60 protein-coding genes (1 of these 60 running past the window's edge) are annotated in these 57,530 nt (G+C 42.6%); 19 read left to right on the top strand and 41 right to left on the bottom strand.

The window, feature by feature from the left end:
• The 30 genes from IDJ76_RS16550 to IDJ76_RS16405 all read right to left on the bottom strand — a co-directional run.
• Positions 1-431, bottom strand: partial view of a hypothetical protein gene (locus tag IDJ76_RS16550; RefSeq protein WP_191164596.1) — the 5' end (the start) only. Its footprint begins 526 nt before the window's first position; 431 of the gene's 957 nt are visible here — the first part of the coding sequence; it begins with the start codon at positions 429-431; its stop codon lies off the left edge, out of view.
• A complete protein-coding gene (locus tag IDJ76_RS16545) occupies positions 421-1,635 on the bottom strand; it encodes a glycosyltransferase family protein (RefSeq protein ID WP_191164594.1) in 1,215 nt (404 codons plus the stop codon). Before IDJ76_RS16545 ends, IDJ76_RS16550 begins: the two co-directional genes overlap by 11 nt.
• Positions 1,635-2,609: an acyltransferase family protein gene (locus IDJ76_RS16540; RefSeq protein ID WP_191164592.1), complete on the bottom strand. Its 975-nt coding sequence runs from the start codon at positions 2,607-2,609 to the stop codon at positions 1,635-1,637. Before IDJ76_RS16540 ends, IDJ76_RS16545 begins: the two co-directional genes overlap by 1 nt.
• Entirely contained in the window at positions 2,609-3,604 is a 996-nt protein-coding gene (locus IDJ76_RS16535; protein ID WP_224746373.1) for a hypothetical protein, read from the bottom strand. The genes IDJ76_RS16540 and IDJ76_RS16535 overlap by 1 nt, the downstream gene beginning before the upstream one ends.
• Positions 3,604-4,272: a class I SAM-dependent methyltransferase gene (locus IDJ76_RS16530; protein WP_191164590.1), complete on the bottom strand. Its 669-nt coding sequence runs from the start codon at positions 4,270-4,272 to the stop codon at positions 3,604-3,606. Before IDJ76_RS16530 ends, IDJ76_RS16535 begins: the two co-directional genes overlap by 1 nt.
• A 38-nt stretch (positions 4,273-4,310) precedes the next feature.
• Entirely contained in the window at positions 4,311-5,312 is a 1,002-nt protein-coding gene (locus IDJ76_RS16525; protein WP_191164588.1) for a glycosyltransferase family 2 protein, read from the bottom strand.
• On the bottom strand, positions 5,294-6,211 hold the full coding sequence (locus IDJ76_RS16520) for a glycosyl transferase (RefSeq protein ID WP_191164586.1): 918 nt from the start codon (positions 6,209-6,211) through the stop codon (positions 5,294-5,296). Before IDJ76_RS16520 ends, IDJ76_RS16525 begins: the two co-directional genes overlap by 19 nt.
• A 3-nt stretch (positions 6,212-6,214) precedes the next feature.
• On the bottom strand, positions 6,215-7,135 hold the full coding sequence (locus tag IDJ76_RS16515; protein ID WP_191164584.1) for a glycosyltransferase: 921 nt from the start codon (positions 7,133-7,135) through the stop codon (positions 6,215-6,217).
• Positions 7,135-8,073 (bottom strand): glycosyltransferase family 9 protein, encoded by a 939-nt coding sequence (locus IDJ76_RS16510; protein WP_191164582.1) that lies wholly within the window; start codon positions 8,071-8,073, stop codon positions 7,135-7,137. The genes IDJ76_RS16515 and IDJ76_RS16510 overlap by 1 nt, the downstream gene beginning before the upstream one ends.
• A complete protein-coding gene (locus IDJ76_RS16505; RefSeq protein WP_191164580.1) occupies positions 8,074-8,916 on the bottom strand; it encodes a glycosyltransferase family 2 protein in 843 nt (280 codons plus the stop codon).
• Positions 8,917-8,936: 20 nt separating this feature from the next.
• Positions 8,937-10,007 carry a hypothetical protein gene (locus IDJ76_RS16500; protein WP_191164578.1) on the bottom strand — a complete coding sequence of 357 codons (1,071 nt, stop codon included), beginning with the start codon at positions 10,005-10,007 and terminating at the stop codon, positions 8,937-8,939.
• Positions 10,007-11,419, bottom strand: a complete 1,413-nt coding sequence (locus IDJ76_RS16495; protein WP_191164575.1) for an MBOAT family O-acyltransferase — start codon at positions 11,417-11,419, stop codon at positions 10,007-10,009. Before IDJ76_RS16495 ends, IDJ76_RS16500 begins: the two co-directional genes overlap by 1 nt.
• Positions 11,420-11,443: 24 nt before the next feature.
• Entirely contained in the window at positions 11,444-11,689 is a 246-nt protein-coding gene (locus tag IDJ76_RS16490; protein WP_191164573.1) for an acyl carrier protein, read from the bottom strand.
• On the bottom strand, positions 11,689-13,407 hold the full coding sequence (locus IDJ76_RS16485) for an HAD-IIIC family phosphatase (RefSeq protein WP_191164571.1): 1,719 nt from the start codon (positions 13,405-13,407) through the stop codon (positions 11,689-11,691). The genes IDJ76_RS16490 and IDJ76_RS16485 overlap by 1 nt, the downstream gene beginning before the upstream one ends.
• Positions 13,408-13,417: 10 nt before the next feature.
• On the bottom strand, positions 13,418-14,347 hold the full coding sequence (locus IDJ76_RS16480; RefSeq protein WP_191164569.1) for a glycosyltransferase family 2 protein: 930 nt from the start codon (positions 14,345-14,347) through the stop codon (positions 13,418-13,420).
• Entirely contained in the window at positions 14,325-15,482 is a 1,158-nt protein-coding gene (locus IDJ76_RS16475; protein ID WP_191164567.1) for a glycosyltransferase family 9 protein, read from the bottom strand. The genes IDJ76_RS16480 and IDJ76_RS16475 overlap by 23 nt, the downstream gene beginning before the upstream one ends.
• Entirely contained in the window at positions 15,482-16,240 is a 759-nt protein-coding gene (locus tag IDJ76_RS16470; protein ID WP_191164565.1) for a class I SAM-dependent methyltransferase, read from the bottom strand. Before IDJ76_RS16470 ends, IDJ76_RS16475 begins: the two co-directional genes overlap by 1 nt.
• A gap of 65 nt (positions 16,241-16,305) precedes the next feature.
• On the bottom strand, positions 16,306-17,274 hold the full coding sequence (locus IDJ76_RS16465; RefSeq protein WP_191164563.1) for a nucleotide-diphospho-sugar transferase: 969 nt from the start codon (positions 17,272-17,274) through the stop codon (positions 16,306-16,308).
• A gap of 14 nt (positions 17,275-17,288) precedes the next feature.
• Positions 17,289-18,317 carry a glycosyltransferase family 2 protein gene (locus tag IDJ76_RS16460; RefSeq protein ID WP_191164561.1) on the bottom strand — a complete coding sequence of 343 codons (1,029 nt, stop codon included), beginning with the start codon at positions 18,315-18,317 and terminating at the stop codon, positions 17,289-17,291.
• Positions 18,310-18,858, bottom strand: a complete 549-nt coding sequence (locus tag IDJ76_RS16455) for a hypothetical protein (RefSeq protein WP_191164559.1) — start codon at positions 18,856-18,858, stop codon at positions 18,310-18,312. Before IDJ76_RS16455 ends, IDJ76_RS16460 begins: the two co-directional genes overlap by 8 nt.
• Positions 18,845-19,387 carry a glycosyltransferase family protein gene (locus IDJ76_RS16450; RefSeq protein WP_191164557.1) on the bottom strand — a complete coding sequence of 181 codons (543 nt, stop codon included), beginning with the start codon at positions 19,385-19,387 and terminating at the stop codon, positions 18,845-18,847. Before IDJ76_RS16450 ends, IDJ76_RS16455 begins: the two co-directional genes overlap by 14 nt.
• The gene (locus tag IDJ76_RS16445; RefSeq protein WP_191164555.1) at positions 19,365-20,483 is read right to left on the bottom strand and encodes a DegT/DnrJ/EryC1/StrS family aminotransferase; all 1,119 of its coding nucleotides are present in this window, start codon (positions 20,481-20,483) and stop codon (positions 19,365-19,367) included. The genes IDJ76_RS16450 and IDJ76_RS16445 overlap by 23 nt, the downstream gene beginning before the upstream one ends.
• On the bottom strand, positions 20,483-21,493 hold the full coding sequence (locus IDJ76_RS16440) for a ketoacyl-ACP synthase III (protein ID WP_191164553.1): 1,011 nt from the start codon (positions 21,491-21,493) through the stop codon (positions 20,483-20,485). Before IDJ76_RS16440 ends, IDJ76_RS16445 begins: the two co-directional genes overlap by 1 nt.
• A complete protein-coding gene (locus IDJ76_RS16435) occupies positions 21,494-22,234 on the bottom strand; it encodes an SDR family NAD(P)-dependent oxidoreductase (protein ID WP_191164551.1) in 741 nt (246 codons plus the stop codon).
• Positions 22,227-23,285, bottom strand: coding sequence for a 3-oxoacyl-ACP synthase III family protein (locus tag IDJ76_RS16430; protein WP_191164549.1), 1,059 nt, complete (start codon positions 23,283-23,285; stop codon positions 22,227-22,229). The genes IDJ76_RS16435 and IDJ76_RS16430 overlap by 8 nt, the downstream gene beginning before the upstream one ends.
• Entirely contained in the window at positions 23,286-23,522 is a 237-nt protein-coding gene (locus IDJ76_RS16425; RefSeq protein ID WP_191164547.1) for an acyl carrier protein, read from the bottom strand.
• 15 nt (positions 23,523-23,537) lie between these two features.
• On the bottom strand, positions 23,538-24,059 hold the full coding sequence (locus IDJ76_RS16420; RefSeq protein WP_191164545.1) for a GNAT family N-acetyltransferase: 522 nt from the start codon (positions 24,057-24,059) through the stop codon (positions 23,538-23,540).
• Entirely contained in the window at positions 24,059-24,481 is a 423-nt protein-coding gene (locus IDJ76_RS16415; protein ID WP_191164543.1) for a sugar 3,4-ketoisomerase, read from the bottom strand. Before IDJ76_RS16415 ends, IDJ76_RS16420 begins: the two co-directional genes overlap by 1 nt.
• The gene (locus IDJ76_RS16410; protein WP_191164541.1) at positions 24,471-24,875 is read right to left on the bottom strand and encodes a sugar 3,4-ketoisomerase; all 405 of its coding nucleotides are present in this window, start codon (positions 24,873-24,875) and stop codon (positions 24,471-24,473) included. The genes IDJ76_RS16415 and IDJ76_RS16410 overlap by 11 nt, the downstream gene beginning before the upstream one ends.
• A gap of 3 nt (positions 24,876-24,878) precedes the next feature.
• Complete coding sequence (locus IDJ76_RS16405; RefSeq protein ID WP_191164539.1) at positions 24,879-26,147, bottom strand: ABC transporter ATP-binding protein; 1,269 nt, start codon at positions 26,145-26,147, stop codon at positions 24,879-24,881.
• A gap of 578 nt (positions 26,148-26,725) precedes the next feature.
• Here IDJ76_RS16405 and IDJ76_RS16400 point away from each other — a divergent pair.
• Both IDJ76_RS16400 and IDJ76_RS16395 read left to right on the top strand, forming a co-directional pair.
• Positions 26,726-26,983: a hypothetical protein gene (locus IDJ76_RS16400; protein ID WP_191164537.1), complete on the top strand. Its 258-nt coding sequence runs from the start codon at positions 26,726-26,728 to the stop codon at positions 26,981-26,983.
• Between the two features lie 432 nt (positions 26,984-27,415).
• Positions 27,416-28,327: a hypothetical protein gene (locus tag IDJ76_RS16395; RefSeq protein ID WP_191164535.1), complete on the top strand. Its 912-nt coding sequence runs from the start codon at positions 27,416-27,418 to the stop codon at positions 28,325-28,327.
• A gap of 58 nt (positions 28,328-28,385) precedes the next feature.
• On the opposite strand, the gene IDJ76_RS16390 is transcribed toward IDJ76_RS16395, so the two are convergent.
• Positions 28,386-29,336, bottom strand: a complete 951-nt coding sequence (locus IDJ76_RS16390) for an aldo/keto reductase (RefSeq protein ID WP_191164533.1) — start codon at positions 29,334-29,336, stop codon at positions 28,386-28,388.
• A gap of 6 nt (positions 29,337-29,342) precedes the next feature.
• Positions 29,343-29,567, bottom strand: a complete 225-nt coding sequence (locus tag IDJ76_RS16385; protein ID WP_191164531.1) for a hypothetical protein — start codon at positions 29,565-29,567, stop codon at positions 29,343-29,345.
• Between the two features lie 166 nt (positions 29,568-29,733).
• Here IDJ76_RS16385 and IDJ76_RS16380 point away from each other — a divergent pair, with 166 nt between their 5' ends.
• From IDJ76_RS16380 to IDJ76_RS16360, 5 genes are all read left to right on the top strand, one after another.
• On the top strand, positions 29,734-30,672 hold the full coding sequence (locus IDJ76_RS16380) for an MBL fold metallo-hydrolase (protein ID WP_191164529.1): 939 nt from the start codon (positions 29,734-29,736) through the stop codon (positions 30,670-30,672).
• Between the two features lie 24 nt (positions 30,673-30,696).
• On the top strand, positions 30,697-30,936 hold the full coding sequence (locus IDJ76_RS16375; protein ID WP_191164527.1) for a DUF3820 family protein: 240 nt from the start codon (positions 30,697-30,699) through the stop codon (positions 30,934-30,936).
• A 144-nt stretch (positions 30,937-31,080) separates the two neighbouring features.
• Entirely contained in the window at positions 31,081-31,737 is a 657-nt protein-coding gene (msrA, locus tag IDJ76_RS16370; protein ID WP_191164525.1) for a peptide-methionine (S)-S-oxide reductase MsrA, read from the top strand.
• Positions 31,738-31,909: 172 nt separating this feature from the next.
• The gene (locus IDJ76_RS16365) at positions 31,910-33,028 is read left to right on the top strand and encodes an AI-2E family transporter (protein ID WP_191164523.1); all 1,119 of its coding nucleotides are present in this window, start codon (positions 31,910-31,912) and stop codon (positions 33,026-33,028) included.
• 129 nt (positions 33,029-33,157) lie between these two features.
• On the top strand, positions 33,158-34,279 hold the full coding sequence (locus tag IDJ76_RS16360) for an acyltransferase family protein (RefSeq protein ID WP_191164521.1): 1,122 nt from the start codon (positions 33,158-33,160) through the stop codon (positions 34,277-34,279).
• A 27-nt stretch (positions 34,280-34,306) separates the two neighbouring features.
• Here IDJ76_RS16360 and corA read toward each other — a convergent pair whose 3' ends face one another.
• The gene (corA, locus tag IDJ76_RS16355) at positions 34,307-35,431 is read right to left on the bottom strand and encodes a magnesium/cobalt transporter CorA (RefSeq protein ID WP_191164519.1); all 1,125 of its coding nucleotides are present in this window, start codon (positions 35,429-35,431) and stop codon (positions 34,307-34,309) included.
• Positions 35,432-36,043, bottom strand: coding sequence for a WbqC family protein (locus tag IDJ76_RS16350; RefSeq protein WP_191164517.1), 612 nt, complete (start codon positions 36,041-36,043; stop codon positions 35,432-35,434).
• 11 nt (positions 36,044-36,054) lie between these two features.
• Here IDJ76_RS16350 and IDJ76_RS16345 point away from each other — a divergent pair, with 11 nt between their 5' ends.
• On the top strand, positions 36,055-36,966 hold the full coding sequence (locus IDJ76_RS16345; protein WP_224746371.1) for a lysophospholipid acyltransferase family protein: 912 nt from the start codon (positions 36,055-36,057) through the stop codon (positions 36,964-36,966).
• Positions 36,966-38,027 (top strand): glycosyltransferase family 2 protein, encoded by a 1,062-nt coding sequence (locus IDJ76_RS16340; RefSeq protein ID WP_191164854.1) that lies wholly within the window; start codon positions 36,966-36,968, stop codon positions 38,025-38,027. The genes IDJ76_RS16345 and IDJ76_RS16340 overlap by 1 nt, the downstream gene beginning before the upstream one ends.
• On the opposite strand, the gene IDJ76_RS16335 is transcribed toward IDJ76_RS16340, so the two are convergent.
• Positions 37,993-40,563, bottom strand: a complete 2,571-nt coding sequence (locus IDJ76_RS16335; protein ID WP_191164515.1) for a mechanosensitive ion channel family protein — start codon at positions 40,561-40,563, stop codon at positions 37,993-37,995. The genes IDJ76_RS16340 and IDJ76_RS16335 overlap by 35 nt on opposite strands.
• A 55-nt stretch (positions 40,564-40,618) precedes the next feature.
• Positions 40,619-41,041 (bottom strand): type II 3-dehydroquinate dehydratase, encoded by a 423-nt coding sequence (gene aroQ, locus IDJ76_RS16330; protein ID WP_191164513.1) that lies wholly within the window; start codon positions 41,039-41,041, stop codon positions 40,619-40,621.
• A 40-nt stretch (positions 41,042-41,081) separates the two neighbouring features.
• Between aroQ and xerD the strand changes: the two genes are divergently transcribed.
• Positions 41,082-41,987, top strand: a complete 906-nt coding sequence (gene xerD, locus IDJ76_RS16325; protein WP_191164510.1) for a site-specific tyrosine recombinase XerD — start codon at positions 41,082-41,084, stop codon at positions 41,985-41,987.
• A 67-nt stretch (positions 41,988-42,054) separates the two neighbouring features.
• Here xerD and prmC read toward each other — a convergent pair whose 3' ends face one another.
• Positions 42,055-42,921 carry a peptide chain release factor N(5)-glutamine methyltransferase gene (prmC, locus tag IDJ76_RS16320; RefSeq protein WP_224746370.1) on the bottom strand — a complete coding sequence of 289 codons (867 nt, stop codon included), beginning with the start codon at positions 42,919-42,921 and terminating at the stop codon, positions 42,055-42,057.
• Positions 42,922-42,954: 33 nt separating this feature from the next.
• On the opposite strand from prmC, the gene ribD reads away from it, so the two are divergent.
• From ribD to IDJ76_RS16275, 9 genes are all read left to right on the top strand, one after another.
• On the top strand, positions 42,955-44,001 hold the full coding sequence (ribD, locus tag IDJ76_RS16315; RefSeq protein WP_191164506.1) for a bifunctional diaminohydroxyphosphoribosylaminopyrimidine deaminase/5-amino-6-(5-phosphoribosylamino)uracil reductase RibD: 1,047 nt from the start codon (positions 42,955-42,957) through the stop codon (positions 43,999-44,001).
• 13 nt (positions 44,002-44,014) lie between these two features.
• Positions 44,015-44,878 carry an EamA family transporter gene (locus IDJ76_RS16310; RefSeq protein ID WP_191164504.1) on the top strand — a complete coding sequence of 288 codons (864 nt, stop codon included), beginning with the start codon at positions 44,015-44,017 and terminating at the stop codon, positions 44,876-44,878.
• Positions 44,878-45,492 carry an IMPACT family protein gene (locus IDJ76_RS16305; RefSeq protein WP_191164502.1) on the top strand — a complete coding sequence of 205 codons (615 nt, stop codon included), beginning with the start codon at positions 44,878-44,880 and terminating at the stop codon, positions 45,490-45,492. Before IDJ76_RS16310 ends, IDJ76_RS16305 begins: the two co-directional genes overlap by 1 nt.
• 32 nt (positions 45,493-45,524) lie before the next feature.
• Entirely contained in the window at positions 45,525-46,874 is a 1,350-nt protein-coding gene (gene mgtE, locus IDJ76_RS16300; protein WP_191164499.1) for a magnesium transporter, read from the top strand.
• Positions 46,875-46,986: 112 nt separating this feature from the next.
• Complete coding sequence (locus IDJ76_RS16295) at positions 46,987-47,364, top strand: GxxExxY protein (RefSeq protein WP_191164497.1); 378 nt, start codon at positions 46,987-46,989, stop codon at positions 47,362-47,364.
• Positions 47,365-47,490: 126 nt separating this feature from the next.
• A complete protein-coding gene (gene bioB, locus IDJ76_RS16290) occupies positions 47,491-48,507 on the top strand; it encodes a biotin synthase BioB (RefSeq protein ID WP_191164495.1) in 1,017 nt (338 codons plus the stop codon).
• 3 nt (positions 48,508-48,510) lie between these two features.
• Complete coding sequence (locus IDJ76_RS16285; RefSeq protein WP_191164493.1) at positions 48,511-49,404, top strand: restriction endonuclease; 894 nt, start codon at positions 48,511-48,513, stop codon at positions 49,402-49,404.
• A gap of 11 nt (positions 49,405-49,415) precedes the next feature.
• Positions 49,416-49,604 carry a hypothetical protein gene (locus tag IDJ76_RS16280; RefSeq protein WP_191164491.1) on the top strand — a complete coding sequence of 63 codons (189 nt, stop codon included), beginning with the start codon at positions 49,416-49,418 and terminating at the stop codon, positions 49,602-49,604.
• A 69-nt stretch (positions 49,605-49,673) separates the two neighbouring features.
• Positions 49,674-49,988: a ferritin family protein gene (locus IDJ76_RS16275; RefSeq protein ID WP_191164489.1), complete on the top strand. Its 315-nt coding sequence runs from the start codon at positions 49,674-49,676 to the stop codon at positions 49,986-49,988.
• On the opposite strand, the gene IDJ76_RS16270 is transcribed toward IDJ76_RS16275, so the two are convergent.
• From IDJ76_RS16270 to IDJ76_RS16255, 4 genes are all read right to left on the bottom strand, one after another.
• Positions 49,989-51,179, bottom strand: coding sequence for an MFS transporter (locus IDJ76_RS16270; protein ID WP_191164487.1), 1,191 nt, complete (start codon positions 51,177-51,179; stop codon positions 49,989-49,991).
• Positions 51,180-51,277: 98 nt separating this feature from the next.
• On the bottom strand, positions 51,278-53,476 hold the full coding sequence (locus IDJ76_RS16265) for a hypothetical protein (RefSeq protein ID WP_191164484.1): 2,199 nt from the start codon (positions 53,474-53,476) through the stop codon (positions 51,278-51,280).
• 90 nt (positions 53,477-53,566) lie between these two features.
• Positions 53,567-54,622: a glycoside hydrolase family 130 protein gene (locus IDJ76_RS16260; protein WP_191164482.1), complete on the bottom strand. Its 1,056-nt coding sequence runs from the start codon at positions 54,620-54,622 to the stop codon at positions 53,567-53,569.
• A 56-nt stretch (positions 54,623-54,678) separates the two neighbouring features.
• Positions 54,679-57,051 (bottom strand): ATP-binding protein, encoded by a 2,373-nt coding sequence (locus IDJ76_RS16255; RefSeq protein WP_191164480.1) that lies wholly within the window; start codon positions 57,049-57,051, stop codon positions 54,679-54,681.
• Positions 57,052-57,530: the final 479 nt, after the last annotated feature.

Below are 57,530 nucleotides of genomic sequence, written 5' to 3'. Positions count from 1 at the left end.
TCGTTAATCCAGTTTTGACTACCGCCGCCCAGCAACATATCCGAATCCAAATGAAAAACCAGCTTGTTGGTAGCTGTATACAAGCCAAAAAAGTAAGCGTAAAAAGGACCACCCCTGAAATCTTTAAACGGCATCTGCGTTTTGCCAAAAAAGTATCTGGCAATTTTTTGTTCAACCGACGAGCTGTAATCAACAGTTATAACTTTAACAGGGTAAAAAGGCTCGATTTTTTCCTTCAAAAATCTATCTAAAAAATCTTTATATGTATTCCAGCCTTCGGCAAAGCGGCCTTTGCCCTGTTTAGTATCCACAGTTAAAATAATTTCATCGACCTGTTGCTGCAACTGGTTTAACTGATGCGGAAGCAGGTACTGCATATGCTGGTAATCGCCGGGAGCGAGGTTGATCTGTAAGCTAACCTTATGTTTCAAAAATGTTTTTTATAAGTATAATCAATTTATCTGCCTCATTAGCCCAGGAAAAGTTTACCCTGTAAAAATCAAGCACCTTTTTTTTTAACCCGTTCAGTTCACTGTTCTGTAATTTTGCACCAAGCTCATTCAGTATTCCTATTAATTCACCGGCATGGCCTTGTTTATACTGGAAAATAAGTTCGGGGCATTGGCTCGCTATTTCCGCCTGCCCCTGGTTGTATGAACTTATTATCGGAAGCCCCGCAGCCATGTAATGAAATAGCTTGTTGGATATGGTGAGGTTTTTATTGGGCGGATTGTCGGGCTCAAGCGCAAGCCCGAAATCGTAATTGGTCATATCATCAAGTAAAGATTCGTTGGGGATCAGCGGTAAAAAAATAATGCGGTCTTTTGCTGCCATCAAATTGTTAAGCAAATCTTTATAGCCGTTAACAATCTTTCCCCGTAGGCTGATTTCCCATTTGAACTCACTTTGCGCTAAACAACTAATGAAAAATTCAAGGCCCCTGCCCGGCCCAATGGTTTGCGAAAACCAATATAGCTTTATAAAGCCGACGGGCTGCCCATGATCAATAATTCCGGTGGATGGGATAAAGGAATTGTAGATTACCTCGGGCTGCTTTAAGGTATTAAACTGGATCTTTAGGGCGCTAGCCATGGCTTTTGATGTGGTATAGCAGCATGCGCCCTGTTCAATAGCTTTTTTCTCGGCTTTTTTGAGCAAATTTATCGGTCTTCCTTTTTGGGCATTGGGCAAAAGATCTTCCGAGTACCAATCTTCTATATCAAAGGCTATTTTACGTTTAGTAACCATTTTGCTGCCAACTACGGTAGCAAGTTCCTGGTGCATGATCAATAAATCGGCTTTTGACACCGATAAATATTTTTTTAATGCTGATACATGATAACCCAAGCTATTCGGGCTTTCGATATTTAAATAGGTTTGAGCGGCCACCCAAAGCTTTTTAAATATACGCGCTTTTATTGATGAGCGGTTTTTATACCGCAGGTCGCTGTATATTTTGTAATGCACATCGCTGTTGTGGAGCAAAGCCATATCCTCGTTATATAAATCCCCACTGTAAACAGCGGTCAGGATGGTTACATCAAACCCTGCACTGGCCAGTGCTAGCGCTTCTTTTAAAACACGCGGATTACGGCAAACATGCGATTGGGAAACGATAAGGATTTTTTTAGTCATCAGGTTTTTACCGGAGATCTTTTACGACCATATTTTAATTTATTGCTCAGGTTGATGGAGGGTTTTTCGATGAACGTATAAAATAGCCAGGCTAAAAATAACGACATGCCAAGGCCAAAAGTAAGCCTTAACCATTCGTAATTACCAGCCAAGGGGAGATGTCTTGAAACTGCTATCATAACCCGGCCCCAATCCCAGTGAATTAAATATAATGAATAACTGACAGAGCCGAGCCAAACGCCCGCACTGGTTAACCTATTGTTTTTTTCGGCCGGAATAAACAATATAAAAAGCACAGTGCAGAGGGCTGTTATAGATTGATAACGGCCGTTTACATACATGATGAATGCTGCAACTGCTATTGTTAAACTCCAAAATAAAGCTGGTTGCAGTTTTAATTCGGTTTTTCTGAATAGGACGATGCCCAAGGCGAACATACCAAACCAATTTGGCAAAAACGAGCTTGGTATTACAAAAGCTAAAGCAAACATAGGTAAAAGCGACAACACAAATACCGTATTTGACCTGGATGTAATGAGCGGGTAAAAAAGGCTGATGAAAATATAAAATTGTACTTCAATGGCCAGTGTCCAAAACACAGGAACTGTCCAAAAGTAACCTAAAATGCTGTTCAGATAAGCAAATTCACTAAGCAGAATCCTGCTATCCGGAACCGGAACTTTGGTAACCATCATTAACGCGATACCCAATATTATGGTTATTACATAAGGCGGGTAAATCCTGAGCAGTCGTTTTGCGTTAAATCTGCCATAATCGGCCAGACGATAGCTTCTCATAGCCATACTGTAGGGCAAAATATAACCGCTTATCACAAAAAAAATCTCAACGCCTAAATAACCGTATTGCCCAGTGGCTGCCACGCTTTTGCCTAATGAAGAGTTGTTGGTGAGGTGAAACCAAGTTACCGCTAACGCTGCTATGCCACGTAATATGTTTATGTTTTTTAACGGCATTATGGTAGCCCGGCTATAACGTTCAGCGCAATATCCACGTATTTTTGCGCGCATACTTCAAGCGATAGGTTTTTAAGAATGTAGTCGCGCGGCGCAAATTCAAGGTTTTGCTGCTTATTAATAAATGTACGTAATCCTGATATGAAATTTGTTGCATCCGTAAACTTTACCCCGCAGCGCTTATCCCAGTAGGGAACGGAGCTTACCGGTTCAAATTTTACTTTATCAGGATAATAGGAAGGGTCCTGCCACATACCGCCGCGATCCCAGGCTAAAATTGGTGTGTTGGTTGATAAGATCTGCTGATAGGCCAGCCCCTGCGTTTCATGTTCGCACAAAAATATAACCGCTTCCGAAACCGATATTTTCTGCATTAGTTCGGCATGGGTGTAAGCGCCATATTTTATGGTTGAAAATGTTTTACCCGACAATGACAGGTGGTCTTTTATCGGCTTGACCAGCGTATCGTTGTAATGATTGTGCTTCCACCTTATTTTGTCGTAAATTAAAAAATCAAATCGCTTATCAGCCGCTTTAATACCCTGATGCCATTTCTGCGTATCGATACCAACAGGCCAGGTAACAACTTTTGAGCCGTAGTACTTCTCAAACATTTGCTGCATCCAGTCGCCGGGAACGAGAATCTTTTTTACGTTAGGATATTTGTCAAAAAGATCGGGACAGTCCTTAGGGTGCGAAAAAACCCCGGCGCCAAAAAGTATCGGATTTTTCCATTTTTTATCAAACAATAACTGTGGTTTGCCAATAATACAAGCCAGTTCGTTAGGATGTTTACAGATGTATTTAAAATCGTTGAAACGATATGGAATCTTCAAGATATCAAGGCCCTTCAGTAATTCAAGGGCCACCATCATTACGCCTCCCGGCCGCGGCCTGCCACGAATAATACGCCTGATCAGTTGCCGAGGGTACCTATCAAATTTTAGCCACCTGTCAGGATTGGGTTCCCGGTAAAAAATGTTTAAAGGCAGCATTACACTTTTTGCGCTAATATCGCATAACTCATTCCACTTGAGTTATGATCAAAAACTTCGATAAGTTTTTTAATGAGCCGATAAACTATTTGAAGAGGAAATCTTAAAAGGGATAATTGCTGGTCGAAAATTTTTGTGTTGCCGTCAATGGTTACGGCCTTCACAATTTTAAATCCGTTATCATGGAGTAATTTTTCAACTATATGCGGCCATGGCGTAAAAACATGATGGTTGTTATCAAGATCGTTTTGCGTAAAGCAGCTTAAGTTGCCTTTCATGAGCAGGTTCAGTCTCGAATTGCTCCAGGCCGGGCTTGGTGTGGTCAATAGTAAATAACCATCCTTTTTTAAAACACCGGCGATGTTTTTAATACTGATCCAGGGATTATTTAAATGTTCTATTACTTCTAAGAAGGTTATAAGATCAGCCTGTGGGTCGTCATAAGGAAAAGGGTTTTCAATATCCCATTGCCTGCTGTTATCTGCAAGCGGCGCGAGATCAAAACTCTGATAGTTGATTGATAACTCCTCACAGTACTGATATAAAATTTCATCTCTTGAGCCGACATCGAATACCGTTTTTATCGCCGGGTTCTGATCAAGAATGGACTTTAAAGTTTGCTGTGCCCATATATAGCGGTTTACCGTTAAATTTTTTTCAAACTTCATTGGGCGTAAAAAAAAGGTGTATGTTCTTGATGATCATTTTATTTGTTGCGATGCTGAAATAGGTATTGTATTCTTTTGGCAAACTTCCATCCTTTAAAACGGGCTATTGTATTTAATAACGGCCCTCCGAGGATCATGTTGTACCGGTAAGGGGGAAGCTTTTCCAGCTCGGTTTTTACCTGCTTGTAAACATCAGGATGAATGATATAAGATTGCACTGCCAACTCGGTTAACTGCCTGAAGGCCGCTTTTAAAGCCGGTTCATCGGTGCGTTTGTTTAATAAGTAAGTATTCCTTAATAAAGTTGATTTGAGCAGGCTGAACATACCGAGAGTATTACTTTGGGAGGCTAGGTTTTGAGTCGTTTGTTTATACTTTCGGTAATAATTATATCCTTTGGTCTTTATAACTCCTTTAGAGTTCAGTACCATCCTTGCAAAAAATTCGCCATCGTCGTCAAGTGATAATTGTTCATTCCAGCCGCCAGCTTTATCTATCAATGCTTTGGGTGTAAGCCAGGCGTTGGGCTGTACCATGGAAGCGCTAAAATTATACCCACCCCAAAGGTGGATCATAAAATCAACTGGGTTTTGAGTAGTATACAGAAACTGCTCTTCATAAGCCGAAGGGATTTTTTTAAAGGGCTGTTCACCCTCAAAAAAATGAACAGTACTGCATACGGCCATCCTGTCATCGTCACCAGAAAGAGCCTGTATCTGGGCCTCAATTTTATCGGCGCTTAATATATCATCAGCATCCATAAACTGAATATATTTCCCCCGGGCTACCGACAAGGCTTTATTTCTTGCTACGCTTGCCCCCCGGTTATCCTGTTGCAGCAGGATAACATTACAGTTGCTGAATTTCTGAAGTTCCTGCCACGTTTGATCTGTTGAACCATCATCAACAATAATAACTTCAATATGAGGATAGCTTTGATCTAATACCGACCGAATAGCCTGCGATATATATTTTTCGCAATTATAAGCGGGAACACATACCGAAACCAACGAAAGCTTTTTCAGATCAGCTTTTTCCATGCGGTTTTATAATACACTTCTTTTGAAAGATCGACATAGTGATGCAAAATACCCTGGCTCTCATTCACGGTTATCTTATCAGGATTAACAATATAGCTGTCGGCCGGCAGCACATTGGCAACATCATTGCCTATCAGCATAGCTGATAACGCCTGCTCCAGGTAATAGGAGGTTCCTTCCTGTTGTTCTAGTTCGCGGGCCCAAAGTTCTAGCTTATCCCAATCTACGGTATCGCTGTTTAAACCGATTGCGCCAACATTTACTAGCAGTTTAATGGGTTTGCCGGTTAGCTCTTCCATCAGCTTTTTTGAATAATAATAAGCTTCCCCGCAATCAACCATATGGATGGGCTTGATGGGTTGGCTAAGCCATGCCATGATCTGATCGGGTTTATGCCAGAAAAGCATATCCGAATCAAGTACCAGTTTCCAGGCATTGCCAGGTATGGTATGTATATCCGTTAGTTTTTTAATATGCGTGTAAACCGCTCTTTTTTGATGCAAGTAAGGGTAACGCTCAATGGGGATTATCTTGTCCAGATTTTGCGCGATGATATTTTTGGTGATGAGATCCGCCCCGGGCAGTTGTTTTTTGATCCGGTTGATCAACGCGTCGTCAAAACTTCCGTCATCAACCAGTATAAACCTGAAATTTGTTCCGGCAACAAGTGTTAATGAACGGATGCAATACAGTGTTTGGTACAAGTAATTTTGCCCGGTTAGAAAATAAACAGGCAAGCCATCAGGTGCCGAAATTACAGGTGGCAAGCCAACTGATCTTTTTTCCATCTGCTTGCGGGCCGCCATCATTTTGCGGTAATTTATATACCCTCCAAACCGCCTGAAGTGCTTGAGCCGGGATTTAGGATTACGATAGAAAAAGTTAATTAGCGTTTGCATCTGTTAGTTTTCGGGCAGTGCGGCCATCCCTTCAAAAGTTCCGCAGACCCCTTGCCATTTAATATAGCTGGATTTGTTTTGCCAAGCTTTATACGTAACCCAGGCTTTTATTTTACGTGGTAACACGCCCCATTTCGGTATTTTTTTCCAAGGGTTAATGCCATGGCTTTGCAGTAATTGCACCCATGATTTATTGGTATTATGGATCAGGCGAGCCAGATAAGCTACTTCCATGCGTTTGGCGGGGATAATGTGCTGCAAAGTTAATTGCGGGAAATAACCTACCTGCCATCCTGATCTCAGCATTTCAAGCACTAAGTCATTATCACCTCCCGAGGTTAGGGATGTGCCGGTTCTATCGCTGATGTTACTTTGGCCGGTCGTTATTTTTTTGATATAAGTATCCAGCGCCTCACGCCTCATCGCCATGCCTGCACCAATCGGCGCAGCTTGAGGGTACCGATTAGCCCATTCTGAGATCATGACATTGTCGCCCAGATTGCGAAGGGCTAGGTTGCCGTAAAATTCTTTAAGCCAATCCGGGGGCCTGGATTCGAACAATGGTGACGATTTACCACCTATTGATGCTACCTTCGGATATTGATTGAATATGGATAGAACCTGCTCCAGGTAATCGCTATTAAGAACATTGTCATCATCAACCATCACAACAATATCGCCTGTCAATTCATTGAATCCCCTCAGCCGGGCATAAGTTAAGCCTTGTTTAGTTTCTGTAATAATTTTGGCAGAAGGGTGCCAGTCCAGATCAAATTCGTTATGAAAATAGTTGGATGAGTTGTTATCGACGATGATCAGTTCCCACTCATGCTTTGCTAAGGATTGGCTTTTCAGCCCGTCAATCGTTTGTGACAATCGTTTTTGATCAGGATTGTAAGTGGAAATAATAACCGAAAGCCTCATTAATTAACCAATAGATCTGCGCTTAACGGTTCGTTTTTTAAGCTAAGCTGTTTTAAAACGGCATCCACTACCAAATCTGCCGAGATCATGTTCATGCACTTTTTATCGTAATGGCAGGTATTATGTAACCAGCAGGGTGAGCACTCAACTGCCGAATAAATATTGTCAAAACAGGGATAGCCGGATTGATCGGGCCGTTCCCTGCCGCCGTAAATGATCACGGCACGGCAATTAACCGCCCGTGCCAGGTGCATCATAAAGCTCACATGTGATAATAGCAAGACCGCGTTGCTTAAAATGGCGGCGGTTTGGCGTACATCGGTTTTTCCGCGCATGTCGATAACATCAGTTAACGGCGCGTCAGCGAATGAGCCTAACTGAATAAACTGATAATCGTTCTTAAAACGGTCGACGACCTGTTGATATCTTTCAACTATCCACTCTTTGTTGCGCATAGGGAAAAGGGCTGCTGCAGCCGAGCTTGTTATTACGATAGCGTTTTTTGCCCACTCACCGCTATGGCGTTCGGTGGGAGTAAGGGTCAATACCGGTTTGGCTTTGATATTACCCTTCAAGTCCAGGTCATCCGCCATTTTTAAAATGATGTGCTTTTCCGGCACTTGGTCGCTATCGGTTTCTTTATTGTAAACGGTATATTTTGGATAAACCGTTTTTACGTTGAATAGCTTCAATACCGAGCCGGATAGTAAAGTCCTAAAAGGTTGCACTAATTTGATATGCGGGTTGTGCTCAAATAACTGACCTCTATCGCTTTTAACCCAAACGTTTTTAAAACCGCGCTCGTAAAGCGCGGCGGTTAGCACGGTGAGCAACAAGTTATCACCTAATGATTCGCCAAAGGCGATGATATGCGATGGGATCCCGTATTTTAAAATTTTGCCAAGCGTAGCGGTTATGGTTTTTATTGATCCGGCCAATTATCTCGCGGGCTTTGCTGTCCAGATCAGCATATTAAAAAATGTTTTGAACCTTTGGGAAATGCTAAGCGGGTTGGGCCGGATTATATAATATAAAATGTTGCTCCAGGCAAAGCTCATGCTTTGTTTTGTTTTGGCAAGATAAAGGCAGCAATAAACAGATTGGTTGAGACATGCGGCCTTGTCATCAAGTTTATCAGCAGCATTGTGTTGTGCTAATAAATGGTAGTGATAGCTAAAAAAGCGATAATCGTACATGGTTGAGCTTAGTCCCGCTTCACCAAAACGCGCTATATCCACATCTATATATCGAGTTTTAAATGCCGGGTTGCAAAACACTTTTAAGGTTAAATGATAATCGGCCGCCACTTTAAAGGTAAGCGCGTATTTACCGGTATATTCAAATACATTACGTTTATAAAATATACCCTGGTGATGGATGCCTCGCGATAATACTTTATTCAGGGTATTGTCGGTGTATTTTGTGCCGGATACCGCGCCGGTAACATTGCCGTAAACCAGATCGGCGTTTTGACTTTGTATAGCATTATACATTGTTTGCAGCGTATCCGAACCGGCAAGCGTATCATCCCCTCCTATAAAATAAAACCACTGGCCTGTCGCCATCTCCAGGCCTTTATTCATGGCATCATAAATACCTTTATCGGGTTCGGATATAAATTGGACGGCCGTTTGCCCGTATTTCCTAAAATTATTTACAATAAGTTGGGTATCATCTGCCGAACCTCCATCTACAAAAACTAATTCAATATCCTTAAAACTTTGGCTGCTGATGCTATTCAGCGTTTGCTGAAAAGTTTTACTGCTGTTAAACAGCGGCATGATGATGGAAAAAAAGGGTGTCAATTGGTGCTTGCTTTCAAAACATTATTAACCTGTGTTACCCAAATGCTGAAACCTATATCGTTCCAATGCGCATCGCTGCGGGAGTATAGATTTCTTTTATCCCTTTTAAAAATATTATAGAGAGGGATGAGGGGAACGCTTGCTTTATTTTCAATTTGTGGGGCTAACTGATTATAATTAAGCCTATGCTCATCGTAAACTGATGCGGCATTAGGTATAAGCGACAGGTAAACCTTTTTAAATCCTAACGATAGATAACGTTGTTGATCGATTTTCAAGCCCGCGCTTATCGAATCGATCTCTAACGGTAGCAAAGACCTGAATACAGATTTTTCGGAGGTTGTATCTATTGTGCTATTTAGCAACAAACGTTGCTTATCTGTACTTACAGCCACCTCTTTAGGTAATCGCCCTAAAATATAGTAATTGACCGATGCTTTAAGTGCTTTAAAAGGCGTGTACACTTTATCATCAAAAAGTAACAACTCAATATTTTTATTCAGATCCTTATTAAAAAGGATGTTGCCAATTCGTTCAAATAGTGAAACTGGTTTGAAAGGCGGAGGGATTGCCGCGTAATTTAAGATCTCAAACGAATTTTTTGAGCGATAGTTGGCGATGTTCAATTCCGAAAACTCCATGATCAGGTAGTTTTGTTTGGTGGTATCAGGTTTGATGGGTCCGAAGGGAAATCGCCTGTCCAGAAAAATAACGTGGTCAAAACCATCAAAGGCGTTATTGAAATTTTTATCTGCCGTAAAGCTATCGCCTATAATGTAGAGTACTTTATTGGTTGGGTTTTTATCAACCCGGTTATCGTAAGTTTTAAAGGGCGTAAGTTTGATCCTGTATTCGGGAATGAAACTCATGCCGTACAGATCGCCGTATTTCCATCTGTCGCTGCGTATAAAAATTTTGCGATAAAGCGATTGTGTTTTTTTGCTTTCGGGTGTAAGATGGTCGAAATACCTGTCTTGCTTAACCCGGTTCACAAAGCCCTGGTTCATGGCTGTTAGTAAAACCGCCAGGCTTGCAATAGTGATTAATATGCCGGTTATATTACGCATCAAAACTGGAAATAAATAAACTGAGCCTCATTAAAAACACCCAGAAAGTAGCAGAATATAAACAGCACAATGGAAGCCATTATTTTTTTGGAGATGCTCAGTTCCGCTATTTTGTACAGGTTCTTTTCGCCCGCCATCAACAAAATGATGATTAGCAGGCAATAAAAGACCTCTTTTATATTCATTAACCCGGCAGCCGTATAACTCATGTTATGGAACGTTACAATATGCCCAAGCATAAAAAAGGCATCCTGAATGGTATGCGCCCTGAAAAAGATCCAGGCAAAAAGCAAGTACATGAAAGTGAAAACCACGCTTAAGCTTTGGTACAATTTAGCAGGAATCTTTTTTGCCAGTTTGGTCCGGCGCTTTTTGGTATAAACCTCGTAACACATGGCTACAGAATGCAATAAGCCCCAAATAATAAAGGGCCAGCCCGCGCCATGCCATAAACCGCTGACGAAAAAAGTAACCGTTAGGCCGAAGTACACCGCCCCTTTGCCCCAATCGCGTTTGTTGATGAGGATGGGGGTAAACACATAATCGCTAAGCCAAGTGGAGAGTGAGATATGCCATCGGCGCCAGTATTCGGTGATGGAAGTGCTGGTGAACGGGTAGTTAAAATTCCGCATCAGTTCGATGCCGAGGGTAAGCCCCGCGCCAACTGCTATATCCGAGTAACCGCTAAAATCGCAATAGATCTGGAAGGCGAAAAAGAAAATGCCCACCATCATCTCCAACGCCGAATGGGCATGCAGGTTGGCAAACAACGGATCGACATACAATCCCAACCTATCGGCTATTACTACTTTTTTAAACAGACCCACCAGCATCAGAAAAATACCGGTAACCAGGTTTTTAGTATTGTAATTATTAACCCTGTGCAGCTGTGGTAAAATATGCTGTGGCCGCTCTATAGGCCCCGCCACCATCTGCGGGTAAAACATTACATATAGTGAGTAAATGCCCAAATGCCGCTCGGCTTTTTGATTACCGCGGTACACCTCGATGGTATAACTCATGGCCTGAAAGGTGTGGAAAGACAACCCGATAGGCAAAATTAAGTTAAGCAACGGAATTTCGGGCGCGTGAAATGACGAGCCGATAAAGTTGATATTCTCGGCCAAAAAATTGAAATACTTGTAAAAAGCCAACACGCCGATATTAGCCGCCAAACTTAAAATAAGGAAAAACTTACGCCTTCGCCCCTCCGACTTTTCGATCACAATTCCAGCGATGTAATCAATAATAATAGTAAAAAATATAATGAGAATGTATACCGGCTTAAAGTACATATAAAAGTAACAGCTTGCAGCCAGCAGCCATCCCCAGCGGGCTTTATGAGGCAGCAGGTAGTAAACAGGCGTTACTGTCAGGAAAAAAAGTAGGAACAGGAGCGAGTTAAAAAGCATTGACCGGGCGGTGGTATCGGGAGGTTATTTCTGCGTTTTTTGTACTATCACGGCACACATATCGCCAATGTTTTTCCAGGTATAGATCTCGGCGGTAGTAAAGCGGATGCCAAATTTTTTTTCGATGGCTACTATCAGTTGTATGTGGTTTAACGAATCCCATTCTTCCACATCGACAGCGGTGGTAGCGGTGGTAAGTATTATATCGTCGCTTTCAAGTACATCTTTAAAAATATCGTTAATCTGTGTAAGTATTTGTTCGGTATCCATTATTGTTTGCCTGTTATAAAAGTTTGTTTATTGATGTAGCTATATGTATTAAGTTCCCAAGCATCACCATTTAAGGTGAAGCCGAGGTTCTGGTAATGATCTTTTACGATGCCATTCTTTTTTGTAGGCAGACATTCACCCATAATTTTGCTGAAACCATGATCCCGGGCAGCTTGTACGATATTGTTAAGCGTGAAGTTTTCCATCCCGCGTTTTAACACCCGGCAGCTCATAATCCAGGTATCGATAAAAAGAGTGTCTTCACCTATTGTTTTGAGGATGATCACAGCGATCAGCCCGTTATCTCCAAATTTATCTTCAAGGGTAAAAGTCAGGGTAAAATAATTCTCCGAGCTGCTGATATCTGCTATATCAGCCTCATTATAGCGCATGTTGCGTAGATTAAACTGGTTTGAGCGCAATGTTAACTGTGCTACTCTTGGCAAAGTGAATTTATCAACAGCATTCACCCGAGATTGCATATCCAAACTGGCCAAATAATCTGCCTCGTTAACAAAGCTATTTTGGAGGCTTGTGCGCTGGGCCTGTTGGCGGTATTGTTCAGTACGGTCTTTATCATCTTCGGTAAAAGATGCAGTATCAAATAAATTTAACTCCCGCAAAAACAGCATATAATCAGCAGGATCATCGGGTAGGGATGGTATTGTAAGTTGTGGGATGGCCGATTTTACCATCTCGCGCTCAAAGGGGTTATCATCCAAAAACACCATGCTATCCATCCCAATGTTTAGCACCTGTTGTATATATCTGATGTTATCAACTTTGTTTTCCCAATTGGCCACAAACAGGCTGATGTCATCAAGTTTAAGTACCATATCGGGGTGGGAGATGAATGGTTCCTGCGCTATTTCGAGCGTGTTTTTACTGCACACGGCTAATATAATGCCCCTGTTTTTCAACTCGCGGCACCAAAGCTGCAATTGGGTAAAAGCTTTGCCCATGCCCAAGCTGCCTATCATGATATTTTCTATGCCATCGTCACCAATAACACCACCCCAAAGGGTATTGTCCAAATCAAGGACGATGCATTTTTTTGATTTGCCGAGTGTTGAAGCGATAATCTGGCAGATGCTTTGACCAATAGCCGGTAAAAAATCAATCCCAAATGCCATATCGGCATAGATGTACATTTTGGTATCAAAGGTGTTTTCGTATCCTTTAACAGCCGATAGAGATGCCAGATCCGTAATATACAAACCTGTATTTTCGGAAGCTAAGTCCATCAAACCAAGGTTTATTTTGCGCAGTTGATACAAAAACGAGCTTTGTGTTTTAGCCGCGTAGCTGCCAAAAACCTGGTCGTTTATTTCAATATAAGTATTGATGATGATCTGGGTTTTCAGGCGCTGCGATAAGATGTTATACAGATCGATAGTTTTTGCGATAACCTGATCGGTAAAACCCGTGCGGTCATCTTGTTTATAAAAACTATGCAGTAAATGCTCGGTTGATTGTATGATAACAATGTAGACAGGAGCGAAGGCATACAATTCGGATGTAGGACCGTAAACTTGCTGTTCAATTTGGTTGTAATCAGCCTCGTATAATTCCAGGTTTAAACCAAGCTCTGCGCCGTAACCCCTTATCGCCGTATTGATAAACTGCGATGCGCTATCGGCAAGTAACGCTACCTTAACAGGAGTTAAGCCTGTAGGATTATTCTTTATGTTTTTTTTTAAATCGGAGAATGAGAGCATTTATTAAAAGCTATATCAATTTAAACAAGCGGTAAAGTTTGGTTCGGACGCGGTTCAAAAACATGATCTTCTTCCATTCATCTACTCTGCCATGCGCGTTGGGAGCCCAAATCATTTGATGATCTGCCTCCCATTGTGCTTTCATTTTAGGCGAGTGGGTTTTTGCACCGCTATGCAAATTGGTAACAGATAGTGAAGCTTTTATAAGTTGCCTACGATGGTCTTTTACCAAACGAAGCCATAATTCATAATCGAGCGCACAATGTAGCTCTTCCCAAACTGGTTCATGGATATTTGCGCTCCAAAAAGTTGAAGGCTGTATAAGACCCGGGATTTTAATAAAATAATCAATAAAAGGGAGAATACGAGTTGTTGTTGTCTGACCGGTTAATACATGATAATTATCTCCATAACCGTAAATGAATTCGGCTTTGGTTTTTATGAATGCATTGATTACCCGATAAAATACCCCCTCCGTATAATAATCATCGCTATTTATCCATGCATGAAAAGAGCCAGAAGAAAGACTGAAACCGATATTGATGGCATGGCTTTGTCCATTGTCTTTTTCGCTTTGATAATAGCTAAGCCATGGCGCATATTTTTCGATGATCTGCCTTGACCCATCTGTACTGCCGCCGTCAATAACAATGTATTCAAGGTTGGGATAGTTTTGAAGCAGCACCGCTCTGATGGTTTGCTCCAGAAAGTCGGCCTGGTTAAAGGACGGCGTAACAATGGTAAGTTTTGGCCAGATTGTTTTATCGCTATAAATAGTCGGGTTACACTGTTGATCGAACGGCCAGCCCGTTTTACTGTTTGGGGGAGCGGGCAAATATTTTAACAATCCTTCAGGTTGCGATAAAACGGTCGCTAAAGGATAACCAATGCCTTTCTTTTTAAACGATAACAGATATTCATTCAGGTCGGGAAGGTGCATTTGGCATAAGATTATGTAATTGCAAAGTGCTTACTACCGCATTGTAAACATCAATTAACTGTACGGCGTCGATATTTAGCTCTGACCAAAGTTCGTAAGCCGCGGCATCTGCTTTAAAAGCAACGGGAAATAAACTGTTGATTTTATTTTCGATATGATCAGGATACGGAATAAACCTTTTATAAAGATCGCCTTTCGAAATGCAAACGGCAGGTATTGATAACGCAGCCGCGATATGCACCGCTACCGTATCGCTGCAGATGACAAGTTTTGCCCCACCGATCAATTCACATAACTGAATTAAACTCAATGCACCGATTTTATTGATAACTCCTTTCATCGCAAGATCTTGTTGGATCATTAGTCCATCTGCAATTTCGTCTTCGCCTCCGGCAAATATGATATTTACATTCAGATTTGAAATGATCAACTTAGTTAAATCGCTGAAATTTCTATTTGACCATTTTCGATTCCTATCACGGGCTCCAATAAAAATTACAATGTAATTGTTGTATACAATATTTAATTTTTGTTTATTGATGAACGGCTTATTGTAATGACATTTTTCTTCGGCAATTATTTCAAACAATTGTTTATTTCTTTCAAATTCATGAGTAGCACCGCCAGGCACAGTTATTAACCGCGTATAATAAGCATTGCCTTTATTCTTAAATTGCGTTGACTGGTTTGTTGTATTTCCATCAACACCGATTTTGTTTGGGGCATTTAAGTTTTTTACTATCCAATCAACCTGGGTCTTACGTGAATAATTAGTGTAAATAACGCTGTTCAACCTTAAGCGATGAAGATCAACTAATAATTTTAACAATTTCCATTTTAAGAAATAGCCATCGGTATTCCAAAAAAAACGATCTACGGAATCTTTATCCAAGTAAGCGGAAATATCCTTATATGCCAGATTGCCAAGTAGATAAATATCATAGCCCCGGTATTTTTCCGATTGCTTTAAAAAGGCAAGAAAATTTCTGAATAAAATATAATCCCCAATTCCGTCATTCTTAATAATCAACAGCGTGTTTTTTTTTGATGGAACAAAAAAGAATAAAGCCTTGATAATGCCAGGGGCAATGATACGTATAACCAAAAATTTAAACTTATTTTTGAGAGAATGCATTAGCCTTTAGGTCGTTGATTTGATGCAATTAACTTTGCATTGTTTAGATCGTATTCTGTAAGACTTTTTATAGGTGTTTGAGTTGATTTTTTTAAAAGAAATACTACTTTGTTTTTTACCTTATCTATTATTGAGTTATTAGGTATTAGCGGATTTTTGTCGAACTTTTTCCTTGTAAACAAATGAAGATTTTCCCCATTGGAATATAAATTCAAATGGTATCTATCCGCTATTATTTCTAACGATTTCAGACTATAAAAAGTTATATGCTGCCCTGTTTCCTGAGCAATGTACCACCAATCGGTTGGCGAATTAATTTCTCCAGGTACAAGTGTTGTTGAAATTAGAATATTTGACGAATAGGCAAGTAGTTCTTCTAATAACTTATAAGGGTCGGTAACATGTTCAAATACTTCAAAACATGTTGCTGCCTCAAATTTTAGTTCGTTAACTTTTAGGTCTGATATATCATAATTAACTGCGAATATATTCTGGCAATAAATATCCTGTCGATAAAAATCCAGACCCTTATCACGCAGCAGTCGTACCAGGACACCATAGCCGCCTCCGAAATCGAGAAACCGACTATTCGTGTTGAATTTTTTTGATATAATATCAAAAACGTTATTGCTTAGAGTTATGTTTCTATTCAGCAGCCCGATATCAGTTGCAGTAATGGCAGTTTCATAAGCTTCGTCCAGCCAATATGGCTTTTCTGTTTGTAGTGATCCGCAGTAGGTGCATTTGTAATACTGCACATCGTACTTAAAAAGGACTATAGCCTGAAATAGGTTAGTTAATTTATTTGAACATATGGAGCAGATCATTTTTGAGAAGAGCTAAAGTGTTTTACTGCTTTAAGCAATTTATTATATGCAACCTTGATAATAGGAATTTTTTGCCCTATAATGAATTTAATACTGTTAAATCTGGTATTGCCAAACTGATATAACTTTTTAAAGGTTTTTTTGTCAGTCCATTTGGAAATCCTGATCTTGGAAAGATGCCTTATCGTATCGATCGAACCGAGCGGTAACGCGGCTGTTTTCGCATCATGCCCCAATGTATGTGTAGCCCCAGCTCCGAAACCTATATTTGATATCAAGTTACAGGCCGGTGTAATGCCTATACCATTATTTTTGTATATGCTATATGACCATTGAATGTCCCATGTATCAATAGAATGGTTGGCCATTTCACTAAAACTATTTTTCCAAAAGTTATATTCTTTGGTGTCAGGAAACTTTATTTTTAAGGTATTGAGGAAGTCTTGATTTAGATCAATGTTGTATTGATACTTTGACCATGCCCTTTTCCAGGTTGCCCAACCCCATATATGTATGTAATTGCTAAAGTAATAACTGCTTTTTATACGCGAGCTTTGGTTATGAAAGTAAGCTCCTCCAATGTGCATAACTTGATCCTCAAACCGATATCTTTCTAACAAACATGCGCAAAGATTAAAAAAACTCTCATTCGGTAAACAATCGTCTTCCAATACTATTCCTTCATCTACATAATTAAAAAACCAGGTAATAGCTTCTGAAACCGCTTTGCCGCAACCTATATTTTCCCCTCTGAACAGGGTTTTTACTTCACAATCCCAGTCAACATGGTCAACCATGGCCCTTGCGCTTTTACATAATAGCAAATCATCCGGGCGATCGTGCCTCGGTCCGTCTGCTGCAATAAATAAATGGTCCGGTTTAAACCTACGAATGGCCTCAAAAACGGTTCGGGTGTGATCGGGCCGGTTAAAAATTAAGAAAAGCACGGGCATTTTATAACTCATGAAATATTTGACAATTATGTTACCGTACTACCTATACTTGTTAAAATCCGGGCAACCAGCTGATGGTGAGCTGCTATTTTTTTTCTGTTTTTCATAAGGGAAGAGCATGTGCCGAGCATTGAATTTAATGAGATCTTTTGCTCAATGGTTATACTTTTTCGTTTAATTATTTTCTGAAAAATCAGTAGTATGATGCTTTTAAGATATGTTTTGACCGCAAAGGACAACCATGAATCATTTATCTCACGAATAGTTCTTTTATCGCCATTGAGAAAAACATAGTAACTATTTAGCAGTACACTACTATAGCTAAGCCAATATGAAAGGTTATTAATATAGCTTAGACTTTGCCTTTTTAGCGGTACAAAATGTTTAAACTGGAGCTCGTTGTTAGCTATTATCTTATATCCGCTTAAATATATCGCCAGGCAAATTTCAACATCCTCGCCGCAAATTAAGCTGGTGCCGGTGCGACCAGATGTAATTTGTTGCCATCCTTTGTTAAACAAATCAATTATAACAGCTTTTTTATAAATTGAACCGGCTCCATAAACCCAATGCTGACTTTCGGCCCATGTTTGAGGGCCATTCACAAAGTAACCGGATAAGCCGTTAAGCTGGTTATTAAAAGGCTGTTGGGGCTCAAAAACGCCACAGCCACCAAGTGCACCAATGGTTTCATCGGCTTGCATAAGGGCAAAGGCTTTTGCAATATAATCGGGAAAAAGCCAATTGTCATCATCACATGTTAAAATGTAATCATATTCGGCATGGGATATCCCTGTTTTAAAAGCGAAGTTTTTTCCGAGCCGATCCTGATTTAAAATTTTGAAGCCTACGTTGGGCATATCGTATTGTTGCCATTCACTATCAGCAACTGTTAAGGTGTCATCTGTTGAGGCGTTATTTATAATGATAATCTCCCAGTTAATTTTAGCAGGCACAAACTGTGTAGCAAGGTGCCTGAGGGTTTCGGGCAGGCGGGCCGCGCTATTATAACAACAAATTAATACGGAGATCCCTAAATGTTTGGATTTATCCATTAGGAGCCATCAATGACTTTAACAATGAAGCTTCATCCGCGTTTAATAAATAGTTTTTTTTCATCAACTGATTATTTATGGCTATTTGCTTATCAACTACGGCAGTATCTTTATTTATCATCAAAATGAGATCTATAACGGCATTAAGGTTAGGACAAACGTTGATGTAACAAGATTGCTCGCAGTCCAGGCGTTTATCTACATTGCAAAAAATAGTTTTAAAACCAAGGTTGATGCTCTCGATCGCTGAGTAGCCCATAAACATGCCGACTGTAAATGCAAAAAAATAACCGCTTTTGATATCGTCAGGCAGTTGGTGCATCGGGATGGATTTTTTGGTAAAATCAATTTTGTCACCAACCTCCAGCAGTTCGGCCATACGTACAATATTCTGATAGATTTCGATGGTTTCAATGGCACCTATGAATGTCACTAAATAATCTTCAAAACCCTGCTGTTTAAGTTGAAAGGCAATGTATACAAGATCGAGGAATGAATTTTTATCCCCTGCTATCCGGGCAACTAAATTAATTCGTATCATCGATAAATAGTTTTGACAGCACTATTTTTGCTTTTATTGCATCGCCATATTGCTGGTAAAGTTCGCCGTGCTGGTATTTGTTGATGCTAACTATAGTGTCCTCGCCATTGCCAAAAATTTCCTGCTGGTAGCTGTATTCCATGTTGAAATACTGAATACTGTTATTTACGTTCCAAAAGTAGCGGTGCCTGTGTGTTATAGTATCAAACACCTTTTCAACGTTATATAAGCCGATAGTATGTACGCTATCGTAATATTTTTGCGCAAAATATTTTAATTTGATGGCCCACCATGCCGAATGCATCATTTTAAGCGGCGCTCTGAAATGTTTGATAGGCCTGATCCGTGTGTGTACGACTTTGATACCTTTACCTTGTAAAATAGAATCATAATACTGGTGCTGGTAATTGTCCAGTATCAATACCGTAGGTTGGATATTGTTTTTTTGGGCAAAAACGGCGAGCTCGACTAATAGCTTTTCTGCACCTCCTATGGTTAATTTATTGCTAATTATTAAAACCCTTTTCATAAAACTTACGCGTCATTTTGCAGATATAAGTTATTTCCTGTTCTGTAATCCCTGGATTAAGAGGTAGGCTCAGGCAAGTTCCAGCCATTTTCTCTGCTATCGGGAAATCGCCGTCTCGGTAGCCGAGGTATTGATATGCCTTTTGCAAATGAGCCGGAACAGGGTAGTGAATACCTGTACCGATGCCCATACTGTTTAAATATTTTTCTAAGGCGTCGCGCTTATCTGTACGAATTACGTACAGATGGTAAACATGCGTTGCTTTTGGTGCGGTAGTTGGCAATATAAGCCCGCAAATGCCTGCAAGGTGCTGATCATAGGCGGCGGCTATTTTTCTCCGCTCATCAACCCATCCGGTCATGTACTTCAGTTTTACCGAGAGAAAGGCGGCCTGTAGTTCATCAAGTCTTGAGTTTATACCAATAACTTCATTGTAATACTTCTTTTCAGAACCGTAATTGCGCAGCAAGTTTGCCTTTTGCGCAAGGCCAGCATCGCTGGTGGTTAAAGCCCCTGCATCGCCATAAGCCCCCAGGTTTTTGGTAGGATAAAAGCTGGTTGCATTAATGTGCCCAAAACTGCCGGTAAGCTTACCGTTGTAGGTACATCCCTGGGCCTGTGCATTATCCTCGATAACAAATAAATTGTGCTTGCCGGCAATTTTCATGATTGCGTCCATCTGGCATGCCTGACCGTACAGGTGCACCGGCATAATCACTTTTGTTTTTTGAGTAATGGCCGCCTCAATCCTATCCGGATCGATGTTGAAGGTTTGCGGATTGGGTTCAACCGGCACAATAGTGGCACCGGTCTGTGATATAGCTAACCAGCTAGCGATGTATGTGTTTGAAGGAACAATTACTTCGTCGGCTTTACCAATTTCGAGTGTTCTAAGCGCAATGTGCAACGCATCGAGGCCGTTGGCTACGCCAATGCAATGCTGTACCTCGTTATATTGTGCGTAAGCTTTTTCAAAATCGGCAAGTTCCTCACCAAGTATATACCATTTACTTTGGAAAACCCGTTCAAATGCTGCACGAATTTCTTTTTCAACTAAGTTATTTTGGTTGTTAAACGATAAAAAGGGGATATTCACTACGGTTTGTTAAATGTTATTACGGTACCACCCCATGAGTAGCCAACGCCAAAGCCAGCCAATAGCCATTTTTCTGCGGGGCGTACCTTTCTTTCATTCATAGCTTCAGACAGCGCGATAGGTACCGAGGATGATACCGTATTGCCTACGTTAGCCATGTAGATATAAAATTTTTCTGCGGGGATCTCTATTTTTTTGCGTAGGTGCTCCAGCAAAAACTGGTTGGCCTGGTGCAAAATAAACTGGTCAATATCTGTTTTATCTAAATTGTTTTTAAATAATGTATCGGCAATAAGACTGGGAACAGCCTTTGATGTAAAAGCGAAAATTTCAGGCCCATCCATATGCAAATGCCCCGGCGATTGCTCGTTGCCATAACCATCGTTAACGCTATCCGCATTTTTAGACGGGTAGCGAATAGCGCCTTGTTTTACTATCAGGTTTTCGGCCCCTTTGCCATCCGTCCCCAACTCAAATTCACCTATGCCTGCAAAACCGTCGGTGCTAACCAAAGTAGCGGCAGCCGCATCGCCAAAAATGGTGCGGTTGCGCTTGTCGCCGGGATGGATAAATTTGGAGTAAGTTTCAGAGGTAAGCAGCAGGATGTTTTTCGCTATCCCGGCAGCTACTAATCCTTTGGCCAAAGCCAAACCATAAATGTAACCCGAACATCCAAGGTTAAAATCAAGCGCGCCCGCTTTGACCGGAATGCGCAGCTTATCCTGGATAATACAGGCCGTAGTGGGTAAAAAATAATCGGGACTTTGGGTGCAGTACAGTATAAAATCAATTTCGGTTGGGGCAATGTTGTGCTCCACGAAAAGTTTCTGAGCGGCGGCAACTGCCATATCTGATGCAAATTCATCCTCGGCCGCGATATGCCGGGTATCGATGCCTATTTTATTGGCTATTTTTTCTACACCCCATTCAGGGAATAAGGCTGATAGTGTGAGGTTAGTCAATCTTTGCTGCGGAAGGTAGTAGGAAACAGCTTTAATAAAAGCTTGCATTTAGCGTATTATAAAGCCACCGTCAACTACCAACGTGCTGCCCGTTACCCACTTGCTGGCGTCAGACAATAAGTAAACCGCTGCATTGGCAACGTCGATAGGTTCTCCATATCCTAATGGATATTTTTCTTCGTCTTTTTTCATTTGTTCTTCCGTAAAAGAGGGGTCGTTGATGAGCTCAGTCCTAATCATTCCCGGCGAAATATTATTAACCCTTATTTTTTGAGGAGAGAGTTCGGCAGCTAATACTTTTTGAACACCATTTATGGCCCCTTTTGAAGCGCTGTACATCGCATTACCAGGTGCGCCTATATAGTTACCTGCTATGGATGATATGAATATTATTGACCCCTTTTTATTTAACTTTTTAGTTTTTAATAGCTTAGAAATTAAAAATGCAGGCGAGAAAAAATTTGTTTGAAAAATTGCATCAAAATCAAGCCTGTTTAAAAACTTATAAGGCAAGGCTTTTATGATCCCCGCCGATAGCACCACTCCGTCTAAATTAGGCATTAACTGCGCCAGGTTTTCCAGTTCTTCTTCTATCGCCAAATCGGCAATATATTGCCCTCCGGGTATTTGGAGTTGGTGGAAAGTTTCAGATAATCTTTCCTCATTTCTACCTGTAATATAAGTTTCTGCGCCCATTCCTGAAGCACTGATAGCAATCTGCCTGCCTATGCCTGAAGAGGCGCCTGTAACTAAAATTTTTTTACCTTTTAAAGAGAACGGATTATCCATAATATATTAAATCGGGGATGACCAAGTTAGTAGTATTACAGTGCATTGTTGCCCATGATAAACCCACACCAAAACCACATGCAATTATATTATTTTGCCCATTCCTTAATTCATCGGCAGTTTTCGTAACCATGGTTAAAGGGATACTTGCACTGCTGGTGTTACCAAAATCTTTTAATGAGTAGGGCACTTTGTTTTCAGGCAGCTGCAATTTTTTCCTAATGCGTTCATTCATCATCAGGTTGGCCTGATGAAAAAAGAAATGATCAACCGAATCTTTTACTATTTCGAATTTTGTTAGTAATTTATTTACGGTTTCTGGGGCTTTGGAGATCCCAAAAGAAAACACATCCATACCATCTAACCATAATTCACTATTGTTGCGAATAATACCCTTATCAATCACATGTTCACTCAATGAGGATTCTGAAAAGCGTCTACGATGCCCACCGTCGGGTATTATAATTGCTTTATAACCACTTCCATCGCTCGATAGGTGAAACTTCATCCCTTCATCTAACTCGCAATACTCCAACGCAGTTACAGTACCTGCATCGCCAAACAAGGGGTAAGTGCTCTTATCTTGTTTTGAACAAGATATGGATGATACATCGCCAACGCAAAGCAGGGCTTTTTTTATCATCCCGCTTTGCATATAACTGGCAAGTGTACTTAATCCATAAATATAGCCCGAGCAACCTAAGGATATATCAATCGTAAAACAATTTTGAGAAAGACCTAAACGATGCTGTAACGATGGTGAGGTAGCAGGTACAAGATAGTCGGGTGATTGGGTTACCATTATCAACCCTTCAATTTCATCTTTATTCCAATCTAATTCTTCAATCAATTTTTCGGCTGCTGCGAAACACATATCAGAGGTGCAGATGCCCTGTGTTGCCACATGCCGGCGTTCAACACCGGTTGTTTTAATTAATTTATCAATATCCATGCTGGGGACATCAATAATTTCAAGGTTTTCTTCAACATATGCGGGTACACACGCTGATATCCCCCTTATTGCAACATTTTTTATGCTTAAAAATGCCATTTATAACTTTGATTTAGCCAAAACAATGTCGTATATGTCTTGTATTGTTTTTGAATTTCTGACGTCATCACCGGTTAATCTAACTTTGTAGCTGTCATCAACCATTGCAATAATAGAAAGGGCTGTCATTGAGCTCCATTCGTCGTTTTCTTTAAATAGAGTTTCAGCAGTAAAAGTGCTTGTATCTAAATCGTCAAATTGTTCTGTAAACTCTTGTATAAATTTTTCAATATTCATGACTTGTGTATTAGGTTATATTATACTTGTTAAAAATTCATATTTCCGTTTTGCGTCGGCCTCATCTATGGTAAAATAATAGTTAATCTCATCTTCACCGGTTATCCGGGAAAACATCCTATGAAACCGAAGTGCTTTTTTGTTGTCTTTTCTTACATCAAACACACATCTCTTATTTTCTAATTGGTTGGCTGCAAAATCCGCAAGAAAAAGATCTGATTTTATGCTGATAAATTCGTCGCATCCAGGTTTTACAATCCAGCTGCCGTTTGTGTATGTATCATTTTGAATATCGTAAACCCTTACAACGCCAACAGGCTGATTATCTTCATCGGCAAATAAAAAATAAAATTCCTGCTGTTTTTCTTCCCGCTTTTTGTATTTCCTGATCCAGTCAATTTGTTTTTGCAAATCGTTCTCAGTAGGTGACAGGTACCGGGCATGAATGTTATCGGTGCGTAGGCTTAAGATAAATTCGGCATCGGTTTCTTCAACCAGCCTAAAAATCAGGCCGTACTTGTGTATGGGTAGCTGCATCAACGCTTTTTATATTGTTTAAATGACTCATACTCTCTTAAATAATCATCCTCTGTATACAACATGGAGGCCAACACCAGGCAAATAGCTCCCGACGAAAAATTGGAAAGATCGCGCCATATGCCGGGTTGTATATGGATGCCTAAGTAAGGACGGTTTAGCTGTACTATTTTTTTATTTATGCCATCGTCTATACATATATCAAAGCTGCCGCTGGCCGCTACTATAAACTGCTCGAGTTGCTTATGCCCGTGTGCTGCGCGTGATTCACCACCAGGTATATCATATAAATAATATACACGTTTAACAGCAAAAGGGATATGGATATTGTTTTCGACCGGGGTAATATTCCCTGCGCGATTATGGATACGGCGCAAGTGGGTGATGTTACAATCAAAAACGGTTGAAGAATTACCCTCCATGTTTGCTGCTTATAAATTGATCAATGTCCCTGATATAATCTGTTTCATCATATTTACCATCTGCCAGGATCAGGGCCAGTGAATTAGTAGAAAAATTCTCGATCTCACGCCACATCAATTTTGGTACGTACAGCCCATAGTAAGAACGGTTAAGGCTAAACCGCATTTCCTTTTTTCCGTCTCTAAGCACCACATCAAAGCTACCACTCAAGGCAACTATAAATTCTTGAAGATTTAAATAAGCGTGCCCACCCCGCCGTTCGCCACCAGGTACATCATAAATCCAGTAGGTACGCTCAATTTTAAAGGGAATATGATTATTTTCTTCAATAAAGGATAGATTTCCCCGGTTGTCTAAAAACTTGGGGAGTTGTATAATGTGTGGGTATTCCATTTGCTATGATGCCTTATAACTAATAACAAAATCAAGTTTCGGATGAATTACACCCGGTGCTAAAGTGCTGTTAGTACCCTTACTTTCATTTTCAACTTCAAATCCGATAAAATCATCGGCACCAAATAACAGGTAACGCTGATTTTCGCCAAAAATTAATTTGAACGAATAACTGCCGGCATTCAATAGGTTTGGAGGAATGGTACAATTAATAGTGTAAAACCCAGTTTTTGAATCGTTATTAGTTGATATCAGCACACCGTTATGGAAAACGGGGATCTCCTCACTGTTTTTTAATTCGAATGTGGCATCAAGGTTAATACCTGCTTTTTGGTTAAAAAAAACCATTTCAAAACTAACACCGGTCGAAATGGACATGGCTTCGCCGATATGCGGTCTAATAATAAATTTTAACACTTTTATATTTTCGTTTCCGGGTGCTGCGCTCAGATTTCCAAGGTGTTCAAAAGTTGAGCGGATATTGTTATTGGTTTGGTAAAATTGAACCGCCTCAAGCTGCCTGTCTGCATATACCATTTGACCATGTGCAAGTACAATACCCCGGTTACATAATGTTTTAACTGCAGCCATGTTATGGCTGACAAATAAAACTGTACGTCCTTCACTTTTGCTTACCTGCCTCATTTTACCGAGGCATTTTTTCTGAAATTCTGAATCGCCCACAGCCAGCACTTCATCAACTATCAGTATTTCGCTTTCAAGATGCGCAGCCACAGCAAATGCAAGTCGCACATACATCCCTGACGAATAACGTTTAACCGGCGTATCTATATATCTTTCAACACCAGAGAAACTTACGATCTCATCAAACTTTTTTGAAATTTCATTTTTACGCATGCCCAATATAGTGCCGTTCAGATAAATGTTCTCCCTGCCGCTAAGTTCCGGATGAAATCCGGTTCCCACCTCCAGCAAACTGGCAATACGGCCTTTTATTTTTACAATTCCACTGCTTGGTGTTGTAACCCGGCTCAATATCTTCAGCAGTGTACTCTTACCCGCGCCATTACGGCCAATAATACCCACGGCATCACCCTGCTCAATATCGAAGTTTAAGTCTTTAAGGCTCCAAACTACATCACCTTCAAAATTAGAGATACGCTCATTAGTTTCACCTAATTTAAGAAAAGGATCTTCTCTTCCCCTTATCCGTGCCCAATAGCGCTCCACGTCACGGGAAATGGTTCCCGTACCAAATGTGCCCAACTGGTACACTTTTGATAAGTTTTCAACTTTAATTACTTTGGACATTCAAAATTAGTGGTTTGATTACAGGCAACTGCTCATAGCTTCGCCTCGTAAGTCACAATTGATATGCAACCTATTTTGTCAAGATACGTTTTGCAACAACGCTATATTATTTTGTCACTGTTGATAACGCGATGGATTCAAAAGACCAAGCTTTAAACAAAAGGTACCTGGACTACAATATTAATACTTTTTAAAGAATCAGTGAATCAATATTTGAAGTTAAAGTATAGTAATTGGCAACCAACTTGTCGTACTAGAAACCCTTTAACTAAATATCAAAAGATATCAATGTTAAGCTAAGAAAACGGCGAATTATATAAGCTTTCCTGCAGATTATTTTATTAAGGAATCGTCTTTAAGGTATTGTTCAGGCAGAAACTCTTTTGGTGAGCATTTTAAAATAGCAGACAACTTGTTTAAGTGCCGCAGATTATAGCTGGCGCTCGTGTTCGTACTCTCTACATGTCCGATAAACCCCGGGGAAAGATCCAATTTAACCACAAGCGCAACCTGCGAATACCCGGCGTCAAGTTGCAGCCGTATTCGCGCACTGGAAAAACTATGATATCTCTTTATACTTGCGTACAAACTGGGATAAAGTTAAAGCAGATCTTGACGGCAAAGTGATGATAAGCGTAGGCAACCAGGATAATTTCCTTTTAAACTATGCTGTAAAGCTGTTGGACGCGGAAATGAAGAAACTAAATTCCTCTTTCGTTTTCACTTACTACCCTGGTGATCATTTTACTATAGCCACAACGGAATTTTTTAAAGACGGGAACAGCTTTTTAGAAAACCAATACCAGCAATGGCAGGACAAGCGTACACGAAAATAAAATTCGCTTCTTTTATTAGTTTTTAAAGTTAAAGCTATACCGCTTTTTACCGTATCTGCATTTTGTATTAACGATGGTTTCGTTGCCGACTTTATGGCTCCCTACATATTGACAGATATGGGTATTAAAACCACAGCGTTATTAGTTATGCCAAGTTCTGATTTGTTAGTATAGAAATAGAGATATCTCCAATCTCGACAGTACAGCGTGGCTATCCATTTTGATTTAATTATCTCAATTTATTTTTATATGCTTTTAAGAATATTGTAACTAAGTTGAGTTAGTTTAAGGGGGATTTTGAAACTTTATTCTTTAAATATTCAATTTATCAGTATTTAATTCTTTTAGCTGTCAGATGTGTAATATTATAGATAGGTATGAATTAAACCCTGGCTGCTGTTAGCTGTCATAGATGTATAAATTTTAAAGAAGATGAAAAAGTCAGTTATATTATCAGCAATATTATTCGGGAGTTTGGTTTACAACACAGCCGAAGCGCAAATATCAATTCATTTAGGTTTTAACGTACCGGTAAGGCGCGTGGTATATGCACCAGCACCGCAGCCTGTACAAACAGTTTACGATGATAATTTTGACGACAGCGATGATTACTACTACCTGCCGGAAGTAGAAGCCTACTACAGTTTATCGCGTCAGTGCTATTTTTATAATGATGGTGCACGTTGGATCTCCGCAGCTTATTTGCCGGGCTCATACCGTAACTATGATTGGCGCACCGCTCGCCATTTTGAAATAAGGGGCCGCAGGCCTTATATGAACCATGATGTATACCGCGGCCGCTGGGGTGGTAACGATAACCGTGGCGACTGGAACCGGGGTAATAATAACTATGCGGGCCGAGGCTACGATAACCGTAACTATGGCGGCGGCGGGTTTAACAGGGGCGGCTTTGGCGGCAACCAACCAAGAGATAATGGTTATAACCAACCACAACCTAACCGTAACGATGACAGAGGTGGAAGGGGTGGCTGGGATCACCAATCACAAGGCAACGATAATAGGGGACGTGGTAACTGGGGCGGCGGGCAGGCACAGCCGCAACAACCAAGCCGCGGCGATAACCAGGGCCGGGGGAACTGGGGCGGCGGGCAAGCACAACCACAGCAACCATCACAAAATAATGGTGGCGGTCAAGGCCGGGGCAATTGGGGCGGTGGCCAGCAACAACCACAACAGCCAGGCCAACAGGCACAGCCATCTAACAACGGTGGTGGCCGCGACAGAGGCAATAACGGTGGCGGACAGGGTAGAGGTAACGGCGATGGCCAGTTTGCCCAAAACCAAAATGGAGGCCGTATGGGTATGGCCCGCCCAAGATTTTAATTAGCCGATACGTTTGATATAAAGTAAAAAGCTCCCGGTTAATCGGGAGCTTTTTTTGTTAATAGTTGCTGGCAGTGGTGAGCAATTCGATACTTTCGCCACTGAGTTTTAATTCTGCAGCCCCGGATAATTCCTTTAGCTGATGTACGCTGGTGGCACTTGCAATAGGCCCTGTTATGCCCGGCCTTGCCATTACCCACGCTATCGCGACGGCTGCGGGTGTTGCGTTATAATCGCCGGCAACTTTGTCTAAAGCAGCCAGGATCTTATATCCGCGGCCATTCAAATATTTTTTAACCCCGCCGCCTCGTTGGCTTTTGTTCAGGTCATTTTCCGACCGGTACTTGCCGGTCAAAAAGCCGCTTGCAAGTGAATAATAAGTGATGACGCCGAGGTTATTCTCCCGGCATAACGATTCGTATTGCTTTTCGTAATCTGCACGGTCATATAAATTATATTCGGGCTGCAAGCTTTCATATCGGGCAAAGCCGTTATCCTTACTTACCTGTAAAGCCTCGCGCAGGCGGTCGGCACCATAATTTGATGCACCGATCGCCCGTACTTTGCCCTGTTTAATCAGGTCGGTATATGTTTCCAGTGTTTCAGCTAAAGGAGTATCCTTATCATCGTCGTGCGATTGATAAAGATCTATATAATCGGTTTGTAACCGTTTTAAAGAGTCCTCAACAGCCCTGGTGATGTAAGCCTTAGATAAACCTTTTTTATCCTCAGTCATCGGCTTACCCACCTTTGTGGCTAAAATGATTTGATGGCGTTTGCCGCTTTGTTTAAGCCAGTTACCAATAATAGTTTCGGATTCGCCGCCGGTATGCGCCGGTACCCATTTGGAGTAAACATCGGCAGTATCAACAAATTCAAAGCCGTGGTCTACAAAGGCATCCAACAATTTAAAAGAAGTTTTCTCATCGGCTGTCCATCCAAATACGTTACCGCCAAAAACAAAGGGGCGCACATATAGTCCCGATCTTCCTAATTCTCTTTTTTCCATAACGCGTTATTTTGTTTCTGCTTGTATCTGCTCGGCCAGTTGATCTACCCATCCCGAAAAATAGGGTTCGCTGCCAGCTATACGCGCCCAATGGCCGTTAGCATCTTTGGCGATAGTTAACTGCAGGCTTTCATCAAGCGCGTTAAATTCGTATATCTCATTATTACCGGTAACTATTCCATTTACGTCGGTATCAGAACCGGTAAGCACCGCATCAAATTGCTGTTCCATAGTATATGTGTTTAAAAATTCAACAACAGGCAGCTCATTGTGTTTGGATGCCCTGCGTTTTAACACGTAGTCGACCTTGTAGTTTGTGTTTTAGAGCTTAAAGGAATATACCCTTTTAAAACCATTTATAGGTAAATCCTGTTATCTATTTAACCAATAATAAATTATGCTTAGTAATAATATAAAATATTTCCAGGTGGGGCAGGGCGTTTGGGGCATGCGCCTTCTTTTTGTAAACATCTATATGATCGCTAACCGCCGTGGCGGTACCGGTAAAGGCTGGGTGCTGGTTGATACCGGTACTAAGGGTAATGCCGAAAAGATCATAGCCATGGCCGAATCTTTATTTGGCCCCGGCACCCGCCCGTCGGCAATCGTTCTTACACACGGGCATTCAGATCATTCAGGGTCGTTATGTGAATTGCTTAAATATTGGGATGTACCGGTGTATGCGCATACCTTAGAACTGCCTTACTTAACAGGAAAGTCAGATTATCCGCCGGTAGACCCTGAAGCAGGTGGCGGCATGATGAGTTTAGTCTCGTTCGTATTCCCTACAAAGGCGATCAATGTGAGTAAAAACATCCGCGAGATAGATATGTATGACGGTATCCCGGAGTTGCCGGAATGGAAGGTGATCCACACACCGGGTCATACACCTGGGCATATTTCGCTATTCTTCCCGTTAAACACCACCTTAATAGCGGGTGATGCATTTGTAACCACACCTGCAGAATCAGCTTACCATTTGATGGCTTACACTAAAAAAGTATCAGGGCCGCCAAGGTATATCACATCCGACTGGATAGCAGCAGGTAAATCGGTACGTAAATTGGCCGCTTTGCAGCCGCGCATTGCCGCCACAGGCCACGGCCCGGTAATGCGCGGAAAAGAACTGCAAACCGAATTGAACTTTTTAGCTAATCGTTTTGAAAGCATCGCAGTACCAAACGACGGCAGGTATGTTGGGCATTCAGCCGTGTCCGACCAGAACGGCGTACGTTATATACCGCCTTACCAGGGCACCGTTAAATTAAAAACTGCGCTGGCTATTACGGCCGCATTGATAACTTTTTTTATTGTGACCAGGGTAAGCAGGGCTTAACGGATTTGTTTTACATTTACCACTGTGGAAAATGTAACCCCCGACCCGAACGTACTAATTGATGTGGTAAATACCCGCATGCCCTTTGGCAAATATAAAGGCACGCTGATATGCGATATGCCGGTAAGCTACCTGGAGTGGATGCAAAAAAAAGGTTTCCCACCCGGTAAATTAGGGATGCTAATGGCCAGTGCCTACGAAGTAAAGATAAACGGATTGGATAAACTGCTGTTTATGATTAAGCAAAAGCACGGGCGATATTAGACCAAACGTAGAGCAGCTTCGCAAGGTGGTGATTTTACTAAGTAGTAGTTACCGGGTAAATCAACTTTACCCGCAGATGACGTTCAATTACAACTACCTGTTTATTAAATGCGTAAATTGTACATATAAATCAAACTGACAATCATGAAACGAATAGGATTATATTTTGCATCGATTATATTATTTTTAGGCTGTGCAAACGGCCAGACAAGTGGTAATAAAAACGCCATAGCGCCGGTGCCTAAACCGGCAGCAGGCGAAGCGGTAGCTACTTTTGGGGGCGGATGTTTCTGGAGTATGAGCGAGGCTATGAGCGAATTGAAAGGAGTTAACAAAGTAGTATCGGGGTATGCAGGTGGCAATACCAAAAACCCAACCTATGAAGAGGTAAGCACCCGTACTACTAATCATGCCGAGGTTGCGCAGGTGTATTACAACCCTAAAGTAATCAGCTATGCCACGTTAGCAGAGTCGTTCTTTTTTGCACATGACCCAACCACGCTTAACCGCCAGGGGCCGGATGAAGGTACCGACTATCGCTCCATCGCGTTTTACCGTACCCCGGAAGAGAAAGCTACTATAGAAGGTATCATTAAAAAAGTAAATGCTACCAAGCATTACAGCAATCCCATAGTTACGCAGGTGGTACCCTTCAAAGCTTTTTACGCTGCCGAGAACTATCATCAAGGTTACTACCGCACTAACGGCGATAATCCTTACATCAGCAGCGTGTCTGAACCGAAGGTTATGAAATTCCGCAAAGCGATGAAGGCGGAGTTAAAACCTGAATTTCAAAAATAACGACAGGTCGTTATAAGAAAAGGGTATTTAAACGAATGTTTAGATACCCTTTTTTATTTCAAAACGATACTCCTTAAGGTGGTAGCATAATTTATATCGTGAAAAACATAATATCTCAAAACATGTTATTTGGGCGAGCAAGTGGTTTAGCTTGGTATTTAACCCCTACAATATGGATATTAAGAATTTTACAAACCTTCCGTTTTACATCAAGCTGGCCTGCGTGCTTTTTAGCCTTTTTGCCATTGGCTATTTGGTTATTTTAGCTAAAGAGATTTTGTCTCCGCTCATATTCTCCTGCCTGTTCTCCATACTATTGTTGCCGGTGGCTCAATTTTTTGAGAGAAAGATCAGGCTGCCGCGCAGTGCTGCATCAATGATATCGGTGATCCTTTTATTATCGGCAATAGGCATCATTCTTTATGTTATCGGCTCACAGGTTTCAAGCCTGGCTAACGATTGGCCGCAGTTTCAAACACAGTTACATAAATCTGTGGACGGTTTGCAGGATTGGGTGTCGGCCAATTTCCATGTAAACGAAAGCAAACAGGCCACCTATGTTGATACCGCTAAAGAAAAGATTCTGGCATCGGGCACTACTGTGGTAAGTACCACACTACTTTCTCTATCATCTATCCTGCTATTCCTGGTTTTTACATTTATCTATACCTTTTTCTTCCTGCTGTACCGCACCTTGATCATGAAGTTTTTAGAGTCGGTTTTTTTAGAAGAAAACAAAAAAATGGTGCACGAAATTGTAGAGCAGGTGCAATTCATTATCCGTAAATACATTATTGGTTTGCTGATAGAAATGGCTATAGTGGCCGGTGCGGTAAGCCTTGCATTTTGGGCACTGGGTATTAAATACGCTATTTTATTGGGGCTGATAACGGGCTTGCTAAACATCATCCCTTACATCGGTATCTTCTCCGCCATGGTACTTAGCGCATTGATCACCTTTGCTACTGCCACCGTTGCCAGCAAAGTACTGCTGGTTATTGGTACGCTCGTAATAACCCACTTAATCGATAGTAACATCTTGTTACCTGTGGTAGTAGGCTCAAAAGTGCGTATCAATGCATTGATAACTATTTTAGGTGTAATTATCGGCGAAATGATCTGGGGAGTATCCGGTATGTTCCTTTCAATTCCCGTTATTGCGGTGCTGAAGATCATTTTTGACAGGGTGGAGAGCCTGCAACCATGGGGCATTATCTTGGGCGACGAAGAAAAGAAACAAAATAAACTGGCAACCAAACTGGTAGCCAGAAATAAAAAGGTTAAGGGTTAAAGATAATATTCACTGCTGATGTTGTCGTCATGACGGCATCAGCAGTTTGATTTGCTCCTCCCTTAGTGCTTGCACAGTTCCCCATCTTATGTTATCTTTAAAGGCCTAAATCAACCAATTAGCCTTTTCATGAAACCACATTATCCTATTTTAGATGGACTGCGCGGTACTGCCGCTATTTTAGTTGTCATATTCCATTTAATGGAAGGATTTTATCCTGATCTAACCAAGCACCCAATGCATCACGGGTACCTGGCGGTAGACTTTTTTTACCTGCTATCAGGATTTGTAGTGGGCTATGCCTATGACGATCGCTGGGCTAAAGGCATGACCATCAAACAATTTATGAAGATCAGGCTTAACAGGCTGCACCCGCTGGTAATTTTGGGAACTGTAGTGGGTGCTATTGTTTTTCTTTTAGATCCTTTCAGAGCTACGAGTGTTATTGACATTGGCAAATTTGTTACTATAATTCTATTCGGATTTACTTTACTGCCTGCACCTCCATCCATGGATGTACGCGGCTGGGGCGAAACCCACCCTTTAGACGGCCCTTGCTGGAGTTTAATGCAGGAGTACATTGCAAACATCCTTTATGCCGTAATTGGCCGCAAATTAAATAAGGCTGCTTTATGGACGCTGGTTATCATTAGCGGCATTATACTCACTATAGTATCGGTAGATCATGGCGACGTAGGCACGGGTTGGGGATACGGTAAGATCCAGTCAAAATTTATTGCCGATTTCTTTTACGGCCCAAACTCGGGCGGTTATCCTAATATTTGGGTTGCACCTGTGCGGATGATGTTCCCTTTCTTTGCGGGTTTATTATTGTTCCGTACGGGTAAACTGGTCCGTATACCGATGGCATACATCGTTTGCTCGTTAGTTTTAATGGCGCTCTTCTTCTTCCCGTGGTATAGCTGGAATGGTTACTACGATGCAGCCTGTATCATCATCGCTTTCCCATTGATCGTAGCAATGGGCGCAGGGGGGCAGATAAGCGGCCGTTGGGCTACACTATGCAAGTTTTCGGGCGAGATCTCTTACCCGATCTACATTATGCACTACCCTTTTATTTACGTTTATACCCTTTGGATAGCAACAGCCAAACCGGCCGGTACCACCGTTTTTGCTGTCGCTGTTGGTTTGTTCTTCTTTTTTGTGCTGCTGGGCTATGCCGCATTGAAATTGTATGATGAGCCGGTAAGGGCGTGGCTGAAGAAGAAATATTTGACCGTTGTTAAATAGATTAATAAAATCTCCTGATGAAGGTACTTACAACTTATTAAACCAACCCTTTTTCCAAAATACTGCCACCAGTCCTGCTCCGATAAAAAACATGAGCAGGAGCGCATAAATATAGGCGTGGTGCATGTAAAGCTCAGGCATGTTATCGGGAATTAAGTGGCCGTGTGCATCTTCGCGGCTAAAGTTCATCCCGTAAACTCCTGCAATAAAGGTTAGGGGAATGAAGATTACCGAGATGATGGTGAGCACCTTCATTATCTCGTTCATACGGTTACTTACCATCGACAGGTAAAGGTCGATGATACTGCTGGTTACCTCTTTATAACTCTCTACCATATCCATTGCCTGGATGCAATGGTCGTAGGCATCACGCAAGTAAAGTTTGGTATCTTTGCTAATCAAATCGCTTTCGCTGCGGATCATATCATTGATCTTGTCCCGCTCGGGCCAGCAGGAGCGGCGGATGATGATCAGCGTGCGCTTCAGTTGCTGCGCATCAAACATGATACTTTTATCGGGCCGTTGGTAAAGTTTATCTTCGGTGGTATCTATCATATCACCAATCTGCGATAGCAGCACAAAATAGTTATCGAGGATAGTGTCAGTTAGCGCATAAAAGATATATCCCGGACCACCTACCCGGATGATTCCCTTCCCGGCCTTTAACCGGGTAGTAACAGCTTCGAAATAATCCAGATGGCTTTCTTCAAAACTGATGATGATGTTATCCTTCACTATTCCGCTGAACTGGCAGTTCACCAGTTCGTTTTCTTTATTGAAGTAAATAACCCTGCTGGTGCCGAATACGTAACCGTCGTACTCATCAAATTTTGGCCGCTGGTGGGTATTAACAATATCCTCTAATACGAGTTGGTTAATGTCTAAAAAAGTACCAATATCCTCAATCAGGGCGGCATCGCCCAGGCCATTTATCTTGATCCAGTGGGTGTGGTCTTTACATTTTTTGATCTGTTGAGTAATGGCCTTCATATCCGTGCCTTTACTGGTTTGCAGGTCTGTCTCGTTGAACGAGTAGATCACGATCTGCGGCTTTACCGCATCATCAGGGATAATGATGGAGCCCGGGCGCGCACCCACATTGATTTGGCGTTTGCGGTTTTTATAATGTACACGCTTGGTATAAGTTGCCATTTACAGATAGTTTAAAGCCTGTGGGCCCTGATTAAATAAAAGGTCGACGATGCTCAGGTTTTTCAAAAAGCCCTGCCGTTCCTCAAAAACCTGAAAATACGCTTTTTGTTCCACATCGGGCTCAATTTTGGGGCTCATGGTGCTGCGCAAATCGGTTAAATTAGGGTAAGCTGCTTCATAAGTTTCGGTAAATTGCAATGGTATCTTTATTTTTAGCAGGCGCAGCAATAGTTCCAGTTGTTCGCGATTATAATCTACAAGGTACGTGAAGTTTTTTTCATAAAAAGGGGCGAAATCATCTTCATAATATTCAAAAAATGCCGAGCTGCGGTAGCATGCGCTTAAACTTAACCAGTGCAGGCGCTGCCATTTAAAATCGTAACTTATCTTAACATCTTTGGTTTTAGTGTGGTTTTTCGAGCCTTTTGATACCGGCACGGTTAAACTCAAAGGGCCATCGGGCGAGTAGATGTTGGTTCTGTTGCGATAGGTTTGCTTAGGGAAATGTTCTTCTACCTCCAATACGATATGGGGTTTAAAAGCATTCAGCTTTGTAAAATAGTCAACCGGCGGCAAATAAAACAACGGGAAAACAGCACCATTCTCAATCATATATTATTTTTATGTTTGTGGCAAAATTGGTTAAAATAATGTTAAAAAAGGTGGTGAATTACACGGGTATATTTTTTTGGTACCTGTTTTCGTTACTGCCGTTTTGGTTTTTATATCTCGTGTCCGATTTTTTGTACCTCATAATCTACTATGTTATCAAATACCGTAGGGGTGTGGTTGCCGATAATTTAAGAAATTCCTTCCCGCAAAAAAGCGAAGCAGAGCGTATTAAAATAGCAAAGCAATATTTTCATTACATGGCCGATTTGCTGGTGGAAACTTTTAAGATGATCAGCATTAGTGAAAAGGAACTGCTTACCCGCATGCGGATCACCAACCCCGAAATTGTTGACCACTACTTTGCACAAAACCGCAGCATTATTGCAGCTGCAGGGCACTATTGCAACTGGGAAATGGCGGCATTGGCCTTTGGGCGGCTTACGCCTAACAAAACAATTATTGTATACAAGCCGCTTACCAACCCAACGTTCGATGCTTTTTTGAACAAGCAGCGAGCAAGGTTTGGCGCCATGATGGTTACGATGAAACAAACGCTGCGTACGATGATTGCTTTAAAGGACGAACTCACGATAAGTGTTTTAGCATCAGACCAAACACCCGTACGGCATGAGATAACTTATTTCACCACCTTTTTAAACCAGCCGACAGCCGTTTTTTTAGGGATAGAAAAAATTGCTAAAATGACTAATGCCGTGGTAGTATTTTACCGGATAGAGCGGATAAAACGCGGCTATTATACCTACACGCTGGTACCGCTAATTGAAAACCCGAAAGAGACCGCCCAATACGAAATTACCAACACGCATGTAGCGTACCTGGATAAACAGATAAAAGAAACCCCCCAATACTGGCTTTGGAGCCACCGCCGGTGGAAATTCAAGCCCGAGGATATGAATAAATGATGCAAGCACCCAAAGTTGCCGTAGTGATTTTAAACTGGAACGGCCTTAAATACCTTCGTGATTTTTTGCCATCGGTGTTGGCATCAACCTGGCCTAACCTGGAGGTTGTGGTTGGCGATAACGGTTCTTCTGACGGATCTATTGCTTTCGTTCGTACCGTTTATCCGTCTATAACCATTATTGAAAATAACGATAATTACGGCTTTACCGGCGGCTATAACCGAGTGCTGGCCAAAGTGGAGGCCGACTACTATATCCTGCTCAACTCCGATGTTGAAGTGGAACCGGGTTGGATAGAACCCGTAATTGCCCAAATGGAAAGTGATGAATTGATTGCTGCGGCAGCACCTAAGATCAAATCATTCCTTCAAAAAGATTATTTTGAGCACGCGGGTGCTGCCGGCGGCTTTATTGATAAATATGGGTACCCATTTTGCCGCGGGCGCATTTTCTTTGATATAGAGGCAGATACGGGCCAGTACGAGCAGGCAGGCGAAATTTTTTGGGCATCGGGTGCGGCAATGTTCATTAAAAAGAAATGCTGGGACCTGGCGGGTGGGTTTGACGAAAGTTTTTTTGCCCATATGGAGGAAATTGACCTTTGCTGGCGCTTAAAAAACATGGGTTATAAAGTGGTTTATTGCCCGCAAAGCCAGGTTTATCACGTTGGGGGCGGAACTTTAAATGCGGAGAACCCCTTTAAAACCTATCTCAATTTCCGTAATAACTTATTGTTGCTCAAAAACAACCTGCCGTTTTGGAAAGCATTTTGGGTTATCACAATCCGTTTTTTTATGGACCTGCTGGCACTTACCCGCTTTTTAATGGAAGGCAAACGCAAGGATGCCTGGGCGGTAAGCCGTGCTCATCAGAATTTTGTGCGGAAGATTTTTAGTCCGAAAGACAGAAAGTCCGCCAGTCAGAAAGAAGCTCAATCCAGCATCAAACATCTCAATTCTCAAACCCAAACCGGCACCTACAGCCGCAGCATTGTTTGGGATTTCTTTGTAGGTAAAAAGAATAAGTTTACTGATCTGGAGCAACGGGACCTGCACTATTAGCATCTGGCAAATTGGAGTCGCTTATGTCGGGCACTTTACCATCATGGGCTACTTTTTTGTGCTTCTTCTTTTTATTGTTAAAAAGCAGGCTTTGCTGGTCGTCTGTAAGCCTTAGGTGGATATCGCTTTGCGGGAATGGTATTTCGATATGTTCCTTATCAAACATCATATAAATATCGGTAAGGATGGTGCTTTTTAACGAGAGCCAGTTGTTTATATCCGCTGCCCAAAATAACAGGCGGAAGTCCACCGAATTTTGATTAAGGTTATGTACAAATATCAGCGGGGCAGGGTTGTCCATAATATCCTCGCTATTATTCAGCAGGTCGGTTAAAAGTGCTTTCACTTTCTCAACGTCCGATCCGTATGCTACCCCAATGATCAGCTCGATCCGTCGGTTGTTGTTGCTTAATGTCCAGTTAACAACATGATGCGATATCAGGTCTCCGTTAGGTATAATTACTTCCGCGCCATCGGCGGTAGCAATCTTGCTGCTGCGGATGCCAATTTCCATGATAGTGCCCGAGCGGTTATCTATTTCTATAATATCACCTATCTGGATAGGTTTTTCAAAGGCCAGTATCAAACCCGACACCAGGTTGTTTACTATGTTCTGCAAGCCGAAACCGATACCGATACCGAACGCACTGATAATGATAGTGATCTTATCAAGCGGGAAGCCCGAAGCCGCTACAGCCAACAAAAAGCCAATAGCAAACACGGCCATTTTGATGAGCAGGGTAGATGTACGATTCTTCTTTTTCAGTACATCCATATCATTGGCATGTTTCCCGGCAACTTCGTACAGGTAACTGATAATACGTGCCGCTACTGATGAGAACCAGATAACAGCGATGAAGATGATAATACTTTGAAAGGTAAACTGGGTATTGGTGCCGCCCAAACTGCGCGACTCTGTGAGGAAGTTTCGAATATACTTGAATACTGCGTCCTCAACACTCAGGTTTTGGGTAAGCATGATCACCCATAGCACGCCCGCCATTATAGATAAAATGCTCCTGAACTTATTTTGCAGCATCTTAAAATCAATAAACGAACTTATGGCGCTGCTATCCTTATTTGCCTCCAGTTGCATGAACAGGGCTTGCATGAGGATCTGGACCAGGTAATACATACCCAGTGCCAGCCAAAGGTTATAAACCGCCGTTACACTGATGATTTTAGACAGGGTGACCCTGCCAAATACGTTACATAAAATAGAGATAATAAGCAGCCCTATGAATACCCGGATGATAGGAATAGTATAGGGAAGGTATTCTTCGGGTTTCTTCTTCACCTCGCGGTGATACCATACGCTGCTGATAGCTGTAGCTAATGATGATAATAATACGATAACGCGATCGGTATTGGATACTTCTACGAATAAATTGCTGAAACTATAAACAGCCGTAAGCCAAAATAAGATATTTAAATATTTAAACTGAATAGGCGGGCATGTTCGTTTTACCAAATGCAATATCCCTGCTGTCAATACAGTAAAAAATATTTCCTGCACCACAACCGGCGGATGGTCATAAAAGTTGGGAACGATGGCAAATGCTACAATTATTGCAGATGTTATTGGATAGAGGGTGACGTATTTGGTATGACGGAAAACTTCTTGTGGTGCCGCCTTTACCCGTAAAACCCTGCGCCTGTTTGAATAGATCCAGGCGAAGAATAACCCAAACAATAAGGCGCCCGCGAAATGGATGAGCGGATCGCGGCCTATAAAGAAGTTAAGCAGCCGCTTGTTCATATTAGCGGTTTTACCTAAAGCCGAACGGAACGTACTTGTCGTATCGGTGTCAAATACCCAAATAGGGTTGTTTTCATTACTTAAAGCCTGGATGCTGAATTCACGGATCTTAATATCTATCTGGTCTTTTAAATCGAGCAGGGAGATGTATGCTGCAGAGATCCGGTTTTGCAGTAGCCCGATCTTAAGTAAGATCTTTTTATTGTTGGCATCCAGTCGCTTATGCTTGCTATCTATCGCTATTTTCTGGATCAGGAAGGTAGTAAGCAGGCTGCTGTCGGCAGGTACAATTTTCAGGCTCGAATCCTTGTCCATTGACGATAGCTCGTTTTGGTTTTGCACCAATTTTGAGTTGATGGCAGCAAGCCGTTCCTGGTAAATGTCTAACTGGTCGTCACTCCGGGTCAGGATATCCCGGATGGCGTAGAGGTAGCGCAGCGTGCTCGACTTATCGTTATCTATCAGCGTTTTTATCAAACCTATCCGGCGTTCAAATGATGGTAGTTGCTTACTGATGTCGACCGTATCTATATTGCGCGACAGGCTGGTTTTGATCTGATTGAATGATGATGTGTAATATTCAATCTTTTGTAGCAGGTTGTTAATAGAAGTATCCGACTTTTTAAACGTCCGCATCATCGAATCTCGGCGCAGGATGCTCATCCGCAGCGAATCGCGAACAGACATTTTCTTTTTTTTTGCCTGAGAAAAACCATCGGCTTTAAACAAAGTAAGTATAAACAGTAGGGGGAGTGTTATTTTAAATACTTTATTCATTTTATATAATTCGAATTTCGAAGGTTTAACTTCGAATGAAGTGTATCGTATAATATTAGTAATTCAGCAACAGGCTTTCAATGCCTAACCGGTAAGAGTGCATCCCGAAACCGGCAATTACACCTTTGCAGCTTGTCGCCAGCATGCTGTGATGTCTGAACTCTTCCCGCTTATATACGTTAGAAATGTGAACTTCGATTACCGGGGTATTAATAGCCGCAATAGCGTCGGCAATAGCGATGGAGGTGTGCGTGTAAGCACCCGCATTTAGCACTATGCCATCAAACGTAAAGCCAATTTCGTGCAGCTTATTTATAATTTCACCTTCTACATTACTTTGGTAGTAATTTATGGTGATGTTTGTGAAATGACTTTGCAACTCTGAAAGGTAGCTTTCAAAATCAGAACTGCCATATATAGATTTTTCGCGTACGCCAAGCAGGTTTAAGTTTGGGCCGTTTATAATTTGTATATTCATTTGTTCAAATTTAAGTATAAAACATTAAAACTAAAATCGATTGAATTGGGCCCCCGCAACTAAAGGATTTAAGACTTACCTGAAACTGGAACGTTCACTTGCAGCAAATTCTATTGAGGCCTATAGTAAAGATTTAGAAAAACTATATCAATATGCTGAATTACAAATAATTAAAAAATCACCTACAGAATTTTCTTTATCGGATTTAAGGGGTTTTATTACCTGGGTCGCAGAGCTGGGCATGATACCGTCTTCTCAATCGCGCATAATTTCGGGCATCAAAGCCTTTTATAAATACCTGCTAATGGAGGATTACATTAGTTCCGATCCGTCGGAATTATTAGAAACCCCGAAGATAACCCGTAAACTGCCGGATACCTTAAGCATCCATGACATCAATAAAATGATCGCGGCTATCGATGTATCAAAACCCGAGGGCGCACGCAACAAAGCAATGCTGGAGGTAATGTACGGCTGCGGATTACGCGTATCTGAATTAACGGAGCTTAAACTCTCTAACCTTTACCTTGACCCTGATGTGGAATTTATAAAAGTAACTGGTAAGGGGAGCAAGGAGCGGTTGGTGCCTATTGGTAATGAAGCCATTAAGGCCCTTAAGATCTGGATAGAATTGATACGCGTTCATTTCCCCATCAAAAAAGGCGAGGAGGACATGGTGTTTTTGAACCGCCGGGGCAGCAGGTTGAGCAGGGTTTACGTTTTTATGGTGATTAAACAGCTTGCCGAACTAAGCGGGCTGCAAAAGAATATCAGCCCGCATACGTTGCGTCATTCATTTGCTACGCATTTAGTAGAAGGGGGTGCCGACCTGCGCGCCGTGCAGGAAATGCTGGGCCATGAAAGCATTACTACTACCGAGATATACACCCATCTGGACAGGGAATATTTAAAGAGCACGATTATAGAATTCCATCCGCGTAATTGACCGTTGATTCAAATGATTAGTTGATTTCGCTGATCAAAATCAACGTCATCAATAAAATCAATCGAAATCAGCGGTTTGCCTTTATCATCCTATCCCGTCCGCTCATGTCTTTTCTTAACTCAATGTTAGTAAATCTTTTATGGTTTAATAGCTCAACTGTTTCCTTACCAAAATTCTCATTGATTTCCAGGAATAGTAACCCGTTCTTTTCCAAATGATCTGCCGCAAAACCGGCGATGGCTTTGTAAAAAACCAGCGGATTATGTTCAGGTACAAAAAGGGCCGAGTGGGGTTCAAAATCAGTCACATTAGTATGCATCCTTAGCTTATCTTCTAATGTTACATAGGGCGGATTAGAGATGATGATATCGAATTTCGAATGTTCAATTTCGGATTTGATGTCGAGGATACTATCTTCAATAAACGATACATCAACTTCATTGACCACAGCGTTTTGTTTAGCCGTTTTTAAAGCTCCGGGAGAGATGTCCAGAGCGGAGACTACTGCATCCGGTAGGTTCTTTTTTAAACTGATGGCAATGCACCCGCTGCCTGTGCCAATATCAAGTACAGCTAACTTTTTACTTTTAACTTCTAACTTTTTACTTTCCTCCAAAGCCCATTCAACCAGTTCTTCTGTTTCCGGCCGCGGTATCAATGTGGCGGGATTTACCAAAAAGTTTAATCCGTAAAATTCGGTAGTGCCTAAAATGTACTGTACAGGTTTGCCGGTTTTAAGTTCATTGAGTACAGCCGAAAGCTTTTCGCCAGCATTGGCAGGTATATCATCCTCAGGGAAAGCTTTGATCTTCGCACGTGAAACACCGGTTAATTCTTCTAAAACCATTAAGGTTATCGCGCCGGTTTCGCGGGCATCATATAGCGAACCTAATCCCTGCTGATAGGCCAGAAATACATCCTTAATAGTTTTCATGCAACAAAGTAACATAAAACCTACTTTTGCACAATGGCATTACATGAAATTTATATGCAGCGCTGCCTCGAGCTGGCCGCGCTGGGCGCTGGCCGGGTTAGCCCAAACCCTATGGTTGGCGCGGTGATAGTTCATGCCGGCCTTATAATAGGCGAGGGTTATCACCAGCAATACGGACAGGCACACGCCGAGGTAAATGCCGTTATAAGGGTGATGGAGCAGTATGAAAATTATGCCGAATTGTTAAAAAATTCAACTATCTATGTTTCTTTAGAGCCTTGCGCACATTACGGTAAAACCCCGCCCTGTGCCGATCTCATCATTAAGCACCGCATCCCGCAGGTGGTTGTAGGTTGCCGCGATCCATTCCCCGCTGTGGACGGCAAGGGTATAGAAAAGCTGATGGCCGCGGGTATTGAAGTTATTACGGGCGTTTTAGAAGCGCAATGCCAATGGCTAAACCGCCGTTTTTTTACACGTGTGCAAAAGCAACGTCCCTATATCATTTTAAAATGGGCGCAAACCGCCGATGGATTTTTTGCCCCCGCAGATCGCAGCCAGCATTGGATAACCGGTGCCGAAGCTAAGAAATTAGTACACCAGTGGCGCGCAGATGAGGATGCCATATTGGTAGGTAAGAACACCGTATTAGCCGATAACCCGCAGTTGAATGTCCGATTGGTGGACGGGAAATCGCCAAAGCGGGTTGTTATCGACCGCAAACTGGAGTTAGCTGGAACTTTAAATATATATGATCAAACAGTTGAAACGCTGGTGTTTAATAAAATTAAAACCGATATTGACGGCAAGACAAAATACATTGCCCTGGAAGATTTTGACCGATACGTGCCGCAGTATATTCTGTTTCAATTGTATCTGCAGGATATTCAATCGGTAATTATCGAAGGTGGGGCGCATACTTTAAATACCTTTATTGCCGATGGTTTATGGGATGAAGCACGTATTTTTACAGGCGCATCTGTTTTGAATGAAGGCATAAAGGCACCTGTTGTATCCGGAGCAAGCCGCGGCAAGTGCCCGGTAGGGCAAGATACGCTGGAAGTTTTTTACAATAAATAAGCTACCTAAGTTAATGTTATACGTTTTTTTAAGTGTTTGCTGCAGTGTGATTGTGTCGGTTTTATTGAAACTGGCAAGGCGCTACAGTATCGATATTTTCCAGGCCATTACGTGGAATTACGCAATGGCTATTGGCCTTACGTGGTTCTTTTTTAAACCACAGCTGGCAAATTTGCAGCAGCCCCCCATTGGTATTTACATGGCAGTAGGGGTTTTGTTACCGCTGGTATTTTGGGTAATGGCCTCGTCGGTACGGGTGGTAGGTATTGTACGGACCGATGTTGCCCAACGGCTGTCTTTATTCATCCCCATCATAGCGTCGTTCCTGCTGTTTAACGAAGCTTTAAGTCCGCTAAAAATTGTGGGGATAGTGGTTGGCTTTGCCGCTATATTATGTTCAATTCCCTGGAAAAAGAAAACCGCTAACCGTAAAGTATTGAGCAATGCCTGGATCTATCTGGTGGTGGTTTTCCTGGGCTTCGGCGCGATAGATATCCTGTTTAAAAAAGTTGCGGCCTTTACCGCCGTGCCTTACACCACATCGCTTTTCCTGATCTACTCCTTGTCATTCGTTATTGCATTTATCGGACTGCTGGTGCGCGTGTTTGCCAGACAAACACGCATTGTCTGGCCGCACATTGCCTTCGGGCTGATATTGGGGGTAGCAAATTTCGGCAATATCCTGTTTTATTTAAAGGCGCATAAGGCATTATCCACAAGTCCCTCGGCGGTATTTTCGGCCATGAACATTGGCGTCATCAGCGTAGGGGCGGTAGTAGGTTTATTTGTGTTTAATGAACGCCTGAGCCTTTTAAATAAAATCGGTATCGGGCTGGCCATTATTGCTATTATCATTATTACCTACAGTCAATATTAATGCTTTTTGACGATACTTATAAAACCATTGCCCAACCAACGGAAGGGATTTTCCGCGACCGTGGCAGTAAATTCTTAGCCTTTGCTTACCCAGTAAATTCCGATAACGAGATTAAGGGAATAGTTGCTAAACTTAAAGCAGAACATCCTAAAGCCAACCATCACTGCTGGGCAATTCGCTTGGGGATAGACCGTTCGGTGTTCCGCGTAAATGATGACGGCGAACCATCCGGTACCGCAGGCAGGCCCATACTGAATACACTGCTATCTAAAAACATTACGAATGTTTTGGTAGTAGTGGTACGCTATTTTGGCGGGACGTTGTTAGGTGTACCCGGGCTGATAAATGCCTACAAAGCAGCCACCGAAGAAGCATTGGCACAAGCGCAGGTGATAGAAAAAACGGTTAACGATATCTATACACTCACTTTCGAGTACCTGCAAATGAACGATGTGATGCGCATCATTAAAGAAGACCAATTACAGATTATAGAACAACGATCTGAACTGAATTGCGACATCCAACTCAGCATCCGTAAAACACAGGTAGAGCAGGTGATGAGTAAACTGAATAAAGTAGCAGGGTTAAAGATTTTCTATAACTACAGCGGCTAAGACACGATTAATTTTCCCTATTTTAGTCGGATATGCAATCCTTCGATATCGACAAAACCGACCTGCTCCGCATCAAAACAGCCCTTGATGCTGATGATGCTGAATTACAGTTGGTTCTGAGCGAATACCACGCGTCAGAGATTGCCTTGCTTTTTGAAAAACTCCCACAGGAGGCCAAAGAGCGTATCATTAACATCCTTCCTGCCGATATCGCATCTGAGGTGATCTCGGAAATGGATGAGGAGGAGCACCCGGAAGACCTGCTGGCAGGCCTTGATCCCGAAAAACGTTCGGAGATTGTTGAGGAGATGGATTATGACGTAGCGACCGATCTGATCTCGCAGATGGACGAGGAAGATCAGAAGGAGATCCTGGAGGAGATAGACCAGGAGGATGCTACCAGCATCCGCGCCCTGTTAAGCTACGACGAGGATACCGCCGGCGGTTTGATGAACTCCGAGATCATCAAGGTGCACATTAATCTGAACAAGAAAGAGGCCTTAGACGAGATCATCCGCCAGTCGGAAGAGATGGAGGAGTTTTACACCATTTGCGTGGTTGACGATCACGACATCCTGAAAGGCATCGTATCTATCAAAACCATTATTAAAGCCCGCGGCGATGCTCGCATCAGCGACCTGGTAGATACCGACTTTGTGTATGTAAAGGCCGATCTGGACCAGGAAGAGGTAGCCCGGTTGATCTCGCAGTATAACCTAACCAGCGTCCCCGTTGTGGATGACAGCATGAAGTTGCTGGGCCGCGTTACCGTTGATGATATCATTGACGTAATGGAAGAGGAAAACACCGAAGATATCCTGAAGATTAGCGGTGTATCTGAAGACGAGGAGTTGAGTGGTAATTGGCGGGATGCGGTAAAAAGCCGTTTGCCCTGGCTGGTTCTTAATTTAGGTACGGCATTTTTAGCGGCGTCGGTTATCAGGCAGTTTACCTATGTTGAAGAACAGTTACCCATCATTGTAGCCTATGTAACCATTATTGGGGGCATGGGCGGGAATGCCGCTACGCAGGCACTCGCTGTTACGGTAAGGCGTATCTCGTTATCGGATCTTACTGATGCGCAGGCCTATAAAACCGTAGTAAAAGAGTTTTTAGTAGGGATGATAAATGGAGCTTGTAACGGGTTGATCGTATTGCTCTTTGCCTTTTTTTATGATAAGAACCCTATGCTGGGTGTCGTACTATTCCTGGCGATGACCGGCAACTTAATTGTTGCAGGTTTAACAGGAGCAGGCATTCCATTGATATTGAAAAGGGTAGGGATAGACCCTGCGGTGGCATCGTCCATCATCATCACTACCTTTACAGATTGCATTGGCTTTTTATTGCCGCTTTGGCTGGCATCAAGGTTTTTATTATAAATTGATTAGCAGGTGATTTTCACGCAAAGACGCTAAGGCGCAAAGTGAATGGATGAAATTAAATTTCTAAATTTTTATAATTGATTTTAATTCCCGCAAATACGTAAAGAGCATGGATGAAAATGAAATTGCTAAAATTATAGTTAATGCAGCTTTTGAGATCCATTCCAGTCTTGGCCCAGGGTTGTTAGAATCTGTTTATGAGGAAATTTTGTATTTCGAATTGCTAAGTAAGGGGCTATTTGTTGAAAAGCAAAAGGGTATCCCAGTATCATGGAAGGAGATCAAAATGGATATTGGTTTTCGCGCTGATCTAATTGTTGAAAAGCGTGTGATTGTTGAACTTAAATCAGTTATAGCAATATTGCCGGTTCATTCCAAACAAGTTTTAACTTATTTAAAGTTATCGCGCTGTAAACTTGGGCTGCTTATTGATTTTAACGAGCCGCTTATAAAAACGGGTATTACCAGAATAGTAAATAATCTTTAAGTCTTTGCGACTTAGCGCCTTTGCGCGAAAAATTAATTATACAACACAATTAGCAAATAAACTTTTAATCTTTGCATTTAATAGCGAGATTTAAAAAACACATCAGTCGATATAAAATTAAAACTAATGACAGAAGTAAGATACGATTGGATACAGGAACAAATATCAGAAATATACCACTCACCATTGCTTGACCTGGTTTACAGGGCTGCAAGCATTCATCGTGAGAATAAGGATTACTCGGAGGTGCAGATCAGTTCGTTGATCTCTATAAAAACAGGCGGCTGCCCTGAGGATTGCGCTTATTGCCCGCAGGCTGCGCGTTACAATACAGGTGTTGATGTTCATGCTATTATGCCTAAAGAAGAGGTAATAGCTGTTGCCCAAAAGGCAAAAAATGGCGGTGCCTCCCGTTTGTGTATGGGTGCAGCCTGGCGCGAAGTGCGCGATAACCGCGACTTCGACAAAGTGATTGATATGGTGAAAGCCGTTAACGCGATGGATATGGAGGTGTGCTGCACCCTGGGCATGCTTACCGAGGGCCAGGCGCAACGTTTAGCCGATGCAGGCCTGTATGCCTATAATCACAATTTGGATACTTCTGAAGAGGATTACAAGCGTATTATCACCACCCGTACTTATGACGACCGTTTACAAACCCTGGAACATGTGCGTAAAGCCAAGATCAGCGTTTGCAGTGGTGGCATCATCGGCCTGGGCGAAACCGTTGCCGACAGGATCTCGATGCTGAAAACTTTATCAAACCTACCCAAGCACCCCGAGAGCGTTCCGATCAATGCATTGGTACCGGTAAAGGGCACTCCTTTGGCCGATCAGCCGCGGGTATCAGTTTGGGATATGGTACGCATGATCGCTACGGCGCGTATCATTATGCCTAAAACCGTGGTAAGGTTAAGTGCCGGCCGTACCGAGATGAGCACCTTAGAGCAGGCTTTCTGCTTTATGGCGGGTGCTAACTCCATCTTTGCCGGCGAAAAGTTATTGACCACACCAAACCCTTCTTTTGATGAGGATATGGCCATGTTTGAATTGTTAGGCTTGAGCCCGCGCAAAGCCTTCAAGAATGGACGCCCCAACGAGCCGAAAGAGTTGAGGGAAATGAGCATTAATGAGGTGATATAATAGATGGCAAGGAAAAAATATAGTCTTGCCGTTCCGTCATTCGATGAGCTATTAGTTCCCGTTGTTAGAGCTTTAATCAAACTCGGTGGTTCTGGGTCAGTAGAAGAAATTAATAATCTCGTTTATGAAATCGCCAATATTTCCGAAGCAGTTTTGCAAGTGCCTCACGGTGAGAGTGATACTCGAAAAGAAGTAGATTATCGACTCGCTTGGAGCAGGACTTATCTAAAAAAATTTGGCCTGCTTGAAAACTCGTCTCGTGGAATCTGGGCTCTATTAAATGCAGATATAGACGTTTCTAACCTTGATAATTCAGAAATTGTACGTTTTGTAAGAGAAAAATCAACGATTGAAAAATTTGGAAAGGTTAGTCCGGAAAAATCTATAGAAGTCAATCAAGCGAAAAAGGAAATAGAAGAAGAAGTTGAAGATACAGAAGAGTGGAAAACTCGTTTGCTAAATATACTTTATCAGATTACCCCATCTGCCTTTGAAAGATTATCTCAAAGAATACTACGTGAAAGTGGATTTTCACAAGTTGAAGTAACAGGTAAAGTTGGTGATGGCGGAATTGATGGTAAGGGAATTGTGCGGGTCAGCGGCCTTTTAAGTTTTCATGTGATATTTCAATGTAAGCGTTACAAGGGTTCTGTTTCACCAAGCCAGATTAGAGACTTTAGAGGTGCAATGCAGGGGAGAGCTGACAAAGGATTGGTAATTACGACTGGAACATTTACACGGGAAGCAATCAAAGAAGCAACTCGTGATGGTGCGCCGCCAATTGATTTAATAGATGGCGAACTTCTTTGTGATAAGTTGAAAGAACTTAAATTGGGTGTTTCAACTAAACTCACTGAAACGGTTGAAGTCAAAAGTGATTGGTTCGATAATCTTTAGCTGTAAATATCATGAAGCGGTTTAAATTAAATACCACATTCGAAGAAGACGAAGAAGAACGCCGACAGTTTTTTGTAAGTTTATCTTATTCGGAACGATTGAGGTATTATTTTAAGCTGCGTAACATGATCAACTTTCATAAAAAAGATTATCCTAAAGGTAGAATATTTATCATCTGTAATATGGATAATTGGGTTTAGCCCGATTATCTATCCCCCCTCCAAAACAAAAATGCCATAGTGCTTCTTTATACTCAAAAAAGAAATACTATGGCATTTGATCAATATCACGAGCCAGCCAATGAGCTGAGCGACAAAACCCGCACCTTTGCACGCATGATCGTATCCCTTGGCGAAGAAGCCGAAGCGATCAACTGGTATGAGCAACGCATTTCTGTAGAGAAAGACGCGCAGGCTAAAGCCATTATGCAAAACGCACAGCACGAAGAATTTAAACACTTCGGTATGGACCTGGAGTTTTTGCTTCGCCAAAAACCGGTATGGCGTAAAACCCTGCAAGCCATCCTTTTCAAAGAAGGAGATATTGTAGAACTGGGCGAAAAAGGCGAAGAAGCCTCAGAATAATTACAACACTATTTCGGCATTACGGTTATTGTTTCGCTTTGATCGTAATGCCATATAGATAAGTGCTAATACAGTAATACCAGCCGTTACGTACATCACCATCGGGATCCTGGCGATTACATCCTGGTAATACCAGCCGGACAATAATGCCCCTAATCCAATCCCCGCCTCCAGCGAAATATACATCGTAGCCATAGCCTTCCCGCGATATTCCGGATGGCTCATATCCACCGTCCAGGCATTAAGGGCGGGGGATAGGATACCGGTAGCAACCCCGTACACAGCTGCACCCGCCATCAACCCGGCAAAGGTATCAGCATATCCCACAATGGTTAAAGATATAGCGAGTAACACCAAACCCGTGTTAATTACATGGATGCGCCCATACCTGTCTGATGCCTTACCCGCTACAAAGCGGATAACCAATGAGGCGATGGTAAATACCATAAAAAATAAGCCTTTATTAACGATGCCTAAGTGTGCGCCCCAGTCGGGGATGAGCGTAAGGATGGCGCCGTAAGCGATATAGGATAAAAAGGTGACTATCGCCGCGGGCAGTACTTCGGGCGCGATGATATCCCGGCGGGAGATCTTCAGAATGGCAAAGCTGAATTTCTGCCTGATTTGCAGGGTCTCTTTCATGTTCATCAATATCACTATCGACATTAAGGCGAACAGTGAAGAAGTGTAAAATAGCGCATTTAACGAGAAGTATAACCTGATGGTACTCCCTATTGCCGGGCCGATAGCCAGGCCCGTGCTAAAGCACAGGCCGTGAAAACCTAACGCCTCGCCCCAGCGTTCGCGGGGTACAATATCTGCCACGTAAGCCGCAGTTGCGGTAGGTTTAAACCCGGTAGAAAAACCATGGATTAGTCTCAGAAACAAAAACCCCGAAACGGTGCCCAATACAGGGTAAAGAAAACCGCAGATAAAACAAACTATCGAGCCAACCGCCATAATAGGCACACGTCCAATTGTATCTGTCAGCCTGCCACTGAATGGGCGGGAGATGCCTGCAGTAAGCGTAAACAACGCAATGATCAGCCCCTTATATTCAGCCCCGCCAATGCTGCTTAAATAGGCGGGTAGCTCGGGTATCAGCATGTTAAAACTCGCCGAGAACAATAATGAGCTCAGGCACACCAACGCGAATTGAAGGTTGTAAATTGGGTGTAGAGGTTTAGCCATGTCAGGGTACCATAATAGCAGCGAAGATAAAGTTTCATTTCAATACACGCGATTGTACCGGATTGAAATTTGGCACCAGGCAACCTAATTAACATTTATTACTCCCAACTGATCCTAATCTTTTGATTACCACTTACCACATAATGCAGGTGGCCCTCTTTAGTCTCTTCACCTTTTAACAACTCTTTGCTATTACTGATAGATACGGTGAACTTTGGCAATTTGTGCTTGTCCATTTTAACCACCATGAGTTTTGTAGTTAAACGCTCGTCGCCCAAAGTGTTAAACGTAACAGGTGCACCCTTGCGGTAGGTAAAATGTGATGTAGGATAATCTACATAGATCATAAAGTTCTTATCCGGGATACGCAGGTAGTGGCGCGGTAAAATGCCAAACGCGTTACCGGCACCGTATACTTCTTGGCCTACCTGTCCGCTTTGTTCCCACCCATCGTGTAGGTCTTCCAGTGCTATCCACAGGTTGGGGTCTACTTCGCCCATTTTAACCTCACCAGACAGCATGTCTTTCGGCAACATTGTCGGATAATAGTAAATGGCACGGTTTACCAGGTATTTAACATATTCGGCCAGCAGTAAGGAAACGGACGGAAGGATCTCGATACCTTCTGCATGTTTCAAATAGTCATGAATAGCGCAAAATACTTCTTGTTCCTCATAAACGGCAGTGTAGGGTGCATCATTCAGCGGGAACAGGCAGAAAAACGACGGGAAGTTTTTTCCATATCCGTAATTACAATCCCAAAGCCGAACGTTTTTAAATATGCCTGCCAGGCAAAGGTAACTTAACTCCAAGTATAGCTTTTTACCGGTAATCTTGTGTAGCCGCAATAGCGCCCCCGCAGAGAATGCCGTATTGTTTGCCTGGTAAAAAAGATCAAATCCAAGTCCCTGTAGTTTTTTTGCCGACTTTTCTGCCTCTTGTAAAAAGCGCTTTTTACCGGTGAGCTCATAAGCCTGTAACATTATGTGGGCGTATAAACCGGGTACATCTTTTTCGCCACCTTTACCCGGCTGGGTTTCGGCTTTTACCACTTCGAGCGTATCCATTTTATAAAATACCGGCCATTCATAGTCAAAATGACGGGCTACCTTAATGGCAAATTCCAGTGAATTCAGGAACAACTCTTTCGCCACAACATCTCCTTTTAGTGCTAATCGCGATAAGTTCAATAGCGGATGATGCAAATACCATGAATCCATCACCATAGGTTCTTTTTGCTCTTCTTCGCCTTCTAACGTATTGGCAACAGCAGGTAACCACCGCATTATAGTACCTAATTTTTCGTCGTAAAAAGTTGACAGGGCCTCTTTAGTGCCATCAGTAATATCCACTTTGTTGCCACTCCATTCTTCATAATCCGTTAAGGGGAGCAAAACGGCCAGTTGCACCATAATTTCTGGCGGGGTGGCGTAATCGCTTACGTAGGCATTAAAGTATTCATGCCCGTTTATCTGCGACCAGCAGCCCGAGCTTTCGACCAGGTCATGCAGGCCTTTTTCCAGCGCATCCGGCCAGTTTTGATAAATAGTATCCGGCTTAGGCAACTGCATGTAAGCCTGTGCGAGCATATTTAGGTACTGTTCTGTTACCGCAGCCTCTTTATCGGCAATTACATCATTCAGCACCACTATTGCATCAGATATAATCACTTCTTTTCCGGCGGCTAAAGGCTTGTCTATCGCCGGAGGTAAGGCAAATCCCAATTCGGGCCACTGCCCCCCAACCGTATCACCGGCAGAAGTTTCGGTTTGCTGGTTATAATCTGCAAGGGCAGTGAGATTTTGCAGATACAAAACCGAACCGGACTTTGGTTTAGTATTATTAAAATAAATCACACCCGACCGGGTGCCGACCTGACTTAACAATACATCACCTTCTGTATCTGTAAGTTCATTACTCCCGGGGATTATGATATCTCTTGGCCAAAAAGGAATGAAAAGGTCCGATTCTGGATTCAGAGATGTCGTATAGCGCAATAAGCCATCGTCCGGAAACGATATATCTACTTTGAATGACCCAACGACCGAACTTAAACGGATAGTAACGCCATTATCAGTTTCAGACTTTCGCTTTATTTTTAAGCCGCCACCCGGAGAATAGGCAGCACGAAATGCTATCCGCCCTTGTTTAGGCCGTTCGACTGAGATCCACAAGGAATCGTCAGAACAATAGACAGTGTACATATAGGTGCCAACTTGCCTGTTGTAAAGGCAAGGCAGGCTCAAATTGGCAAAAGTATTGCAGGCAGCTATTGCCCAGGGAGATAAAGCATTCATATCAGCTGAGGGAAGTTTAGTGTCCTTTATCAACCGAACATTTAATTATATGTTTTAATAATTTAATATATATACCTATAATTAAATATATCACACGCCCATTATCGCAAAAATCTCTTTGATAGATAAATGCGCACCACAAACAAACTCATCGGCTGCGCCATAATAGATGGTAATCGTATCGCCGTCATCTTCCAAAACGTGCCCGTTGGTAAACACTACATGGCCGAAGAAACCGCTTACCTCGTAAGGTTCGGTTGGTTCCATAATAGGTCCATCGGTGCGTGCGATAACCTTTGACGGCTCATCCAGGTCGAGCAAGAAGGCACCCAGGCAGTAGCGGTGTTCTTTGGTTGCGCCATGATAAATTTCCAGCCAGCCCTTTTCTGTTTTTATCGGCGCAGCACCGGCACCTACACGTCCGCCGTCCCATAGGCCTTCGCGGGTTTTAACAATACACTTGTGGTTGCCCCAGTGTACCCCATCCGGCGACTCGGCCAGCCAAATGTAGTTGCCACCAATATCTACACTGCTTGGCCGGTGCAGGGCGTAATATTTCCCGTTTATTTTCTCTTCAAAAATGGCTACATCCTTGTTGTGGGGCGGCAGGATCATGCCGTGCGATTCGAATGTCTTCCAATCGGTAGTGGTGCGCATACCCACACCAACGCCGCTGTCAGACACAGCGGTAAAGGTGAGGTAAAAATTGCCCTTCAGGTTGGTCACCCGGCAATCTTCTATCCCGAAGGTTTGCAGTGGTCCCTTGCCAAACAAGCGGGGATAGCCATCCGGCTCGTAGAATTTAACACCGTCATCGCTGCATAATAACCGCAGATGGGACAGGGTGGTCAAATAATCTACCCCTTTGTAGCGTACTACCCGTGTATCGGTAGCAATAAGGTCGGCATCGTTCAAAGCAATTTCCATGATCTTTGTCTCGCCGGTTTCTGTCAGGATGGGGAACGAGATCTGCACGTCCGACTGCTGTGGCCGTTCTGCAACCCGAACCAGTAACCACGTTTTGCCCTCAAATTTAAATGCACCCGGGTTAAGCAGGCATGCAATGTGCAGGCCTTCGATGGATGCTTTCAGGTCTTTGGGCGATAACAGGGGGTTTTGCGGGAAACGTTTGGCTATATCAGACATAATAACATTGCTTTGTTGTGTAATTAACAATAGCCCCCAAAAATGGTTGTGCCGAATTAGCTTTTGGTAACATGGTGCAACACCTTCCGGTACAATTCCTCTGGCAGGAAAGGCTTTACCACAATATCATTAATGCCGGTTTGCTTTACCCGCTGCTCAACTTCTTGTGGCAAATTAGCAGTAAGTGCAATGATGGGGATCCGAATCCCTTTAGCGCGAATAGCTTTTGAGGCCTCGTAGCCATCCATTACGGGCATGTGCAGATCCATTAATATGAGGTGGTGCTTAGCGGTATCCAGCCTGTTTAAAGCTTCCTGCCCGTTTACGGCTACATCGATATGGGCACCCCATCGCTGCAGAAATGTTTGGGCTACCATTACATTGAGCGGATTATCCTCTACCAGTAAAATATTTACGCCCTCAAATACCTTCCCTTCGTTAGGGAGGTTGGCGGTACTACTGGTCCTTTCTTGAATTGTTGCGCTCTTCTTAAAAGTCTGGTCAAAATAAAACGTCGAGCCTACGCCTTCCTCGCTGGTAAGGTTGAGGGTAGAATTTTGCAGTTCTAAAATGCGTTTGCTGATTGACAGGCCAAGCCCTGTACCACCAAAACCACGTGAGGTGGACGAGTCTGCCTGGGTAAAACGATCAAATATCAATAGCTGATTAGCATTGGAGATGCCTATACCGGTGTCTTTGACGCTAAAGCTCAGGGTAATGTGCGTTTCGTCCTGCTCCTTTACAGTCAATTCAACCATTACAGCTCCCTGTTTGGTGAATTTGATGGCATTGTGTACCAGGTTGGTCATCACCTGTGCTATGCGGATCGGGTCGCCCAATACTTTATGCTGTAAAGTGCTGTCGATAGTCAAGTTCAGTTCAATTCCTTTATCCCCGGCAGTGCTTCGCAGGCTGGTAACCACATTGCGGGCAATGGCGGTAATATCGGTATCTATCTGCTCAAAGGTGATCATCCCCGCCTCGATCTTATTATAATCGAGGATATCGTTAACAATTCCCAGTAGGTTGTTGGCCGAGAAGATCATCACATCCAGTTGTTCGAGTTGATCTTCGCGCGGATTATTCTTACGCAGCAAATGGCTCATCCCGATGACCGAGTTAAGCGGTGTGCGGATCTCGTGGCTCATAGTGCTCAGGAATTCGCTTTTGGCAATTAAACCTTGCTCGGCTTGTGCGCGCGCCTTCTTCAATTCGAATGATACGCGGTGCGATAGTACGAGCGATTGCAGGAAGAAGAAGCTCACATAGCCCAAAAAGCTCAGAAACTGTAACTGCGGGATAAAGCCCCAGTAGTGAAACAACGATATGGCAAATACCATCATCAAAGCCAGCGAACTGGCCAATGCATAAACCGACCCCGGCCGTTTTTTGCGGTATGCTTTAACGTAAATATAAGGCACATATCCTAAGCAATAAACCGTAATAACCAGGAAGGGGTTAATCAGTTGACTGAAATATACGGGCGGCAACAGGAGGGATGCAACGGTGAATGCCCCACAAACCGAGCATATAGTACCGATAATCTTTTTATTAATATCATCGGGGCATAAGTAACGCGTGTACAAGCCAAACAAGCCGATGCCCAGAAACAAAGTCATGTACTCCAGCCGGGTGGTGATATACCAGCTCACATCCGGGAATATAGTATGCAGTACATAATTATCTGTACCGATGATGCGGTAGCAATATACGATGGAGTATAATGCGAACAGCAGGATAGCCTTATCGCGGTTACCAAACAGATATAGCCCTAAAAAGAACAGCCCGCCCATAAATAAACAACCGGTAAGTAGCAGGTCTACCGCTTCGCCACGGCGCCTGTTTAATAACATCGTATCTTTATCCTGAATGATAAGCGGCTTGCTGATGCCACCGCGGCTATGTACAAAATTCGCTATCTGTAAAACGAGGTGAAGCGTATCGGTATTAGGCGGCACGTTGAATGCCCGGTAGCCCCAGTAGGGAACAAAGCCATTGGCAGATTTGCTTACCATCCCGTTTTTAGCAACCTCCTGGCCGTTTAAGAAAAGGCGGTAGGCAGAATATACATCTGGCATCGTCACGCGCAGGGGTACGGTATTTTGGGGGAGCAAGACGGTTAGCCGGTAGGTGGCATAACTAAAAGCAGGCATCTTTTTACCGTTCACCGTGCGGTTGCTCCACAAAGAAGGGAAGTTAACCAATTCGCCGCTGCCCGTTGCTTTTTGGCCGGGATTGAGTAGTTGCTGCCAGAAAAATTGCCACTGGCCGTTCAGTTCAATTTCTTCCTGAAAAGAGGTTTGGCTGCGCAGGTCAATAACGCCGTTTTTAGCCGCCGGCAATACCGGGTTAGCCTTTGCCCGGCCAACGGTTGTAATGCAACAAAGCAACAAGAGTAAGACAGCGTAACCGGGCTGTTTGATCTTCATTGAACGGATAATTAATCAGAGCTTAAGGTTGTCAAATATAATATTTTCCGGGGCAGATGGGTGGGAGGTTCTGTGAAATTGTATTTTTTTTAGTTTGGGATTGAGCGGCTCAGCTGAAAGCTGAAGTCGTGTATACCACGGGTTGAAAACCTGCAGTATCAGCGCCCATGTCATTGCGAGCGATAGCGCGGCAATCTAAGAGGACAAGCGGATATGCTGAGATTGCCACGTCGCGAGTTTTAAGAACAACTGTCATCTCGAACGAGCGATAGCGGGAAGAGATCTTCTTGGTTAAGCAAAGTTCGCATCCGTGACTTAGAGGATTTCTCACTATCGTTCGAAATGACAATTTGTTGGAACAGTTACCTCAACACATCCTGCCCCGTAAAGCGTTTACTTCTTACAAAGCGACTTTTTGACTCCGCTCTACAGGTTTTAAAACAACTGTCATCTCGAACGAGCGATAGCGAGGAGAGATC

This window comes from Mucilaginibacter glaciei, assembly GCF_014773245.1.
GTDB classification, from domain to species: domain Bacteria; phylum Bacteroidota; class Bacteroidia; order Sphingobacteriales; family Sphingobacteriaceae; genus Mucilaginibacter; species Mucilaginibacter glaciei.
The sequence above is the reverse complement of the archived record's forward strand: the minus strand, read 5'-3'. Positions and strand labels throughout refer to the sequence as shown.

What these genes read in the sequence shown, in the direction of transcription:
- IDJ76_RS16435 (WP_191164551.1), bottom strand. Translation starts at nt 22,234, where the DNA reads ATGGATAATCCGTTCTCTTTAAAAGGTAAAAAAATTTTAGTTACAGGC.
- IDJ76_RS16415 (WP_191164543.1), bottom strand. Translation starts at nt 24,481, where the DNA reads ATGGAGGGTAATTCTTCAACCGTTTTTGATTGTAACATCACCCACTTG.
- IDJ76_RS16455 (WP_191164559.1), bottom strand. Translation starts at nt 18,858, where the DNA reads ATGATACGAATTAATTTAGTTGCCCGGATAGCAGGGGATAAAAATTCA.
- IDJ76_RS16390 (WP_191164533.1), bottom strand. Translation starts at nt 29,336, where the DNA reads ATGGAAAAAAGAGAATTAGGAAGATCGGGACTATATGTGCGCCCCTTT.
- IDJ76_RS16465 (WP_191164563.1), bottom strand. Translation starts at nt 17,274, where the DNA reads ATGAGTTATAAAATGCCCGTGCTTTTCTTAATTTTTAACCGGCCCGAT.
- msrA (WP_191164525.1), top strand. Translation starts at nt 31,081, where the DNA reads ATGAAACGAATAGGATTATATTTTGCATCGATTATATTATTTTTAGGC.
- IDJ76_RS16275 (WP_191164489.1), top strand. Translation starts at nt 49,674, where the DNA reads ATGGCATTTGATCAATATCACGAGCCAGCCAATGAGCTGAGCGACAAA.
- IDJ76_RS16430 (WP_191164549.1), bottom strand. Translation starts at nt 23,285, where the DNA reads ATGGCATTTTTAAGCATAAAAAATGTTGCAATAAGGGGGATATCAGCG.
- aroQ (WP_191164513.1), bottom strand. Translation starts at nt 41,041, where the DNA reads ATGAATATACAAATTATAAACGGCCCAAACTTAAACCTGCTTGGCGTA.
- prmC (WP_224746370.1), bottom strand. Translation starts at nt 42,921, where the DNA reads ATGAAAACTATTAAGGATGTATTTCTGGCCTATCAGCAGGGATTAGGT.
- IDJ76_RS16340 (WP_191164854.1), top strand. Translation starts at nt 36,966, where the DNA reads ATGCAAGCACCCAAAGTTGCCGTAGTGATTTTAAACTGGAACGGCCTT.
- IDJ76_RS16285 (WP_191164493.1), top strand. Translation starts at nt 48,511, where the DNA reads ATGGCAAGGAAAAAATATAGTCTTGCCGTTCCGTCATTCGATGAGCTA.
- IDJ76_RS16295 (WP_191164497.1), top strand. Translation starts at nt 46,987, where the DNA reads ATGGATGAAAATGAAATTGCTAAAATTATAGTTAATGCAGCTTTTGAG.
- IDJ76_RS16500 (WP_191164578.1), bottom strand. Translation starts at nt 10,007, where the DNA reads ATGCGTAATATAACCGGCATATTAATCACTATTGCAAGCCTGGCGGTT.
- IDJ76_RS16530 (WP_191164590.1), bottom strand. Translation starts at nt 4,272, where the DNA reads ATGAAGTTTGAAAAAAATTTAACGGTAAACCGCTATATATGGGCACAG.
- IDJ76_RS16255 (WP_191164480.1), bottom strand. Translation starts at nt 57,051, where the DNA reads ATGAAGATCAAACAGCCCGGTTACGCTGTCTTACTCTTGTTGCTTTGT.
- IDJ76_RS16545 (WP_191164594.1), bottom strand. Translation starts at nt 1,635, where the DNA reads ATGACTAAAAAAATCCTTATCGTTTCCCAATCGCATGTTTGCCGTAAT.
- IDJ76_RS16350 (WP_191164517.1), bottom strand. Translation starts at nt 36,043, where the DNA reads ATGATTGAGAATGGTGCTGTTTTCCCGTTGTTTTATTTGCCGCCGGTT.
- IDJ76_RS16505 (WP_191164580.1), bottom strand. Translation starts at nt 8,916, where the DNA reads ATGCCGCTGTTTAACAGCAGTAAAACTTTTCAGCAAACGCTGAATAGC.
- IDJ76_RS16540 (WP_191164592.1), bottom strand. Translation starts at nt 2,609, where the DNA reads ATGCCGTTAAAAAACATAAACATATTACGTGGCATAGCAGCGTTAGCG.
- IDJ76_RS16335 (WP_191164515.1), bottom strand. Translation starts at nt 40,563, where the DNA reads ATGAATAAAGTATTTAAAATAACACTCCCCCTACTGTTTATACTTACT.
- IDJ76_RS16480 (WP_191164569.1), bottom strand. Translation starts at nt 14,347, where the DNA reads ATGCACCTTCCCGACCTGAATGAATATCTGTTATCGTTTAAAAAGAAA.
- IDJ76_RS16360 (WP_191164521.1), top strand. Translation starts at nt 33,158, where the DNA reads ATGAAACCACATTATCCTATTTTAGATGGACTGCGCGGTACTGCCGCT.
- IDJ76_RS16260 (WP_191164482.1), bottom strand. Translation starts at nt 54,622, where the DNA reads ATGTCTGATATAGCCAAACGTTTCCCGCAAAACCCCCTGTTATCGCCC.
- mgtE (WP_191164499.1), top strand. Translation starts at nt 45,525, where the DNA reads ATGCAATCCTTCGATATCGACAAAACCGACCTGCTCCGCATCAAAACA.
- IDJ76_RS16460 (WP_191164561.1), bottom strand. Translation starts at nt 18,317, where the DNA reads ATGGATAAATCCAAACATTTAGGGATCTCCGTATTAATTTGTTGTTAT.
- IDJ76_RS16280 (WP_191164491.1), top strand. Translation starts at nt 49,416, where the DNA reads ATGAAGCGGTTTAAATTAAATACCACATTCGAAGAAGACGAAGAAGAA.
- IDJ76_RS16310 (WP_191164504.1), top strand. Translation starts at nt 44,015, where the DNA reads ATGTTATACGTTTTTTTAAGTGTTTGCTGCAGTGTGATTGTGTCGGTT.
- IDJ76_RS16410 (WP_191164541.1), bottom strand. Translation starts at nt 24,875, where the DNA reads ATGGAATACCCACACATTATACAACTCCCCAAGTTTTTAGACAACCGG.
- IDJ76_RS16495 (WP_191164575.1), bottom strand. Translation starts at nt 11,419, where the DNA reads ATGCTTTTTAACTCGCTCCTGTTCCTACTTTTTTTCCTGACAGTAACG.
- IDJ76_RS16515 (WP_191164584.1), bottom strand. Translation starts at nt 7,135, where the DNA reads ATGAGGCTTTCGGTTATTATTTCCACTTACAATCCTGATCAAAAACGA.
- IDJ76_RS16485 (WP_191164571.1), bottom strand. Translation starts at nt 13,407, where the DNA reads ATGCTCTCATTCTCCGATTTAAAAAAAAACATAAAGAATAATCCTACA.
- IDJ76_RS16405 (WP_191164539.1), bottom strand. Translation starts at nt 26,147, where the DNA reads ATGTCCAAAGTAATTAAAGTTGAAAACTTATCAAAAGTGTACCAGTTG.
- IDJ76_RS16440 (WP_191164553.1), bottom strand. Translation starts at nt 21,493, where the DNA reads ATGCAAGCTTTTATTAAAGCTGTTTCCTACTACCTTCCGCAGCAAAGA.
- IDJ76_RS16425 (WP_191164547.1), bottom strand. Translation starts at nt 23,522, where the DNA reads ATGAATATTGAAAAATTTATACAAGAGTTTACAGAACAATTTGACGAT.
- IDJ76_RS16395 (WP_191164535.1), top strand. Translation starts at nt 27,416, where the DNA reads ATGAAAAAGTCAGTTATATTATCAGCAATATTATTCGGGAGTTTGGTT.
- IDJ76_RS16270 (WP_191164487.1), bottom strand. Translation starts at nt 51,179, where the DNA reads ATGGCTAAACCTCTACACCCAATTTACAACCTTCAATTCGCGTTGGTG.
- bioB (WP_191164495.1), top strand. Translation starts at nt 47,491, where the DNA reads ATGACAGAAGTAAGATACGATTGGATACAGGAACAAATATCAGAAATA.
- IDJ76_RS16365 (WP_191164523.1), top strand. Translation starts at nt 31,910, where the DNA reads ATGGATATTAAGAATTTTACAAACCTTCCGTTTTACATCAAGCTGGCC.
- ribD (WP_191164506.1), top strand. Translation starts at nt 42,955, where the DNA reads ATGGCATTACATGAAATTTATATGCAGCGCTGCCTCGAGCTGGCCGCG.
- corA (WP_191164519.1), bottom strand. Translation starts at nt 35,431, where the DNA reads ATGGCAACTTATACCAAGCGTGTACATTATAAAAACCGCAAACGCCAA.
- IDJ76_RS16490 (WP_191164573.1), bottom strand. Translation starts at nt 11,689, where the DNA reads ATGGATACCGAACAAATACTTACACAGATTAACGATATTTTTAAAGAT.
- IDJ76_RS16535 (WP_224746373.1), bottom strand. Translation starts at nt 3,604, where the DNA reads ATGCTGCCTTTAAACATTTTTTACCGGGAACCCAATCCTGACAGGTGG.
- IDJ76_RS16385 (WP_191164531.1), bottom strand. Translation starts at nt 29,567, where the DNA reads ATGGAACAGCAATTTGATGCGGTGCTTACCGGTTCTGATACCGACGTA.
- IDJ76_RS16265 (WP_191164484.1), bottom strand. Translation starts at nt 53,476, where the DNA reads ATGAATGCTTTATCTCCCTGGGCAATAGCTGCCTGCAATACTTTTGCC.
- IDJ76_RS16475 (WP_191164567.1), bottom strand. Translation starts at nt 15,482, where the DNA reads ATGCATTCTCTCAAAAATAAGTTTAAATTTTTGGTTATACGTATCATT.
- IDJ76_RS16345 (WP_224746371.1), top strand. Translation starts at nt 36,055, where the DNA reads ATGTTTGTGGCAAAATTGGTTAAAATAATGTTAAAAAAGGTGGTGAAT.
- IDJ76_RS16450 (WP_191164557.1), bottom strand. Translation starts at nt 19,387, where the DNA reads ATGAAAAGGGTTTTAATAATTAGCAATAAATTAACCATAGGAGGTGCA.
- IDJ76_RS16380 (WP_191164529.1), top strand. Translation starts at nt 29,734, where the DNA reads ATGCTTAGTAATAATATAAAATATTTCCAGGTGGGGCAGGGCGTTTGG.
- IDJ76_RS16305 (WP_191164502.1), top strand. Translation starts at nt 44,878, where the DNA reads ATGCTTTTTGACGATACTTATAAAACCATTGCCCAACCAACGGAAGGG.
- IDJ76_RS16520 (WP_191164586.1), bottom strand. Translation starts at nt 6,211, where the DNA reads ATGCAAACGCTAATTAACTTTTTCTATCGTAATCCTAAATCCCGGCTC.
- IDJ76_RS16420 (WP_191164545.1), bottom strand. Translation starts at nt 24,059, where the DNA reads ATGCAGCTACCCATACACAAGTACGGCCTGATTTTTAGGCTGGTTGAA.
- IDJ76_RS16525 (WP_191164588.1), bottom strand. Translation starts at nt 5,312, where the DNA reads ATGGAAAAAGCTGATCTGAAAAAGCTTTCGTTGGTTTCGGTATGTGTT.